The following is a 57,671-nucleotide window of genomic DNA, read 5'->3' as shown; positions in this document are numbered from 1 at the left end:
CATGCGCGGCAGCAAGATCCGAAACGGGCTTCCCCGCATTGATGGCAAAACCATAAAAAGCGGAGAGGATACCGGCCAATATACACAAGGGCAGCCCTTTCTTAAAAGAATAGCCCTGCGTGGCCGCGCTGTTTTCTTTTTCTTTCATCCGGCCGGCAACCCCGCAAAAAGCAATTCCCACCGCACCCAGAAAAACCCCGGTAAGGATCCAGTTTCCCCCGGTGCCTTTTATCACCGTGCTGATGGAACCGTCCATTACCGGCGGGACCAATGTGCCCAGCACACAGGACAACCCGACGGAGACCGCGTAGGTCAGTGAAAAGCCAATGTAACGAATGGCCATGCCAAATGCTGTTCCGCCAACGCCATAGGCCATACCCAGCAGGAAGGACCGGATCATGGCTGTCCGCGGCGCTTCCTGTAAAACCACATCCAGGGACGGCACTGTGATCAGGGCTACCACCACCGGCAGGATCAGCCAGCAAACGGCCGCCTGTGCCAGCCAATATGTTTGCCAGGACCAGCCCCGTACTTTTTTTTCGGGTGTATAGCACAGTGCCGCAGATGAAGCACCTACCCCGTGGAAAAATATGCCGTTGAATAATTGCATTTTTAAGACTGATCCAGCTTCAGGTTGTAAAATCGGATCGCATTGCCGGCGTACACGTTCTCCAGTGCTTCAGCCGCCAGCAATGACGACCATACTTTTTTATAAACATCCCAGGTGTACACATAATCCCCTGCCAGTAAGGATACCGGCCAGTCACCACCGCAAAAACAACGATCGGCGCCGAAATGTTCCAGGACAAATTCAATATAAGGTTTCAGCCGATCCACAGTAAACTTTTCAGTGCCCGCTACCGTTCCCAGCCCGGATATTTTCGCATATATATTTTTATTCTTTGCAGCCTCCTGCATCAATGTGCCCCATTGTCCATAACGTGTGCCGCTGCTAATGGGAGGGGCATTCAGATGGTCAAAAACCATACGTAGTTCAGGAACCTGTTCCGCCACTTTTAAAATAGTTTCAATATGTTCCGGCAGCACCCCCACCACATCATACGGAATATTACGAGCCGCCAGTACTTTCAGGCTTGCGATCACTGCGGGCTGCAATAACCATTGCGGATCGTTTTCATCATGAATGAGGTGGCGTACGCCTGCAAAGTATTCGTCCTTCAACAGCCGCTGTTCCAGCAGGGCTACCGTACGTTCCGTATCGGCCAGCGGCAACCAGCTCACCACACCTTTGATCCAGTCTGTGCTCCGGGCTACATCCAGCATATGGAAGGAATCCTCCATCTGCACATCTGCCTGTACAAAGATACCAGCACTAATGCCAGCCGCTTTTCTTGCTGCATCCAGCTCGCCGATCGCATATGTACGTTTCAATAGTTCCGGCGCGCCGGACAACCAGCCGTAGGATGATTTTGTCGTATCCCAGATATGTATATGTGTGTCGATGATCATAATTACCAATATATCACCCCTATGGGGCTATCAATAGTACATCCCTGCGGGATAATTTTTAGTCATTCTAACCTCAAATATGAAACTTTAAACAAACAATTGCCTAAGATACTACAGCGCCCTCTTTTTGCAATTGATTTAATCCAAATTCTTTATCAATGGCATTTGTATGTTCACCCAGCAGCGGGGCACCCGTTGTACTGGTGAGCAGCTGCCCGTCGATCTTAAAGGGGCAGCGCGTGGTCGTAATGACCGTGCCGTTGCTGTTCTTTACCGTCATTTCCATCTCCAGCTCCTTATAGGCCGGATGGTTCCTCAACCCGGTATAGTCCAGCACTTCCGAGCACCAGATGTCGGCCGGCTCCAGTACCGCCAGCCATTCCTTTGTAGACCGCTGCTGCAAATGCGCTGCCAGTACCTGCTTGATCGCATCGCGCCGGGTAAACCATTCATCCCTGTTGGTATAGGCCAGCAGTGCATAGCAATCCGTCAGCTGCCCCAGTACTACAATGTCCGTCATGGCCAGGGCCAGCCAGGAATCGGCTGTTTTATAAATACCATAGGGAGCGCCCACATAAGGATGACCACCGTTCACGGTACTGCGCTGCGGCAGGTCATGACCATCATTGTAATAGCAGGTCAACAATTCAAACTGAAAATCAAGTGCACTTTCCAGCATGCTTACCTGTACTTCGCCCCCCGTTCCTGAAACCATTTTCTGATACAGCAGGGATAAGATCCCCTGTGCAAGATGCGCCCCGGATAAGATGTCCACAATGGAAACACCCAGGGGGGTGGGGTTTTCGTGAGCGGTATTGTTCAGCAATGCTATACCGGTTGCCGACTGCAATAACAGGTCCTGCCCCGGCAGATCTTTCCAGGGGCCTTCTGCACCAAAACCGCTGATACTGGCATACACCACAGACGGATTAAGCTGTTTCACCGTTTGGTAATCCAATCCCAGCCGCTCTATTACACCCGGGCGGAAGTTATGAATCACCACATCCGCACGCTTCAGCAGTTTCTTTATTTTAATCAGATCTGCTGCATTTTTCAGATCAGCTGTATAACTTTCTTTACTCCGGTTGATCGCCTGAAAGATCGAGGACGCCCCATCGATGACCACATCCGACACATACAGTTCCCGGCAGATATCACCGGTAACGGGGCGCTCGACCTTGATCACCCGCGCGCCCAGATCGGCAAGCGTTAAGGATGCCGATGGCCCCGAAAGGAACTGGCTGAAGTCAACCACCAAAATATCGTTTAGAAAGTTCATCTATCCCTCCATTAAATGTTTAATGATCGCTTCCCTGTCGGCTCCCAGCGCAGGCGCCGCTTTTGCCGAAACCAATTTTTCCCCGTTCAGCGTAATCGGACATCTCGTGGTGCGGATCGTTTTACCACCTACCTGTAGCTCCTGCTCCATTTTTAATACCTGGTATCCCTCGGTTTGATCAAGATCCTTCCAGCTATAAACAGCAGCCGCCCACAACCCGTTCCTACGCAGCCGGTCCAGCCAGTGCCGGGTTGTATTGGTTTTTAATTTCTTTGCGATCAGTGTCTTTATTTCATCCCGTTTCTGAAAAACATCCTGCTGGTCAAACGCGTTCAGCTCTTCCCAATCCAATGCCGCCGCCAGGTCCCTGAGTTCCATCATTGCCAGCGAAAGAAAATGATCCGCCGTTTTATAAATTCCATAAGGGGCACCCAATAGGGGGTTGCCGTTATTGACCTTGCTGCGGTGAATGCTGTTCCTGCTGTGAAAGAAGGTGGTAAACAATTCAAACTGCATCCCGATGGCGGACTCGATCAGGCTGAGCTCAATATACGCCCCCTTTCCTTCACGCTGTCTGCGGATCAATGCGCCCAGTATGGCCTGCACCAGGTGAATACCGCTAATAGAATCTACTGCCGACAGGCCAAACGGAACCGGTGCCCCGCCGCCATTTCCCGTGGTATAGGCGAGCCCCGACAACGACTGCACCAGCAGGTCCTGCCCCGGCTTTTTCGCCCAGGGGCCCCTGCGGCCAAAACCACTGATCTCCGCATAAATGATCTTTTCATTAACCGCCTTTACATCCTTGTAAGCCAGGCCTATTTTTTCCATTACACCCGGCCGGAAATTATGGGTGATTACATCCGCTTTCCGGATCAGCTTTTTGACCAGTTCCAGATCTTCCTTATTTTTCAGATCCGCCGTAAAGCTTTCTTTATTGCGGTTGATGGCGTGGAAATTAAGCGCATCCCCGTCCACCCACAAGTTCTTTACGGCCAGTCTCCGGCAGGGATCACCGCCCTGCGGCCGTTCAATTTTTATAACGCGTGCACCAAGATCTGCCAGTCGCAGCCCCCCTGAAGGGCCGGACAAATACTGGCTGAACTCCAACACAATTAATCCGTTTAGTGGTAGCTGGTTCATAGGATCGCTTCCAATTTTAAGCTTTCCGCATAAAGCGTATTTAATTTAGTAAGTACTGTTTGCGGTGACTGGGTATTGCCCTTTAAATATTCCTGGATATAAAATCCCCCGGCATCCTGGAAGTGCAGGTACCCGTGATAACGCGGACGTATATAAGCGCGCTCAAGGGTTGCCCGGGTGTTTTTAAAAAATCCGTTACATACCCGGTTGTTCACTTCATCATCATAACCAAAATCATATCCCGGTTGCCCGCCGGTCAGGATATACTCCGTTCCCTGCCATTCCGGAGAACAAACAAATTGCACAAAATCCACGGCAATGGCGGGCTGGCGGCTGTGTGCCGAAACGGCAATACCGGTGCCGCCCAATGTGGTCTGAAGGGGCTGTCGGTTGAATGTAACAACATTTGTGTATACCAGTGTTTGCCTGCTATAATGTTTTCTTGAATAATTGGAATATCCGTAGGCAAAGGGGCAATACCCGTAGTCGTCGGTATTGCTCATGGCTTCTGCAACGGCTATGGGGTTCATCGAAAAAAAGCGACGGTCCAGCAGGCTATAGAACGCTTTCATCGTATTCAATGCAGCAATACCCGCTTTTGTATCAATCACCTCTCCGTTTTCGAACAGACTGCCGCCATGCGCCCGGCCAAAGGTATAAAAATTCATCAGCAGGTCGATGGGGATGGCTGGTGCCGCAGCTTTTCCTTTTTCTGCAATGGCCATTACATCCTCCCAGGTTTGCGGCACCTGGTGTTGCTGCAAGAGATCCGGTCGCATGCTGGCCACGGGCGTTGCCGCATCAATGGCCAGCGCCCACTGACCGCCATCGTAAGCATAGCTGTTGTGCGAAGCGCCCACTGAATGCAACTGCAGCTCCTTTAGGAAAACTTCGGGAAGGTATTCGTTCAACGGCAGCACGCAATTGGTTACCGAAGCGCTGCCCGCCCAGGGATGATCGATGATCAGCAGGTCATAAGTTTCTGTCAGCTTCTCAATGGAATAATCTGCAAAAGCCTGCAGGCTGCGTTTTTCCCACAGTACCTGTACATTCGGGTGCAGCTCGCTGAAACGCTGAGCTGCTGCCTGAAGGGGTACCATACCCCTACTGTGATCCCAGGCGATGCCTTTTAATACCACCTTATCCATGCTGCTCCTTTTTTTCCACCAGCAATAAATGCTCGCAAACCATCACCAGCTGTCCTTCCTGGTTATGCACTTCCAGCAGCTCCGACACAATACCGTACCCCGGCTTTTTGTGCGCTTTTTTTTCTTTAATGGTGAGGGTTGTTTTTATCGTATCATGGATAAATACCGGGGCTATGAACCGTAGCCGCTCATAGCCATAAGTCATGGCCACTTCATTGATCACCCCGGCGGTTGATCCTACGGCTATGCTAAAGATAAGGGTACCATGTGCGATCCGCTGTTTAAAGGGCTGTGTTTTGCACCATTCTGCATCCATGTGGTGCGGATAAAAATCCCCGGTCTGTCCGGCATGCAATACAATATCCGCCTCGGTAATGGTCCTCCCGGTAGTTGTTCGCTTTTCTCCCGGCACAAAATCTTCAAAATATATCTTTACAGCCATATGACAGCGTTTAAAATGGCTACCGGGCGCAATACTACCTTTTGCCAACAGATCGAAAATAGATCGAATCGCTTTGCCGGGAAATGTTAGGATTCACTAAGCTAATGGAAGATTTTACTATGAGCGGTAACAGGTCAACAGGCTCATACTTTCATATCCGAACAAAAGGATCTTTTATCCTCTTACGGCATATTTTAGCGACCTTTATAAAGCAGCAATCCTAAAGAAAAAAAACAATACCATGGCTAAGAAAGAACTGCAACTCCTGATAGCTGAACAAAAGATCTTAAACCCGATCTACGTTGTCCGGGGGCAAAAAATAATGCAGGACCAGGACCTGGCAGAAATGTACAGAGTAGAAGCCCGGCGCCTGAATGAACAGGTAAAACGCTATCTTAACCGTTTTCCAAAAGACTTTATGTTTACGCTCAGACAAAAAGAGTTCCACAGCCTGATGTCGCAAATTGCGACCTCAAGTTCATCCGGTGTCCCTTACAGAGCAGTGCGTAGCTGAAAAAGAAGAACCGCAATCTTAACGCACTCTGCAACAGATAGATCAAAAAGATCCGGCTTCCTGATTAGAAGCCGGATATGCGTATAGTTCTGTAATATTCTTATTGATCGTCATTATTATTGATCGTCGCGACTCATGGAATAAGGCACGTCCTTATCAGCCGTACCACGGGTTTTATTGGGTTGCGCGCCCATAGCAAAGTTGATCACGGCACCCTTCTGTAACGCACTGAAACTGAACCAGTTTTTACTATACACCTGCCCGTTAAACGTAGCCGATTGTACATACCGGTTGCGGTCGCTGTTGGCCGGGGCGTTGATGATGATCTTTTTGCCGTTCTCCAGGTGCACTATTGCTTTTTTAAACAGCGGTGCACCCACCACATACTGGTCCACACCCGGTGTTACCGGGTAAAAGCCCAATGCTGAAAATACATACCAGGCGCTGGTTTGTCCGTTGTCCTCATCGCCGCAGTAACCATCCGGTGTAGATTTATACATACGATTCATGGTTTCCCGTACCCAATATTGCGCCTTCCAGGGCGCGCCGGCATAGTTATACAGATAGATCATATGCTGTATCGGCTGGTTGCCATGTGCATACTGGCCCATATGGGCGATCTGCATTTCGCGGATCTCATGGATGACGCCGCCATAATAACTGTCGTCAAAAACCGGAGGCAAACTGAATACATTATCCAGCTGTTTTACAAAATTGGACTTACCACCCATCAGGTCGATCAGCCCCTGTATATCGTGAAACACGCTCCAGGAGTAATGCCAGCTATTCCCTTCCGTAAACGCGTCGCCCCATTTATAAGGATTAAAAGGGCTTTGAAATTTGCCATCCTTATTCTTGCCACGCATCAGGTTGTGTTCCGGATCAAAAAGGTTTTTATAGTTCCGGGAGCGTTTTTTATACAGCTCCAGTTCCGCCTTAGGCCGGCCCAGGGCCCTGCCCAACTGGTAGATGGTAAAATCATCGTAGGCATATTCCAGCGTACGTGCCGCATTTTCATTGATCTTTACATCATAGGGCACATAGCCCAGCTCGTTGTAATACTCCACGCCTCTCCGGCCCGTGGCCCGTGGCCCCTCATTGTTGGCACCGTGCAGCAACGCCTCGTACAGGGTGTTGATATCATATCCCCTCAATCCTTTTAAATAGGCATCAGATACCACCGATGCGGAATTATTGCCCACCATTACATCGGAATACCCCGGGCTGCTCCATTCCGGCAGCCATCCGCCTTCTTTGTAATCATTTACCAGACCCGCCTGCATTTCTTTATTGATCGACGGATACAGGAAATTGAGGAACGGATACAATGCCCGGAAAGTGTCCCAGAAGCCGGTACCCGAAAAGCGGTAGCCGGGGAGGATCTTGCCGTTGTGCGGACTGTAATGTACTACCTGGTTCGAAGCATCCAGCTCATACATCTTATGCGGAAAGAACAGCGTCCGGTACATGGCCGAATAAAAGGTCCGGAGCTGGTCGGTGGAAGCGCCTTCGATCTCGATCCTTCCCAGGCGCTCATTCCACAATCTTTTTGCTTTGACCATGGTTTGTTCAAAACCGTCTGCTGCCAGCTCCCGCTGCAGGTTCAGCTCCGCCTGATCAAAGCTGATAAAAGAAGTACCGATCTTCATGTGCACCTTTTCGCCCTTTGTGGTTCTAAACCCAACGATCGCCCCGCTGTGATCGGCCGTTATTTCCAGTGCCGATTCATTGAGCTTATTACCCTCCCAGGTATGGGCATTGGCAAAAGGCTTATCAAAATAGATCACAAAATAATTTTTAAACCCCGGCAGGGGCCCGCGCGCATGTTTGGTAGAGTACCCGATGATCTTTTTTTCTGAGGGGATGATCTTAATATAAGATCCCTTGTCAAAGGCATCGATCACGATAAAAGAGCTATCGGTCTTTGGAAAGGTGAACCGGAATTGGGCGGCCCGTTCTGTGGGCGTCAACTCGGTTGTAACATCATGGTCTGCCAGGTACACACTGTAATAATAGGGTTTGGCAACTTCTGCCTTATGCGAGAACCAGCTGGCGCGGGCATCCTGCTCAAATTCCATTTTTCCGGTAACCGGCATGATGGAGATCTGGCCATAATCATTCATCCATGGAGAGGGCTGGTGGGTTTGTTTAAACCCGCGGATCTTATCAGCGTCGTAAGTGTACATCCAGCCATCGCCCATTTTACCCGTTTGTGCGCTCCACAGGTTCATACCCCAGGGCACACCCACCGCAGGATACGTATTCCCATTGGAAAGACTGGGTTTGGACTGGGTGCCCATAAGTGGGTTCACCAGCTCAGCAGGATCATTCTTTTGAGCCTGCAGCAGGAGCGAAAATCCCCCGGTCAGGATCAAAAGGGTGTAGCGTGCAATCTTCTTCATGCGCAATAATACTATTTTTGAATAACAAAATCGTTTTTGCAACCTTTTACAAAAATACGGCTTTGGATGAATCAGCGTGTTTCAATTTACAGTTAAAAAAAAATATCATCAGGCCCCTATCCGGTGTGGCTGTTGATTACGTTCCGTTAACCTGTCGCTTCAGGGCCTCTTTGCTGGGAAATACGGCTTTATATTCTTTTGCAAAGATGCTTCTGTTATTTTCAGGCAGGGTAAATTCCACTACTGTTTTATTCTCCTCTTTACACAGGATAACACCGATGGTCGGTTTTTCGACCCGGGTCTTTATCTTCCGGTCATAAAAGTTCACATACATTTGCATTTGACCAATGTCCTGATGCGTGAGTTTTCCAATCTTCAGATCAAAAAGGACGAAACATTTTAATAAGCGGTTGTAGAAAACAAGATCCACATAGAAACTGTCACCTTCAAATGTAAAACGGCGTTGCCGTCCTTCGAATAAAAAACCTTTTCCCAGTTCGAGCATAAAATGCTCCAGTTTATTGATGATAGCAGCTTCCAGTTCACTTTCAGTATAGCTTTCATTCTCGTTCAGATTCAGGAATTCCAGTACATAGTGACTTTTTAATGCATCGATAGGCTGTTCAATGATCTGTCCTTTTTTCGCCAGTTTTTTCACCGTTCTTTTATCCAGGCTCAGCACCAGGCGCTCATAAAGGGAGGCGTTGTATTGCCGGATCAGTTCTCTTACGCTCCAATTATTCTGAACGGCTTCTATCTCATAAAAATCGCGCTCCTTTTCATCATCTATTTTCAGCAATTGAAGATAGTGGGTCCAACTCAGTGAAAACGGCACGTGGGGCAGGTTCTTTACCGACCGGACCGATGATCGCTTTGCAATTGATACCGTTTTAGTGGATTTTGAAGATTGTCCAATCAGTGATTGGACAATTCGTTTTTCGTAGGTAGAATAAAACTGACGCATGTATTCCAGGTTCGATTTTGAATACCCCTTCCCAAACTCCTTCGTTAGTTCAGCACTTAACTGGCGGATCGTTTGATCTGCGTATCCCGCCCTGGGATTGCCCTTGAGTTCATATTCGACAATATTCCTTCCAATCTCAAAATAAGTAATGAGCATTGCGGTATTAACGTTACGAACAACATGCTGCTGAGCGTGCAGGATCAGTGTCCGGACAGATTGAAACAGTTGCCTGGTTGTTTTTGACATGGTGTTATCATTTAGCTGCCCTTAAAGTTAACAAATAATCTTTTATGCAGCCAGCGACTGTTGGCCCGATTTTAATATGGGTATTCCGTGCCCGGTGCCATTTCCGTGCGCATGCTGTAGACACAACCTATATATTAGTTCCTGCCTGCACTGCAGCACAAGGGAGTGACACAACGCTGCTGATAGCAGCACTGCGGCCGGCGCTCAAAAAACACCACCATCTTTATTGCCCGGGCATACAAAGTTTCAATCCGCAACTAACAATTGTTAGCTTATATGAAAAATTTTCCCTTACTTCGTATAACTTTAGAGGAACAAAAAAATAGCGTCGTGTACCGGATCCAATCAATGGTAGATATCTGTTCTGCCGCATTTAATGAAAATCAGCGTGCCTACCGGCAGTTGCTGGAGCAGTACGCTCAGCATATGAAAAGCTTGCTGCATAATGAGGACCTGCCTTCCGTTCAGAAACATAAAAAAAGAGGGAAACTGCTGGCAAGGGAGCGGGTAGATCAGCTGCTGGACCCAAACACGCCCTTCCTGGAGCTTTCGCCCCTCGCTGCCTTTGGCATGTATGACAATCAATTTCCATCGGCAGGCATCATCACCGGGATCGGCGCCGTACACGGGCGTATGGTGATGATCATTGCTAACGATGCCACCGTAAAAGGCGGCACTTATATGGAGCTGACCATAAAAAAGCATGTACGGGCACAAGAGATTGCCCTGGACAATCAGCTTCCCTGCATTTATATGGTGGACTCCGGCGGGGCCTTTTTGCCGGAGCAGGATAAGGTATTTCCAGACCGCCATGATTTTGGCCGTTTCTTTTACAACCAGGCAAGAATGTCCGCTGCCGGCATTCCCCAGATCGCCATCGTGATGGGCTCTTGTACCGCAGGCGGGGCCTATGTTCCGGCCATGAGTGATGAAACCATCATCGTGCGGAACCAGGGCACCATTTTTATTGGTGGTCCGCCCCTGGTAAAAGCCGCTACCGGCGAGGAAGTAACGGCAGAAGAACTGGGTGGCGCCGTGGTGCACACTTCGGTTTCCGGAGTGGCCGACCATATTGCAGAGAACGATCCCCATGCGCTGGTCATTTGCAGGAATATCATCCGGACCTTTAAACAGCCGGAAGTACAGCCACTGGAGCAGGTTACGCCGGAGGATCCATTGTACGATCCACAGGAGCTTTACGGACTGGTGTCAACAGATCTGAAAAAACAGGTGGATGCCAGGGAGATCATCGCACGACTGGTGGATGGCAGCCTTTTTCATGAATTCAAAGCCGCTTATGCTCCTACGCTGGTCACCGGTTTTGCGCATATCCTAGGCTACCCGGTGGGCATCATTGCCAACAACGGTGTGCTGTTTGGAGAATCGGCCTTAAAAGGTGCCCATTTTATAGAGCTCTGCACCGCGCGGCAAACACCTATTCTATTTTTACAGAATATCACCGGCTTTATTGTAGGCAAGGAATACGAGCACAAAGGCATTGCCCGCGATGGTGCCAAGATGGTGCACGCCGTCGCCAATGCCGGGGTTCCCAAATTCACCGTGGTAGTTGGCGGGTCCTTTGGTGCGGGCAACTATGCTATGTGCGGTCGCGCCTATGATCCCCGGTTCCTATTTATGTGGCCGCATGCCAAGATATCGGTAATGGGCGGCGAGCAGGCAGCAGGCGTACTGACCACCGTAAAAGAAGAGCAGCTAAAGGCCGCGGGCAAAGAGTTCCCGGAAACAGAAAAAGAAACCCTGCGCCGATCGATCCTGAAAAAATACGAAACGGAAGGGTCCGCTTATTACAGCACGGCCCGGTTGTGGGACGATGGCATTATTGATCCGGTGGATACCCGGAAGATCATCGCACTGGGCATTGCCGTTTCTTTAAATAAAAAATGGGAGGAAACAAAAAATGGGGTATTCAGGATGTAACAAGCTCATGAAGGGGTTAGCAGGCAGCCAATGGGATAACCGGGTTTTTATGTACCCAGCTGTAGTGCAGGTGGCAGCCTCGTTGCGTCGCACACTTGTGCTTTTGTGCATGCATGGTAACAGGTCGCCCCTACGGGGCTCCGGATTTCCACGTACAACAGGCTGCCCATAGCGGCACCTACGGCGCCATAAATAAAACGGGCTGATCAATAGTATGACCGGGCAGCGAAAATATACGGCAGATGATTCAAAGGACTCATCCGGTCCCAGCGGGACCATCTACCGGTAGAATAAACCGTTCAAAGATGAATACATCATAAACACATCGATAGCAAAGAACCCGACCGGCCCCGGCGGGGCCATCTGTTGGTGACCCCACGGATAAAAATTTAATCAAGCCTCGTAGAGGCGGCATATAAACAAATCATGGCAAACACATATACACAAATTCACATTCAATTGGTATTCGCCGTCAAATACAGGCAATCCCTTATTGAGCATTCCTGGAAAGATGAATTGTATAAATATATAACCGCCATTGTTCAAAACAAGACGCATAAGTTGCTTATTATAAACGGGATGCCCGATCACCTGCATATATTGATCGGGATGCGTCCCACACAATCCTTATCCGATTTATTGCAGCATATAAAAGGCGATTCTTCAAAATGGATTAATGAAAGAAGATTCATCAAAGGAAAATTTGAATGGCAGGAAGGCTACGGTGCTTTTTCATATAGTAAATCGCAGGTGCCGGGTGTCATTACCTACATTAAAAATCAGGAACAACATCATTCAAAGAAAAATTTCAGAGAAGAATATTTGGATCTTCTAAAACAATTCGAAATTGAATACGATGAACAATACATTTTCAAAAACCCGTTTTAACAGGTCGCCCCTACGGGGCTCCGGATTCCCGCATACAACAGGCTACCCGTAACGGGCACCTACGGCGCCATAAATAAAACGGGTTGATCAATAGTACGACCGGGCAGCGAAAATATATGGCCGAGGATACAAAGGACCCAGCCGGTCTCAGCAGGACCATCTACCGGTAGGAATAAAACGTTCAAAGATGAATACATCATAAACACATCGATAGCAAAGAACCCAACCGGCCCCAGCGGGGCATTCGAAAAACCATGGACACGTCATAAAACATATGAATCAAACAGAAGCCATCCGGTCCCAGCGGAACCTTCTATCGGTAGAATAAAACGTTCAAAGATGAATACATCATAAACACATCGATAGCAAAGGACCCAACCGGCCCCAGCGGGGCATTCGAAAAACCATGGACACGTAATAAACATACGAATCAAACAGAAGCCATCCGGTCCCAGCGGGACCTTCTGTTGGTAGACCCGCAATTCAAATATTTTAACCAGCCCCATAGGGGCGATCTATCAAACAATGACATATACAACCATCGAAACAGAACAGCATTATCGCATTGCCACCGTATGGCTGAACCGGCCGGAGGTGCGCAATGCGCTTAATAATATGATGATCGAAGAATTGATCCATGTATTTGAAACCCTGGGTGCCGACAACGCCGTACGTGTGATCACCCTGCGAGGGCGTGGCAAGGTATTTTGCGCCGGCGCAGACCTGAAGTGGATGAAGGCCACCGCAACATCCGGCTATGAAGAAAGCCTGGAAGAGAACCGGCAGCTGGCCCGCTGTTTCCAAACCGTTTATAACACCCCTAAGCCTACGATCGCTGTGGTACATGGTGCAGCAATGGGAGGCGCCAACGGTTTGCTCGCTGCCTGCGATTTTGCTTATGCCGGCGATGATACCCTCTTTGCCTTTTCTGAAGTACGACTGGGGCTGGTACCTGCCACCATAGCGCCCTATATCTTAAAAAGGACCGGGGAAGCAACCGCAAAGGAACTCATGCTCACAGGCCGGCAATTTCATGCAAAAGAAGCCGCGCAGGCTGGGCTCATCAACCAGGTATTGCAGGAAATGGAGCTGGAAAGCAAGGTGGCGGAGCTGGTACAGGAATTGCTGCAGGGCGGACCCAACTCCATTGCCGCCTGTAAACGGCTATTGCATCATCTGTCGGAAAAAGAACCGGAAACGGCAATTCCTTATACCGTGGAAGCGATCGCCAGGGCCCGCAGTTCTACCGAAGGACAGGAGGGCATGCAGGCGTTTTTTGAAAAACGAAAACCCAACTGGATATAACCCGCTCCGGACAATTTTATTTTTCGCAATTGACCTCGTACTCCAATGAATAAGATCCTCATAGCAAACCGCGGCGAAATCGCCTTACGCATTATCCGGACTGCAAAAAAAATGCAGATCAGCACCGTACTGGTCTATGCCCCCCAGGATGTCGGCGCTGCCTACCTGAATGAAGCAGACGAAACAATATTACTGGAAGGGCAATCGCTCAGCGAAACCTATCTGAATGGCAATAACATCATTGCTGCAGCAAAAGCCGTTCGTGCAGATGCCATTCACCCCGGCTATGGATTTCTTTCCGAGAATGCGGCGTTTGCAAAAGCCTGCAGGGATCAGGGGATTATTTTTATCGGACCTACACCGGAGGCTATGGAGGCAATGGGCAATAAGATCGCCGCAAGGCAAACGGCAATGGCAGCCGGGGTACCGGTTACACCTGGCATTACGGGCACCGTACAGGAGCTGATGGCACATTCCGGCTCAGTGGGTTTTCCACTGCTGATAAAGGCCGCCGCCGGCGGGGGTGGAAAAGGAATGCGCGTGGTGCAGGAGGAAGCAGCATTAAAAGACGCCCTGGAAGCGACCGCACGGGAAGCAAGAAACTATTTTGGCGATGATACCGTTTATATTGAAAAATATATTGCAGCCCCCCGGCATGTGGAAGTGCAGGTACTGGGAGATCAGCACGGCCACATCATTCACTTATACGAACGGGAATGCTCATTACAGCGAAGACATCAGAAGATCATTGAGGAGGCGCCGTCCCCTACCCTTACGCCGCAAATACGGGAACAGATCTGTAATGCCGCCGTACAACTGGCGGCCGCTATCGGTTACCGAAGCGCGGGCACTCTTGAGTTCTTAGTAGACCCTGACCTTAGCTTTTACTTTCTCGAAATGAACACCCGGATTCAGGTGGAGCATCCGGTTACAGAACAGACCACCGGTATCGACATGGTGGAACAGCAGATCCGTATTGCCCGTGGGGAGCCGCTGAGCCTTCAGCAAAACGATATCCGTCAGAAAGGGCACGCCATTGAATGCCGCATTTATGCAGAGGACCCGGAACAGCAGTTCTTACCCGCTCCGGGCACCCTGCTCTTTTATAAAGAACCCCAGGGCGAAAACATCCGCATCGACGGCATGCAGCTGCAGCAGGGCGCAACGGTTACGGGAGACTTTGATCCCATGATCGCAAAACTGATCACCTGGGGAACAGATCGCGAGGCCGCCCGGGTAAGGATGATCGAGGCATTGCAGCAGTATTTTATCTATGGCATCAAAAACAATATCGCTTTTTTATCGGCGCTGCTGCATCACCCCGATTTTACAGGGAACCGGATCTCCACAAAATACATCGACACCCACCTGGCCGGTTTGTTGCAGCAGTTTGAGAACCGGAAAAAAGCGGAAGATATACGGATCCCGCTGGCAGCCGCACTGGTATTCAGCCTGCTTCCCCATGAAAAGGAACCTGCTTCTATCTGGGAAGCGATCGGCTACTGGCGCCCTGTTCAGCAAATAAAGCTGAACGCAGACGGGCGGGAGATCGCTGTTATGATCCGCCGGCAATCACCCTTTAGCGTCAATTTTGAATATGATGCAGCGCTCATCAGCGCAACGCTTACCCCAACGGAAGCGCAGCAATTCCATCTTATACTGGATCAGCAGCTGCATCCGGTACATATTTTTGAAACCACGCCAGGGGTATTTATGGTACGTTATCATGGATCGGATTATACGGTGACGCGCAACGATATTTTGCATATAGCAGATGAAACCTTACCTCCGCCATCCGCCATTGCTGCAACAGCCGGCAATATTTGTGCACCCATGCCGGGCAAAGTGATCAAGGTAGCTGTGGTAGCCGGGTCTGCGGTAAAGACGGGCGAGCTCTTACTGATTGTGGAGGCCATGAAGATGGAGAACAATATCCTGAGTCCGAAAGATGGGGTGGTCACTGCCATTGCAGTGGCTGAGGGCGATAAAGTAGATGCCATCACCACATTGATCCATATAGAAGACATGGATAACAAGACGCCCTCTGCCGGCTCGTGAGGGCAGGAAATTCAGATAAGGATCTGGACAATAGACTCTAACTGGTTTGTGAAGACCCAAACCAGGATATATGGACGGAGGCCGAAGGAGCCAAAGAAGATATATGAAAGCGATCCGTAAAGATGCGGCCCCCGCCAACTACCGGGTTCGTGAAAATATGAACCGGGATCAAAGAAACAAAAAAATGATAAAAGATAGATTTTAATATGGACTACACATTAAGCGAAGAGCATCAGGCAATCCGGGATATGGTGCGGTCATTTGCCGAAAAGAACATTAAACCGCAGGCACAGGAGCTGGATGAAAAAGAGCAGTTTTCCCCGGAGCTTACCCGGCAGATGGGCGAGCTGGGCCTGATGGGCATTTACCTTCCCGAAAAATACGGAGGCGCCGGTATGGACTACCTTGCCTATATCATCGCCGTAGAGGAAATAGCCCGTATAGACGGATCCCAGGCAGCAACACTCGCAGCCCATAACTCCCTGGGTATTGGCCCCATTTACAATTACGGTACGGAGGAGCAAAAGCTGCAATACCTGCCCCAGCTCTGTACCGGCACGGCATTATGGTCGTTTGGTTTAACAGAACCCGGTGCGGGCAGCGATTCAAGAGCATCAAAGACAACAGCAAAGGTCGACGGTGATCAGTGGGTGATCAACGGCAGCAAGATCTTCATCACCAATGGTTCGGTTGCGCTGAACCGCGGCACTACAGTGCAGGCGGTAACCAACGAAGTCAATGGCAAAAAAGAATTCACGACCATTATTGTGGACCGCAATACAGCCGGCTTCACCCAACAGTCCATGCACGGCAAAATGATGTGGCGCGCCAGTGATACGGCCCAATTGTTCTTTGACGACTGTCGCGTCCCAAGGTCACATACGCTGGGACCGGTGGGTGAAGGATCAAAGATCATGCTGCGTACGCTGGACGCCGGCCGGCTGAGCATTGCTGCTATGGGACTGGGTTGCGCCCAGGGCGCTTTTGAAATGGCATTGAGTTATGCGCAGGAACGCCGCCAATTCGGCAACACCATTGCGTCCTTCCAGGCGAACCAGTTCAAGCTGGCGGATATGGCGCTGAAAATAGAGCTGGCGCGTACTTTTTTATATAAGGCCTGCTGGCTGAAAGATACCGGGCAGCCCTTTACAAAAGAGGCCGCCATGGCCAAGCTTTATTGCTCAGAAATTGCCAGGGAAGTGACCGATGCCGCCGTACAGCTGCATGGTGGCTACGGGTTGATGAAGGAGTATGACATAGAGCGCTTTTACCGCGATCAGCGGTTGTTGCAGATCGGCGAAGGCACTTCAGAGATACAACGGATCGTGATCGCGAAACAATTAGGATTATAGTTCATGGGCGATAGTTCATGGTTAATGGTTTTTACCTGAAACCCGTTTCTGAGTGAACGGACGCAACCGGAAGCAATAAAAACCGGGCAAACCATTCCTGTATTTAAGCAATTCTTAAATATCGCCCTGCGTTCGGCTATTGAAGTAGTGACCGGGCTGTTTTTATCTAAAAAGAGAAACTATATTACAGAACAGTTGTTTAAAAAATTATATGAGGACTATGAGTTACGACGCAAAATGATCACTAAACTTCGTAATTCTTTATAAAGAAAGCTTCCGGTAGATATAGAAAACCTACTATGAACCATGAACAATGAACTAAAAATAACCGAATGCCCCCGCGATGCACAACAGGGATTGTCTTATACCATCTCACCCGAAAAACGGGCTGCCTATATCAATGAACTGATGCAGGCCGGCTTCGACGTGATCGATTTCGGAAGTTTTGTGTCCCCAAAAGCCGTGCCCCAAATGGCGGAGTCTGCCAAAGTACTGGAAGGGGTCCATAAAGAAGGATCGGCTACCAAATTGCTGGCCATTATCGGAAACGAACGGGGAGCTGCTGAGGCCGCCGCTCAACAAAAGGTGGACATCCTGGGGTTCCCTTATTCGATCTCCAACACCTTCCTGGAACGGAATATCCATTCCGATTCTTCTAAAGTGCTGCATGTGCTAAATGAAATTGCCGATATCAGCCAGGGCAGCGGAAAAAGCCTCCGGGTATATATCAGCATGGCTTTCGGAAATCCCTATGGTGATGAATGGTCACAATTTATGATACAGGATGCTGTTTATTTGCTGGCAAACAAAGGCGTTCAAACCATAACCTTATCCGATACTACCGGACTGGGAACGCCGGAAGTGATCTATCAAATTTTTAAACCCCTGATCCCGCGCTTTCCCGGTGTGGAACTGGGGCTTCACCTGCATACGCTTCCCGAAGAAGCGCCTGCAAAGATCGATGCTGCCTGGAAGGCTGGCTGCCGCAGTTTTGACGGGGTCATCAACGGCCTGGGAGGTTGCCCGCTCACGGGCTATGAGCTACTGGGCAATGTGAATACACTTACGTTGTTGCAATATTTTCGTAATAATCATATTGCAACCGGACTGGATGAAAGCCGCATTCTGCAGATCGCTGCTGCGTACCCCGATTTCAACCCGCTGAAATCTTAAACCGGATATCGTAACTTACGTAAAAAAAGGTTATGAAGTTTTTATATATTCTGTTCTTCAGTTGCTCCTTCTGCTTTTCACAGGCACAGCAAAACCACGCATGGAATATTGATGCGCTGCACCAGCAACGGATCGAAACCAACAGGAGGGGCATGTGGGTGCTCTCCGGATGGGGTGTGGTCAATATGGGCAGCGGTATTATCGGAGCCCTCAGTACAAACAATACGGAGGTCAAAGCATTTCATACTATGAATGCTTTATGGGGTGTGGTCAATACCGGCATTGGCGTTTTAGGACTCATGCGCGTCAAAAAGGAAAAAAACCTGTCCCCTTCGGATGCCGATAAATACCGGGCTTATAAAAATGTAAAAAAATTATACGCTATTAATGGAGGACTCGACCTGCTGTATATGGGCACCGGAGTGTTTTTAAGGTCCCGGGCAGGGCACGCAAAAAATCCGGCGAGGAACAGGGGTTATGGAAATGCGCTGCTCGTTCAGGGTGCGGGGCTGCTCTTATTTGATGTGGTCATGTGCGGAAGCCATCAAAAACGGAACGGCTCGTGGAAGCATGCAGCACCGGAATTTGCCGCTACAGAAAACGGCGTTGGCATGGTGTATCATTTTTAAAAATCCCGCCACAAAGACATGAAGGCACAAAGAAAATATAAAGATCACCCCTCCTGGTAATGCTTTGCGACTTAGTGTGTTGGTGGCAAAAAATAAATCATATGAACAAAGTTGTAAAAAATGCGAAGGAAGCTATCGCCGGTATCAAAAGCGGTATGACGCTGATGGTGGGGGGCTTCGGGCTTTGCGGCATCCCTGAGAATTGCATTATGGCAATCACGGAAACGGATCTCCGGGAGCTCACCTGTATTTCCAACAACGCCGGCGTGGACGATTTCGGGCTCGGCCTCCTTCTGCAAAAAAAACAGATCCGGAAAATGATCGCCTCTTATGTAGGGGAAAACGCCGAATTTGAGCGGCAGCTTTTACACGGCGAGCTGGAAGTGGAGCTGATCCCGCAGGGTACGCTGGCGGAGCGCTGCCGTGCGGGCGGGGCGGGCATTCCTGCCTTTTATGTACCAGCGGGGTACGGCACCGAAGTGGCGGAGGGAAAGGAAGTGCGGGAATTCAACGGCAAGCCACATCTGCTGGAACATGCGCTGAAAGCCGATTTCGCCCTCATCAAAGCCTGGAAGGGCGATACTCATGGCAATCTTATATATAAGGAAACGGCCCGCAATTTCAATCATCCCATGGCCACTGCCGGGAAGATTACCATTGCGGAAGTGGAAGAACTGGTGCCTGCCGGACAATTGGATCCCATGCAGATCCACACCCCCGGTATTTACATAACACGGATCTTCCAGGGAACGGATTATGAAAAAAGGATCGAGCAGCTGACGGAAAGCCAGTAGGAAATAGCAAGCAGTATAACCTCATTCGTTACTTGCTGCGCTCCTGCTAACCACTCCCCACTAGCCACTCCCTATTTCCTACTCGTTAAAAAAACAAAAAAATGAGCCTCACAAAACAACAGATCGCACAACGCATTGCTCAGGAATTGAAAGACGGTTACTATGTAAACCTCGGCATCGGCATCCCTACCCTGGTAGCCAACTATATTCCGGAAGGGATCGAGGTGGTATTGCAGTCGGAGAACGGCATGCTGGGCATGGGGCCCTTCCCCCAAAAAGGCATGGCCGATCCGGACCTGATCAATGCCGGCAAACAAACTGTTACCCTGCTGCCCGGCGGCGTTTATTTTGATTCGGCCACCAGCTTTGCCATGATCCGCGGCGGCCACATCGATCTTACCGTACTGGGTGCCTTTGAAGTAAGCGATACCGGCGATATCGCCAGCTGGAAGATCCCCGGGAAAATGGTAAAAGGCATGGGTGGGGCGATGGACCTGGTGGCTGCGGCTAAGAACATCATCGTAGCCATGCAGCATACGAGCAAGGACGGGCAATCCAAACTATTAAAGCAATGTACCCTGCCCCTTACCGGTGTAAAATGCATTAAAAAAATCGTAAGCGATCTGGCGGTATTGGAAATCACCGATGAAGGATTTGTATTGCTGGAGCGCGCGCCCGGCGTATCCGTAGAAGACATACAAAAGGCCACTGAAGGCCGGCTGGTGGTTAAAGGCGATGTGCCGGAAATAAAACTGGTATAGGCCCTCCTTACTCCTGCCACAGGCCCTTTACCTTTGCTATGGCAATCAGCCGCAGGCCCTCTTCCGTCATCTTTCCTTCGGCAATCATGCGCTTTGCCCGCTCTATATTGGGGAGGCTCCAGTTACTTTTCCGCGGGTTGCGGGGCGAAAACGTAAGGTAATAACTTTCGGCATCCCGTTTTTTACAGAGGCTGTCGATCCACCCAAAACAAAGCGCCTCTTCCGTTGCCGCAATCCGGTCTACCGAGGGTGTGCTGCAGCCTTTATGAAAAAGGATCAGCCACACCGGCTCCTGCTTACCGGCATTTTTTTGCAGCCAGCTCCGCCACTGGCGGCGTGTTTTGGCATATACAGCAATCCTGCCATCTTTTATTTCCATGGTTAGCGGGTTTTATCTTTTTTAGTACCTGTTTCCTGTTTACCGGTCATCATCCTGAAAACGGACCCAAACGGGTCCAGGACGGATGTCATCTCAAAATACCCACTCCCTTCGCCATGATCTGCGGGGCGCTGCCGGGATGTGGCACCCTGTACCAGCAAGCGGTACAGGACCGCGTGCAGATCATTCACATGCCTCTGAGCCATTGTTGTCATATCATTCAGATTTAAGTGATTTAACGATACAAAGCTATTTTGGGCAGATGACAGCCTTATGTCAGCAGTCCTTTAATTTATTCTGAGCGAAGGGAAATGCCGGCCCATACCGGCTCAAAAGTCCGTTGTTTCCGGGCTGGCAGCATTGCCTTTCCGGAAGGCAGGTCCATTGCAACTCCCGTACTATCAGTTTTTTTTGCTGCGGGGCGCCCGGCGTGCTTTAGAAACCGGCGCAGCCGGGTACTATCTTTTGTAAGTTTGGTCCATTGCTCGGCCCTTATGGAGTCCGTTTTATATTGCAGGCGTTCAAAATACCAGGGTATCAGGTTGGCCCGGGCAATCCGTTCCAGGTCGGCCTTGCTTTTGTTGGTCAGGCTGTCCAGCAGGTATCGCTCCATCAGTATGCGTGCAATAGGCCCGGCCCAGGTGCCTCCATAGCCGGCATTCTCCACGGCCACCGCTATGGCGATCTTTGGGTTATCCCTGGGTGCAAAACAAATAAACATGGAATTATCCTTCAGCTCTATACGCTTCCCATCCAGTACGGTGGCGTTTTCCGCTGTGCCTGTCTTTGCGCATACGTCTATACCGGGGATAGCCGCCACCTTTGCGGTACCCTGTGTCACCACATCGTTCATTCCATTAATAATGGCATCATAGGCTGCTGCAGAAATATGCGTCAGCGTTTCCTGCCGTTGCCGGTATCTCTGCAATGCCTGTGCATCGGCAGGTGTTTCTTCTTCTATGCTGTCTACAAAATGAGGAATATAATAATAACCCCTGTTCGCAATAATGCATACTGCATTGGCCAGCTGCAGGGGTGTAGCCAGCATCTTGTCCTGCCCTATTCCCAGGGTAAGGTTGGTACAGGAGCTCCAATTGCCTTTATAGTCTTCATCATAATCCCCTACGGTGGGTATCTTACCCTTGTCTTCGCTGGGCAGGTCTACCCCAAGGCGTACTCCCAACCCCAGCTTATGCATATACTCCTCCCATTTTTCATAGCCCCGTTTTACATCTCCGTACTCCGGATTATCAACGGTAAGGCGATATGCATTCATAAAAAAAGCGTTACAGGAATGGGCAATGGCCAGGCGCAGGTTATCTGCATGCCCGGCCCAGGACTCCAGGCATCCTACCCTTCTGCCACAGGCATCATATCCTCCCCGGCAGGGATAACCAGAGGCAGGTGTAATGACCCCTTCATCCAATGCAACCAAACCGCCCAGCGGTTTAAAAGTAGAGCCGGGCGGATACCGCCCTTTGATCCCCCTGTTCAATAGCGGAGCCCGCACATCCAACGCCATTTTTGCATAATGGGCATTTTTTTGCGGTCCGGTAAGATCGTTGGGGTTGAAGACGGGGCCGGATGTCATGGCCAGTATGCCTCCGGTTTTCGGATCCAGTGCTACCACCGCCCCCACTTTATTAGCCATCAGCCTTTCAGCCAGCACCTGCAGGTCAACATCCAGGTAGGTTTTTAGTCCTTTTCCCGCAATCGCGGTCGTATCAAAATCACCATTTTCATAATGCCCCACCAGGCGGTTCCTGTTATCTTTGATCATGTACTGCACACCACGCCGCCCCATCAGCACGCCTTCATAATTATATTCCAGCCCGTTCTTACCCGCATAATCGCCCGGCCGGTAAAAGTTGCCCGACCGTTCAATATCTTTTGCATCCACTTCTCCGATATACCCCAGGAAATGTGCCCCTGCATGGTACGGATAGGTACGCACCGGCCGTTGCTGTAAGGCAAAACCGGGAAAGCGCCAGCTGTTCTCTTCAAAGCGTGCCTGTACCTCCGGTGTCAGCAACGATTGAAATACAGAAGGCCGCATACGGGAGTTTTTTATAATGGCACTTATGATGCGGGTTCTGAACATCGCCGTATCGATCTCCATAAGATTACAGAAAGCTGCCGTATCCAGGTTCTTCACCTCTGCAGGGGTCACTACCAGGTCAAACATGATGGTGTTATTCAAAATGGCCCTTCCCTTCCTGTCATAAATGATCCCCCGCTCCGGGTAAATGATCTTTTGAAAAACGGCATTGTCCTTTGCCAGCTCCAGGTATTTCCGGTTAACCAGCTGCAGGTTGACCAGCTGCGCAATAATAAGGGCAAATACGCATAAAATGATCAGCTTCACCACAAAGGCTCTCGACTTATTAAATACAGGCATAAAAAGTATCTTAACATTTTGGTTGTTTAAAGCTCTATCCGGTTTCATTGATCCTGTTTCCCTAAAACGGGCAGGCCGGCCCGGTGCCGCTTCCGGCACATGCCGTCAGGGCCGGCAACACCGCCTTGCTGTCGCCGGCTTTGGTAAAGCCGCCGGCGCCCGCCGCCATTCCATCTTTAACCGGTTTTACCGCCTCAGCCTTACCCGTTCGTTAAACATGGTGCAGGTATTAATGGATGATCGATCTTTATGAAAAGCAAAATTACGGAGTGGTCGTTATCCATGGCTGATGAAGATCAGCAGTTGGCATATTTTTTTGTGAAAAAGCCCGGTAATCTTTGTATTACGGGCGACGGGGAGATCCGGGGGACATAGTACAAATGACCGGTTTAAAAAAGGGCATAAAAAAAGAGATGGTATCAAAAGTCGCTTTATAGCGTGTTGTCGTTCTGAACTTGTTTCAGGATCTATTGATAGATAACTATTATCAGATACGGAAACAGGTTGCCAATGACAAATGAAAGACTTTTGATACAACCTCCCTATTTATAACAACTATATTCCGGCAGGGACAAATTTGTGAACCTTAACAGGTAGAATCAATCACCCCTTGCACCCTCTAAAAACCTAATTCTGTGCCGCAAGACTGCGGAAATCCACGCTTACCAGCTTGCTTACACCGGGCTCCTGCATGGTTACCCCGTAGATCACATCCACGGTGCTCATGGTGGTTTTATTGTGGGTTACAATAATGAACTGCGAGTTTTCGCTAAACTGGCGGATCATGTTGGTAAACTTGCCCACATTGGCATCATCCAGCGGGGCATCCACCTCATCCAGGATACAGAAAGGCGCCGGCTTGATCAGGTAGATGGCAAACAGCAGCGCGGTTGCCGTAAGGGTCCGCTCTCCCCCGCTCAGCTGTGTTAATGAGGTCGGGCGTTTCCCTTTTGGTTTTGCCACTACATCAATACCCGTATCTGCAAGGTTTTCCGGGTTCTCCAATACCAGGTCGCACTGATCGTCCTCTGTAAACAGCGATTTAAATACTTTCTGAAAATTCTCCCGTACCTGGTTAAAGGTATCCAGGAACTTCTGGTTGGCGGTGGCCTCTACCTCTTCAATGGTCTTTAACAGGCTTTCCTTGGCATTTACCAGGTCGCTCTTCTGCTCTACAATAAACTCGTAGCGCTTTTTCATTTCGGTAAAGGCTTCAATGGCCGTCGGGTTCACCTCACCCAGGTTTTCCAGGCGCTTCTTCATCCGGTCCGCCTTTTCCTGCAGCTCTTCCGTAGCCACTTCGGTATTGCGCGGGTCGTCCAGGATGTCTTCGATCTGGATCTTAAACTCCACGTTCAGCCGCTCGCGGGTACCGGCCAGCTGCAGCTTCAGCTCGTTCAGCTTATCCTTAATGGCCGCCAGCAGGTGCTCTACCTGCTCCTTCTCCCTTATCTTATGCCGCAGCCCGCTTTCTTTTTCATTGAGCACATTCCGCATATTGTAGTAGGCCTGGTCGGCCTCGTTGAGCGTTTGCTGGTCCTGCTCCCGGCTGCGGACCAGGTTCAGCAGGTTTTCCTCGATCTCCTTCAGCGCATTTTCAGAGCTCACGATCTCCCCGCCGGTATCGGACAGCTGCACCGTGCTTTGCTCTATCTGGCGCTTCAGCTCCTCCAGCTGGTTGGTCTTAAAATTCAGCTCCTGCTTTAAGGCGGTCACCTTGCTTTGCTGGCGGGTTACGTTCAGGTTAAACTCGTTAAACTGGGCGGTAGCTTCCTGGTAGCCGGCTTCTGCCTGCTTAAAGGTTTCTTCTGCTTCTGCAAGCTTGTTGGCATTCTGCTGCAATATCTCCGTAAACGCTGCCAGCGACTGGCGCACGCCGGCTATGGAGCTTTGCGTACTTTGCAATTGTTCTGCAAGCTCCTCCAGCCGGTTCTTTGCCACGCTTTGCTGGCTTTGCAGGTTCTCGCTCCGGTTTTGCAGGGCAAACACGGCATTGGTCAGCTCCTGTATCTCTTTTTGCGTTTCCTTAATGGCATTCTCCCGCAGGTCTTCATTAAAGGCAATCACCTCGTTGTGGCGCGCCTGTATCTGTGCCCGCAGGTTTTGCACCACTTCATCCTGCGCGGCTATATCTTCCTGCAGTTTTTCCAGGTTCTTTACCCGGCCTATCTTCTTGCCTTCAATCAACCCCACGCTGCCGCCGGTAAGGGTAAACCGGCCTTTTACAAATTTGCCCTGCTTTTCTATCACCACCGATCCGTTGCTGTTCTGCAGCGCTTCCTCGCCCTCGGCTACAAACACGTTGCCCAGCAGGTGCGCCGCCAGCTTGCGGTACCGGTCCTCTACCTCTATTACCTCCAGCGCAGGAGTGGCGCCCTGCAGGCTGTGGGTATTTTCGCCCCCCATTTCTTCTATCCTATTCAGCAAAAAGAAATTGGCCTTTCCTTTTTTCTGATCGCTGAGCAAATGCACGGCCCGCAGCCCCTGCTGCAGGTCATCCACCACGTAATAGTTCAGGTAGGGCTCCAGCACGTTTTCCAGCGCGGTGCGGTATTCTTCTTTTACATATAAAATATCCGAAAGGATGGGCGCATTGGTGTTCCATTCTTTATTGTTGTGCAGGAATTTTACACTTTCCGGGTAGCCCTCCATGGAGTCGATCATGCTTTTGAGCAGGTCGTGCTCATTGCGTTTGGCATCCAGCACACGGGTTTCGTCTGCCAGCCGGTTGCGCAGCTCCTCTACAATGCCCTGCGTTTGCAGGATCTGCTCTTTGGTATGGTCATGGTGGGCCTGCAGCTGCTCCAGCGATGCGTTCCGCTCCTCCAGCTCCCGCTCTTTTAAACCGTGGTCTGTCCGTACTTTTTGCAGGAACTCCTCCCGCTGTGCGGATTCATCTTCCATCTGGCCAATGGTGCGTTGCAGGTTTTGTACGGAGGTATCGGCCACCGCTACTTTTTTTTCTGCCTCAAACTGGTCCCGCTGTACCTGCTGGTACTCCATACGCAGGCTATCCACCCCGTGGCGCTGCTCATCCAGTACATTGCGCCTGCGGGTTACTTCATCCCTAAAGTTCTCCAGCTGCTCCGTCAGCCCCTCATATGCCAGCTCCTCGTCGCCCACCTGCTGCCGGGTAAAGGCAATGCTTTCCTCTATGCCCTTTAGCTGGGCATCGGATTTGGAAAGAAATTCCTGCAGGCCGGTTTCCCGCTCCTTCAGGTATTGCAGGCGCTGTACGGCCAGGTTCTTATCGCCCTCCCTGGTGCGCACCTGCTGCACCAGCTCGTTATACGCGGCCTGCATGCTTTGCAGGGCCCGTTCTTTTTCAATAAACACCAGCTTCTCCTGCTCTATATGCGCTTCGGCCGTGGCAATCTCCGCCTCCAGCTTTACGGAGCGGTCGGTTTCTGCCTGCTGCTGGTCGTTCAGCTCCTTATAGGTAAGGTTAAAGCCCTCCAGCGCCGCTTTGGCCAGCTCTATGCTTACCTCGCGGTATTCTTTTTTTATCTCGTGGTATTTTTCAGCCTTGCGGGCCTGGCTTTCCAGGGCCTTTAGCTGGTTGTTTATTTCAAACAGCAGGTCTTCAATACGGTTCAGGTCCTGCTCTGTAGCATCCAGCTTTTGTTTGGCTTCTTTTTTACGGGTTTTGTATATGGAGATGCCGGCGGCCTGCTCCAGCATGCGGCGGCGGCTGTTGTCCTTGTCCTTAATAAGGTCGTCCACCATATCCAGCGCTATAATGGCATAGGAGTCTGTGCTTACCCCCGTATCCATAAACAGGTTCTGGATGTCCTTCAGGCGGCACTGCACATCATTAAGGCGGTACTCGCTTTCGCCGCTTTTATAAAACTTACGGGTGATGCGCACGGTGCTGAACTCTGTGGGCAGCAGGTTCTTGGTGTTCTCAAAAGTGAGGCTTACCTCCGCCAGGCCGCTGGCGGAGCGGGTCTTGGACCCGTTAAACACCAGGGAGTCCAGGTTTTCGCTTCGCAGGGCGCTGATCTTCTGCTCGCCGATCACCCAGCGGATGCTGTCCACAATATTGGATTTTCCGCACCCGTTCGGCCCTACAATACCGGTAATATTGTCGTCGAAATTAACGACCGTTTTATCGGCAAAACTTTTAAATCCCTTTATTTCAAGACTTTTTAAACGCACAGTATTTTCCTATTTTAATGTAAAGGCGAAAATAACGGTTCCCGCCCCAATGCGGAAGCCTGTTTTTGCACAACCCGTCGTGGAAAACAGGCTAAAAATGTGGAAAACCGGTGGATAACGCATTTTTGGCATACCGGGGTTGCTCCGCTGCGGGCGGCATGTCTTATACCCTGTTTGGGGGAAATTTTTCCGACAAACGCCTTCGCCTGGCTCACCGCTTTGTAAGGCGGATTGTTCCGGGGGATCAGTATGCGGCTTTTCAACCGGTGACAGTCAAACGGCAGAAGTCAGGCATCCCTTACTCCCGCCTCTTTCTTAAGGATCAGCATCGCGGTGCACCGAATTGCTGAAAAACAGTTTGTCCGTCTACCGGATAGCAGGCTGTTCCCAAAACCGTATTGATGATCACTGCATTCCTGTAAGGGCCAAGACCCAATTCAGGAGCGGTAAACCCATGGGTATGCATTTCTGCATTCTGCACAAACAAAGTGTCTTCTTCATCGATCGTGTAGTGCCGCGATATTTTAAAATTGCCGCATGTATTGTAGCGGATCCGGGTATTCAGTGGCTCCAGAAAGGAAGGTGTTATTGTTTGATATCCTGTAGCCAGGATCACGTGTTCTGCCTCCTGCTCAAACAACATCTCCTGTTCTTTATGGTAAAAGCACAGTAGCCAATGCCCTTGCTTCGCGGGATGTATCTCCTGTAATACCACATTGGTCATTAAAGTAACAGGGGCAGTAACTCCTTCCGTCATTTGCTCATACAACCGGTCGTAAATGGCATTGATCAGCTGATAGTTAATGCCTTTATATAAAGCATCCTGCCGCTGTATGGTAATGGGCTTTCGCGTTTCCGACAGGTTGTAGAAATGATCGATGTAAGCCGGTGTAGCCATTTCAAAGCTCAACTTTGTATGCTCCATTGCATAAAACCGATCTGACCGGGTCAGCCAGTACAACTCTTTTTCTTCTCCTGTGTGCGTCTGCAGCAGATCATAAAAGATCTCCGCTGCGCTTTGTCCCGATCCGACGACCGCAACCTGCTTCGAACACAAGATATCAGCACGGTGCTCCAGATAACGAGAAGAGTGCAGAAGCCGGGTACCTACAAAAGGTTTTGCAAAAGCAGGTATTGACGGTTGTGTTCCGATGCCAATGACGACATGCCGGGCATACGTAGTCTGAGTTACGCCGGTAACGGGATGCATACTCCTTACTGCATAACATTTTCTGTTGTCCTCATAAGTAATGCCTGTAACACAACAATTAAACCGAAGATTCGTGAGCTGGCTACATACCCAGCGACAATACCGGTTATATTCGCGCCGGGTGATCACATTGTTCTCATAAATGCCAAACTGCAATAAGCGCCCCTGTTTTCGCAGATAGTTTAAATAACTAAAGGCACTGCAAGGATCGGCAAGTGTTACCAGATCAGCCAGGTAAGATACCTGTAAAGTGCTGCCGGGCAACAGCATGCCGGTATGCCAATTGAACTCCGGCTTTTGCTCCAGAAACACGGTCTTCAATGATGTAACAGGCTGGCACAAGGCTGCCAGCCCCAGATTAAACGGACCCACGCCAATACCGGCTATATCATAGATCTCATTAGGCTTTCTCATAGGACTGCCGGATTTTTTTTGAAACCGTTAACGCAAAAAACAGGATGAGGAAGCTGGCACTGGTAGTGGCGCACAATGCCAGCACAGACGGGAAGGTTTGCAGGCGATTATATCCGAACAGGGGAAAGCACCAGAAAATAACGATCCATTGCAATATATACACAAGCAGAATATGGTCGCTAAGCCATTGCAATAAGTGAAACAAATAATTATCCGGTAGCTTTTTAGCCAGCACCTGAAACAGCCATACCCAGGCTAATGCCAAACCGATGTGAAACAAAGTACCTCCCCTGCCCAACCGGTAAAACTCAGCTTTCCAGTGTGCAGGTTCCGTAAGTGCCAGCGCATATCCGGCCAGCGTAAATCCAATTGCCAGAAAACACAGCAGTCTATTAAACGGCACGTTGCTGGTATTGAACAACAATGCTCCTGTGATCAATCCTGCCAGGGGATACAGGAGCCAGGGAAACAACGGGAAGAAGGTGTATGGCGGCGTTCCGTTAAGCAGCGCCAGTGGCATGGATAATATTCCGTTGCTATGCAGCTCCCAGGTAAAGGGTGCCACCAATAACACAACAAGAAAAATGACGCCATACCCGATAATACTTTTTATCAGTTTTTTCAACAGCGCACAACAGACATAGGCTATGGCTGCAAACTGAAGGATATCCCCGGTTAAAAATAGCCATGCCGGTGTTTTTTCATTTATGGGTAGCCCGTTATCTATCAGGAACTGCAGCGGGATCCAACCCATGCCATAGGGCACCAAAAACTTCAGGCTGTTCAGCAGGTATCCTGCCGCCAGCAACATGAGGAATCGTTTAAAAATGTATCCGAAAGGTTTCTCCCGGCCGAGGGCCAGAAACAGTCCCATCAGCAGCATGAACAATGGAGCACCTGAAGTTTCCGCCAGGAAACCCAGGATCATACCCAACGGCCCTTGTTTTACAGGCAGCATACTGTACAACAGTACAGTATGGATAGCGGGCATCACCAGCACTACAAACCCTCTGGCCAGGGAAAAGCCTTTTCGTTGATATTGCGTTAGCATACAGGTTTATTTTATATGGTTTAATAAATAATTTGGAATTTCCATCAACGTTCATCGCGTGCAATCATGTACAGGCGCGCCGTTTTGCCTTCAAGCGGCAAGGTTTTTATATACCGGAACCCGGCTTTTTCGGCAAGCCGGCAGGCATTGACATTCCGTTCATCCGGCTCGGCAACAATACGCGCCACAGATGCAAAATCAAACAGCATCTGTTGTACCGCTTTTAGCACCCATACAGAAAGCCCGTCAATATCCTTATCTACTGCCGCTTTTATTTCACGATAAGGAGCCATCAATAAATGAATACCATAATCGTTAGCCGTAAAGCCGGCCAAGCCGGCCAGTTCCGACAGCAGCACCGGATAAGCTTCTATTAGCGCCACCGGAATTCCGGAAACGCAGGCGAAAAACAGTTGCAGTTGTCCCGCTTCTATTCTTGGATTGTAAAACTCGTAAAGTGTTTTAAGCGTGCAACCCTGCATTCCCCAAAACCGATGCGCATGCGGATGATTCGCCCATCGATGCAGTACCGCCAGGTCCTTGCGTAATGCCACCTGCCGGATGCCTAATTCAAGATGATCCCCGCTCAGTTGTTCCCGGTAAAGGAATAGGGCATCCGACTCCGGGAAAATGTCACTTTTAAAATTTTTATTGGTTTTATTCATATTTGTTTTTATTTTTATATAAGTCGTTGTTGCGATTTTACCGGATATCATATACCAGGGAAACGATATCATAACCAAACACTTTAGCTTTATGAACAACCTGTTTGACATCACCTCGTCCGACAACGATGCCTTCTTTTGGTCCGGGCCCCTGCCCCACCTGCATCAATCGCTTATTCTCCCTTCCATGACCAGTCTGGCATTATCCGGAGGCTGGGGGCACATGCTGTTCCAACACAAACAAATGGAGGACTTTGAGATCTGGTACAGCACCTACCATGTAAAACAGCGACGAAAGTTTAAGGTCAGGGCCGGCACAGCTGTTATTGAATTCAGCTTTCTTATACACAATAGCATTGTGCAACGGGTACACACGCTGTACGACAATTGGGTGGAGGAAACGCAATTCAATATTTTTTATCTTCCATATATTGAGGACCAGGTGCTATTCGAACCCGGTCTTCAGTACACCACACTTGACATTCATTGTACCACAGCTTTTTTACAGCGGCTGGAGCCTTACTACCCGGAGATTATAAAACCGTTTCTGGATGCCATTGCTGCCGGCCGCATTCCCGCACAAATATTTCCGCATCATATGTTTGCCACCCAGGAAATGGTAGATCTGGCAAGCCGGATCTTACGACTTTTGCAGGTGCCGGTAGTAAATGGATCCGCACTGGAGCTGGCCGTAAAGCTGCTGCTCTGCGCCGCATTGGCCTGCAAAACAGATCTTCAATTAGGCGGTCGCATTGTTTCATTAAGCAGAATCAGCCAGATCAATCGTGTTAGCACATTGCTGCTCAAGGATCTTACAGAAGAGCCGGATTTCCGGGTACTGTCGCAGCAGGCCGGCATGAACGAGACCTACCTGAAAAAGCTTTTCACGAAGCGGTTTGATAAGCCGCCCTACCGTTACTGGCAGGAGCACCGGATGAATGAGGCCTTTACCCGGGTAGCTTACACCAATGAATCGCTTACGGATATTGCACTGGACATGGGTTTTTCTGCACTTTCCAACTTTTCAAAGGCTTTTAAAAAGCACTACGACTTTAACCCCAGCCATCTTCGTAAATAAAAAACACGATTGGATAACAATACCGCTGCCGTTGCAACTCATCTTTGAGATGAAAAAATCAAAGAACTAACATGCTGCGATGAATCTTGTAGCAGCCCCCAACAGGCGGTGCCGAACACCTGCAGAAAATAGTAGGCAACATCCTCAAACCCATCAACTGCATAATCAAATGCAGAAACAAAGGGCTTTTATATACTGCGCAGTAAAACAAGCCACATTATTTTTTTAATTACTTAAATTCAAATTTTATGACAACTACAAAAAGTCTCCGGACTCTAAAATTCATTTTGCCGTTGCTGGCGCTGGTATTCACTATTGGTATCGCATCCGCTTTTACCAAAAAACAACCTGCTGCAAAACCACTTACGATGACTACCTTAAATTTCAAATATCAATTAACCGGCTATAGCCAAACACAGGTGGAAGCCCGGAGCAACTGGGAGCTGATTGAACCGGAAGAAGCTTGCGAACAGGAACAGGATGACGCAGCATGCTCTTTTGCTATCGAAGTTCCAGAAGCCGATCAGGCACTTTACTTGAGCAGCACCCATCCTTCGTCCCGGGTATTGATTGAAGCATCACCCAGTACCAACGGTATCACGAACTACGTTTCAGGTCTAAAAGACAGTACCACAGGTAGTTCATTTTCCGCTTCTTCAATTGAAAATATCAGGTACTAATACCTGAGCACCAGACAGAACCGGCAATTTCCTATGAATTGCCGGTTTCGTTTTCTCACGGCTCTATTCATTTTGCGGCATACCAGTAATGTCGATGATATCTGTTGGCAACGGTAGTGCGTAATAACTGGAGTTGGGCTCCAGGCGGTAATGTTGCCCTTCCACCACTTTTTCCAGCACAATATTCCGGCCCTCCTTATTCAGCCGCTTAATGTCGGACCAGCGGATCCCCCTCCATATCAACTCCTTCCTGCGCTCTTCCAATATCATGTTCAGCGCTGCATCAGCTGTGGAAGCGGTAACTTCGATAAATCCGCTTTTTTCATAACGCTTCGCCAGTAAGGTATTGAGATCTGTCAATGCTCCCTGCAATCCTTCGACACCTCTGCGCGCACTGCACTCGGCTCTTATTAAATACATTTCATCCGTCGCCAACCCCGTAAAAGGAACACTCGCCTTTGAATAGCTACCCCTGAAACGGTAATAATCACCGGATTTCAAGAAATAGGCTTTCTTTCGCAGGTCAGCCTCTGCATATTTATCATACAGAACCGTATCTACTTTGGATCGCGTGGAAAGCACCAGGCCGTACACACCGCCAATCATCATTTCTGTATAAAAAACAGTCTCCCTATTAAATTTTTTAAATGGATAAGTCGTCTTGAATGTACCCAGGTCAGGATCGCGATTAAAATCGATCAGGTCATTTTTTATCTTCAGGCAGCGGTCAGCATATTTATAGGCGCTGTCATAGCGGCGCATGGACAAAAAAGTGCGGGCCAGCAATGCATAAGCGGCTGCTTTTGACGGGCGGAACGCATGCTCCGGATGATCCGGCAGGTAATACGCCGCTTCCCGTGTATCGTTAACAACCTGCTGGTAACATTCGGCAACACTGGCCCGCCGGGAAGGTTCATTAAAGTCATAGCTAAGTCTTAATGCAATCCCCAGGTCTGCAGAAGCCGCAGCCTCATCATAAGCCTTTGCATAGACCCATAAGAGCTGCTGGAAATAGTACGAGCGAAAAAACAGGGCGCTTCCATATACATTGCCCCACCTTGCGGCATTGGTCGCATTCTGCTCCTGTTTTTTTAGCAGTTCCAGGCAATAGTTTGCAATATAAACCGGTGTGTAAGCCTTCGACCAATCGTTCTCAAACGTATAATCATACCGCTGCCATGTATAAAAGGCCCTTTCTATCGGAGAGCAAGTCTTATAATAATCCGCCGTCAAAAAATAATTATCTGCTGCCGCCTCCCCCGACGCAGGGGTTTTGGTTTGGTTCATTAGTCCGGCATTATCCAGCAATGCCTGCAGGTCGGCGACCGTTTGCGGAACAACGATTGCGTTGGAAGTTTTCTTATCCAGAAATTTTGCGCAACCCGTCATCCCTAGGAGAACAGCACTTCCTGTAAAAATTACCATAAAAAAATATAATTGGTTTTTCATAAAAATCGTTTTTAGTGTTAAAAATCAACATTAACTCCCACCGTGTATTGCCGGGCAGCAGGATCACCATAAGGCGCGTCGGGGTCCAGTTTGTATTTATTAGCCCGCCATAAGATCCACAGGTTGGCCGCATTTGCATAAATCCGCAGTACAGTGCCTGTTTTATTTTTCAATCTTGCTTCATAAGCCAGGTTCACATAGTTTAGACGTATATGATCACCCCGTACGACATTGGGCTCTGCATTCATATAAAATCCATCCCGTTCGTTAAACTGGAGGTAATCGGTATATACGAATGCCGGTACGGTTGTATGCGCCTCATCCCCCGGCTGCTGCCAGCGCAGGGCATAATCCGCACGCCCCATACCCCCCATGATCACCTCGGCAGAAGTAAATGTGCCTTTCTTAAAATAATAACCGGCCTTATACATCAGATTGAACGAAAGCTGTAGCTGTCGCCATTCCAGGAAGTTCGTTACAGAGCCAAAATGAAGCGGTACGGTAGATCCGACATATTTCAGGCCACCGCTTTGCAGCCCCTTTGCTGCTGCTGCACTGTAAATTGCCTTATAATCTGTGCTCAGTTTCCCATCCAGGTAACCCTGCGGGTCGCCCTTTGCATCCAGCCCGCCCCATCTATAAGCAGTAAGCGAGTAAAGCGGCCGGCCGATAACGGGATTTATCCTGTTCCCATCGTCATTTGCAGTATAAAAGTCTTTTGCCTGATCGGAATAGTACCGTGTCGTCTTACTGGTGTTGTAATTATAGATCCAAATGGTTTTCCACTTTACTTTCCCGTTCAGGTTTTTGGTCGTAATGGACACATCCACTCCATGCCCCTTCATATCCGCCACGTTCTTTACAATATAACGGCTCAGTCCCCAGGTCGTATAGTCCAGCGGAGACGGGCCATAAAGATTGGTCCCTTTTTTCTGATAATATTCCAGTGAACCGCTTACGACATCCTGCTCCAATCTAAAATCAATACCGAAGTTGGTCTGTCCTGACTTTTCCCATCGCAGGGAAGGATTATTCAGGCTGCTGATCCGCTGTACCATGAAACCGGTAGTTGGATCATTGCCTACACCGGATATAGGCAGCGGTGTTTTGCGGGTATCCAGGTTACCGCTATACCCATATGTAACCCTAAGTTTTAAATAGGGCAGCGCTGATACTTTATAAAACGATTCCCCGGAGAGCAGCCATCCGATACCCGAAGACCAAAGAGGGTTCCATTTATCATTCGTCTTTAATCCGAACACATTAGCGGCATCCTTCCGGAAACTCCCACTGAGCGTATATCTTCTTGCGAATGTATAGGAGCCGTTTGCATAGGTGCTTACAAATCGGGTGATATAATAAGCGGTAACACCCTCGCGACTGGGTATGCGCTCCGGGCTGCCGGTAATATAATTGGGAAAAGCTGCCGTGTAGTTCACCCGCACCTGCGACAACGGATCTTCCTGGTAGCCATATATGGTAAGCGCATCCCCCGATTCAGTCAGCGCTTCACGCATTTCACTACCGAATATGGCTGTAATGCTGTGCTGCCCCCAATGCTGCGAGAAGTTGAGCTGCCCCCGAAGATTTTTTGTAATAAGGGCGCCGTTTGCCAGATCAAGTATTGCACCCTGGGGCACGTTATACACCGGCGGCAGTGCCGGGTTTGCAGGCAGGCTGGTAAACCGGTTTATAAGATCCCGTGTATAAAAACTGACCGTATCGGCAAGCGCTCTGCTTTTTGACCATTGTTTCTGATATTGATAGTCTACATTAAAAGAAAGGCCTTTGTAGATCTTATAATCCACCGACGCACGCAGTATCATATCCTGCACCACTCTGGTGGTATTGTTGTGCTCGTACTCCTCCAGCGGGTAATAATCCCAGCTTTGCAGGCGTCCACCCCCTGCCGTATCTGTGTAGCCCCGCCGGTATTGATCAATGGGTATGGATTGACCGTTATCATCCATAAAACGCAGGTAGGGCACATGACGCCTGTTAATGCTGGTGACCGAGTTGAAGCTCGGCAAGCCTCCCTTCGAACTGCTGTTGGTATAATAGGCCGTTAAGGCCACCTCAAGGTTCTTTACCGGCCGTATGCGGTTGTCGAGATGCACATTTATTTTATCGAAAAGCGAGCGGTCGGCACCTACCACATGGTTATAATTGCCTGCCAGCCGCCATGAAAACTGGCCGCTGCCGCCGCTTACGCTTAGGGAATGTTGTTGTGTAAGACCCGTGCGCTGAAAGTACCGGGCATATTGTTCCCGGCTGTCGTACTGCTTCAACGCTTCGATCTGCGTCGCCGCTTCTGCATCACTCAGCTTTCCTTCCCGCCGTTTTACCAGCACTTCTACCAGGGGTGATAAGGCCGGACGGGTGGCAGTGTTGTCGATCGTTTCATTAAAATACCCCTTATCAAACAATCCTTGCTCCAATGTTATGTAATCCGCTACCGGCATTTGTTTTGCAGAATACAGGTCCACCGGACGGGTAAACAGGTAACTACTGTTCAGATTAATCCGCAGGCGGTCATTATACTTGCCTCGCTTGGTGGTGATCACAATAACCCCATTGCCTGCGCGGGCGCCCCAGATACTGGCAGCCGCTGCATCTTTCAGGATGGTAACACTTTCCACATCATTGGGATTGATATTGTCGATATTTTCCTCATATGGAAAATTATCCAGGATGATCAGCGGAGCCAGTGGGCCGTTTATGGTACTAAGCCCCCGTATGGAGATGTCGTTGTTTCCCCCTTCCGCGCCTACCTTACCACTGTTAAAAACAAGGCCATTTGTAATGCCCTTTAGTCGTTGCAGAATATTGGTGCCCGTTTGCTCGTTCAGCATTTTATTGTCAATAACCGTTACGGACCCGTTTATTTCATTGGGCTTTAGTTTTTGATAGCCGGTATTTACAAACACCTGTTCCATTTCCTCTTCACGCTCCGTTAATGCAGCCAATACCACCTGCCCCGGATGGGCTATCACTACCGTTTGGGTTATATAGCCGATATGGGTAAAGCGCAGACTATCCGGAAATGATTTCAGCTTTATACTAAAGTGCCCGCTCCCATTCGTTTTGGCTGTTGCACCCGTAGCCAAAGAACGGACGGTCGCTCCCCTTACAGGATCTTTGGTTCGGTCACTGATCAATGAGCCTGTCACCGGCGCCTGTGCGCACAGGTGTAGCGCAGCCATGCAAACGGCTGCTGCCAGTACAATATGTTTCTTCATGGTCTTTTTAGTTTTTGGTTCTTTTACTATCGCGTTTTTTATAGCCCCGATGTTCCACATCCGCAAGCATGGTTTTCATATACGCAGCTACAACATCCGGAGTAACAAAAGTAGCAGAGGTCTGTGCCAGCAGCACGCCATCGGGCGCCACCCAGGCATAATGAGGATTATAGCGCCGACGGATGTATTTGCGTAACAGCGAGTCTTTTGTTATGATCGGAATATTCAGCTTTTGGCCATTGGCCATTTCCCAATTAGCAATGGTGTTCTTAACGGCAATACTATCTTCAGACGTCACCAGTACGATCTGCAACTGGTTATTATATTGCTGTTGCAAGATATTAAGCTTCTTAAAAGCCCGTATACAGGGAATACAGGTAGTGTTCCAGAAATCCAGTAACACGAGCCTGGTATAATCCTGCTGAAAACCCGATAGGGTTGCTGTATTCGCCGTATGATTGATAATATTGTGAAACGTAATATTGGGTAAGCGCTCGCCTACCAGCAACGGTGATCGGGTGTTTTGTTGAGCGGTTAGCGCCAGGCAAAACAATGCCATAACGCCGAGGAGCGTCGTTCTTTTCATATTACAAGTGTTTAAGAAGTAAAGCAATATTGTTTAGGTTATTCACCGGGCAGCGTATACGGGTGAATACTTTTGCAGTATTTTTTGCCGGATAAGCCGGGGGGTATGGGAGGCTTAGCATGAGAAAACCGCCTCCCGCCCGGCTATAATATTACACCGGGTTTTTGGGTTTGCAGGCAAGCCTGGCATTGTACAGAGCATGGTGCGGACCTCCTGAATTGCAAGCGCCAGCTTGTAAACAGACATTGTGTAAAAGCAGTTTACTCATCTCATAAAAGTTAGATGAGTCTCTAAAAAAAGGGGCTGAAACCTACCCGCTTTTGCCCACAGGCCCTGACAAGGCCCACCACCCGAAAATGGCTTCAGCACAAAAAACGTAAGTAGGCCCAACCCCTTATATGGGAAGTTGGGCGCTTTAACTTACTCTCGTGCTGAAATTGTCAGGTTCGTGGGACGAGACTCGTTAAGGCGCTTTCTACTATTAGAAGCGCAAATCTATTTCCATTTTTTCAAACCAGAAAATTGAATAACAAATCCATTACGGCTGATTCATCTTTCGGCCAAATAGCATTTTATTCAAATCTTCTGGAACCAAAAATAAAAATAAATAATAATAATTCCAAAAGAATTATAAATAATTCTTATAGGATCTTATATAAATCCTATTGATTCTTTTTAGTAAAAAATATTCAAAATACACTTGATTATCTTCGATATTCTACAATGATTGAGGGTATGGAGGGGAAAAGTTTCAACAGGATAAAAGCGGTTCTGGCAGAGCAAAAAACGACCCAGAAAGAATTGGCTATAGCCCTGGGTGTTGCGGAGGGTACCGTATCCACATGGTGCCGCAACTTTAAGCAGCCGGAAATACAAACCCTTTTTAAAATAGCCTGGCACCTCAAAATAGAAGCATACACATTGATCAGCCCCATGGAAGCTGCAGGCCTCATCATTAAACCGGCCAAATAGAGCATACAGAAGCGGTGCGCCCAATAGCAGCCACTAATGCAAACCTCCGCCTGTAACCCGCCATACACCTCCTTACGCTTTAAACAATCCCCTAAAAACGACACTGGAATGTAATAAAACACCCCTGCCGGGTGCCGGCAGCAGCATAGCCCCCGGCGCGGATCGGTGGCCGCTACAGGCCGGCCGGCGCCCGTTTAAAACGGGAAAAAGCGGGTACCCGGCCGCAAAATCCCCCGCGCATCACTGTTCAATTCTTGCTACCTTTGCGGTTTATGACAGAATTTTCGCACGACCATATCATTCCGTTTAAAGAATCCGGAAAATCAAAAAAAGAACAGGTAGCCGAAATGTTTGACCGCATTGCGCCCCGGTACGACCTTACCAACCGCGTACTCTCTGGCCGCACGGATGTGGCCTGGCGCAAAAAGGCCATCCGGATGCTCAAAAAATACGAGCCGCAGCTGCTGCTGGACATTGCCACCGGAACCGGCGACCTGGCCCTGCGGGCCTGCAAAATGCTGGAGCCGCAGCACGTTACGGGCGTGGACATCTCTGCCCAGATGCTGGAAGTGGGGCGGCAAAAAATTGCCAGAGAAGGCCTGAGCGATAAAATAACACTGGAACAGGGCGACTCCGAAAACCTGCAGTTTGAAAACAACCGGTTTGATGCAGCGATGGCGGCCTTTGGCGTGCGCAATTTTGAGCACCTGGAAAAAGGGCTATCGGAAATGCACCGTGTGCTGAAGCCCGGCGGTCAGTTGCTGATCATCGAATTCTCCAGGCCCCGCCCGGGGATCTTTAAGGGGCTGTACCAGCTTTACATGAATGTGGTTGCGCCACAGATCGCCGGTTTTTTAAAACAGAACAAGGAAGCCTATCAATACCTGAATCAATCGGCCAGGGCATTTCCGGAGCGCAGGGATTTTACTGCGATCCTTGAAAAAACAGGCTTTTCCAATGCCCGGTACCGTACCCTTACCTTTGGCATCTGCTGTGTTTATACCGCGGAGAAATAAATCTGTTTCCGATTTGATGCTCACATTCGCATTCTCAAATTTTAACCAGCTTAAACAAATTCAAACCAGCTCAAAGAAGGCATGCACCTTATGAAACGCAGGGCATTGAATGTTCAACAAAAACGGAAACGTGAAAATCGTATCGCTCGTCCCCTCTGTTACAGAACTTTTGTACACCCTGGGCCTGGAACAGGAAGTGGCCGGCATTACTAAATTCTGTGTACATCCGCAAACATGGTTCCGGACCAAAACAAGGATCGGCGGCACCAAAACCCTGAACCCCGAAAAGATCGCCGCCCTCCGGCCGGACCTGGTCATTGCCAATAAGGAAGAAAACGTAAAAGAGCAGGTAGAAGCACTGCAGGAACGGTTTCCGGTGCTGGTTACGGATGTGAACAGCTACCGGGGCGCGCTTGATATGATCCATACCATTGGTGCCGCTACCCAACGCACTGCGGAAGCAACAGCCTTGATATCCGCTATAGAAAAGGAATTTGCTGCGCTTAAAAACCCCGCGCAAAAAACAGCGGCCTATTTTATCTGGAAAGACCCGTGGATGACGGCCGGCGGGGATACATTCATCAGCGACATGATGAGCAGGGCCGGGTTCAAAAATCTTTATGCCGCCCGGAACCGGTACCCAACGGTACACCTGGACGAGCTGCGGGCCCTTTGCCCGGAATACCTCCTGCTTGCTTCAGAACCCTACCCCTTTAGCGAAAAGCACCGGGCAGCGCTGCAGCGCCTTTTCCCCGGTGTAAAGATCCTGCTGGTGGACGGCGAATTGTTCAGCTGGTACGGCAGCAGGATGCTGGAAGCCCCGGCCGGTTTCCTTAGGCTAAAAGAAGGCTGACGCAGGGTTTTGTACACCGGCAGATTGTACCTTAATCATTTTATGTTCCGGCCCGTAACCGGGGCCATTCTTCGTGCTTTAAAGCTACAGCCCAGGAGAAAAACGGCGGCCGGGTCTTCCTGTTTTTGAAAGACACCCGCGGTATGGTTGCCGGACCATTAGGAGCAGCGGCCCGCGGCCGGTAAAATACCGCAGGCAGGACCCCGCCCATGCCGGTGCGCCCCGCCTGCGGGCTGATCAATGCAGGGTAGGATCAAAAGATCCGCCCCAATCTTTGTTCTGTTCCAGCTTTGTGGTCTTATTAATGATGCTTTGGGCAATCGGATAAAAATAATACTTCTCCGGAACGATGTTCTTCTGTACGCCCGTTTGCGGCACCTGTACCACGGAGTATTTAAAATTGTTTTCCGAAAGACTGAAGGTACCGGCCTGCTGCTGTGCCTGCAGTATCGGCATTTCCGTTCCGTCCGTTTTAATGGCAATGGCTTCTACACCGCTCTTGGTCTTTTGATCCAGCAAGCTGAACATCCGCCAGCGGCGCAGATCATTGAAGCGATGCCCTTCAAAACACAACTCGATATTGCGCTCGTTCATGACCGCCTGCCGTACCTGCTCCCTTGAAACGGCCGTGATGCCATAGGTACCGCCCGCACCCGGCTCAATGCCGGCTCTTTTCCGGATCTCCCGCAGCAGCACCAGCGCGTCGGCCGTATGGCCCGCTTCATTGGCGGCTTCTGCATAATTCAGCATTACTTCCGCAAAACGCATGAGTACAAAATCAATATCATATTGCTGTACATTGGGCTGGGTCAGGTTCAGGTTACAGTTCTTGAGGATAAAAAAGCCGGTATAGGTATTGTTGTTGGTCGATTTATCTCCTACATTGGGATTCACACCAAAGTTATCATTTGCCGAGGCGATGCCCACACTGGTATATTGTTTATACCCTTTGGGAGTGCCCGCTACAGGAAATAGCCGGGCATTCCAGAGAATGGATTTTTCAAAACGGGGATCCCGGTTCTTCCAGTACGACTGCAAAAAGGCTGCATCCGATTGGTAATAGGCGCCCGTGGGATCATTGTACAGCTTACCGTCCTTCATAGGGAAGGCTTTTACAAATTCCCAGGTGGGGCATGCGGAAGCATTGCCCCGGCTCAGCGAGCCTGGCCTGGCCCCAAAATCCCAGTTGGCCGTTTTGCCCGGAAACTTATTGATGACGGGGAATACGATCTCCGAGTTCTTTTCAGCCAGTGCAATTTTTCCATAATCTTCGATCAGGCCATACCCCTGGCTCTTCAGACTTTCGTATGCCTTTTTATTCTCCGTATAGGCATCGGCCCGGTAGGCGTTGTTCCAGGGATTGGAGGGATTGAACTGCGGCGATGCTTTATACAGGAGTACCCTGGCTTTGAATGCCTGTGCAAAATTTCCATCGATATGTCCCCAGTCGGTAGAAGTAACTTCGATCTTTTGCGGCAGCAATGCAATGGCCTGGTCCAGGTCCTCAATAATAAAATCAAAACACTCCTTTGTGGAATTACGCGGCAGGTCCAGGTCGTCCTGGTACCGGTCCAGCGGCGCTTTAACGATCGGCACGCCGCCATATTCCTTTACCATTGAAAAATACGTGTACGCCCGCATAAAATACGCCTGGGCCAGGATGCCCTCTTTTTCTGCCTGGCTCAGTGTTCCGGCCTGTACATCCCGGATGGCCAGGTTGGCCAGCCGTACATTGGCATAGTCCCAGAAACCGGTAGAAGCGCCGGTTACCGTAATGGCATCCTCCCCAAAGGGGATACCGGAAAGCTGCTCACTGTTGCGGTCTGCCGATACACTCCAGTTCCCGAATTTATTATAAAGGTTGGCCACAAAAGCATTGGCCTGCTGGGGATCGTTCCAGACCTCCTGCGGCTGGTAGTTGTTCACATCCTCAATATCCAGCACTTTAGAGCAACGGGTGCACAAAATAAAGATGCATAAAAAAACAAATAGCTGTTTCATTTGAATACTGGTTTAAATTTAAAAGGTAAGGTTCAATCCGGCGGTAAGGGTGCGCATCACCGGGTAAGAATCATAGTTCTTCTGCTCGGGATCCTGGAACTCCTTCAGCTTTGAAATAGCGAAGAGGTTGGTTCCGTTTACAAATACCTGGGCATTCGTCAGCTTCAGCCCGTTGATCCAGCGGGCAGGAAGCGCATAGGCGATGTTGAGGTTCTTCAGGCGCATATAGGCTCCGTTGCGGATCCAGAAAGTAGAGCCGTCGCTGCCGGATTCCAGCCAGTTCTGCCCCACCACACGCGGGTATTTGGCGTCCGGCTTCTCGGGGGTCCATACATCGCTGGCCCAGATGGGATAGTACACGCGGAAATTGCCGCCCCACTGGCGGATGCCGGGCCCGTCCTGGTTGCTGATCATTACATCATAGGAGGTCACTCCCTGGAAATGTGCATCCAGCGAAAGACCTTTCCAGGATACATTGAAACCAAAACCATAATTGATCCTCGGTTTCCCGTTCTTGCTCAATAGCTGTACATCGTTACCGTCGATCCTTCCGTCGGCCCCGGGTGTGTAGCCATCGCCTCTTACATCTTCATAGACAATCGCTCCCATATACGGTTTGCGTCCATAATAGTTGTATCTTTTTTCCATCAGCTCATCCAGCTGTTCCTGCGTACGTACGATGCCCAGTGCTTTAAAGCCATAGATGCGATCCTCCGGCTGGCCGATGCGGGTGCGGAAATGCTCCACACCATCCGGGCCGTAGGCCACCGGCTCATCCAGCACATCCCAACGGTCCCGGGCATACCCCATATTGGCATATACCGCGTACGAGATCTCCTTCCCGGCCTGGTCGCTCCATTGCACATCAAACTCTGCTCCTTTAAAAGAACGCACCGCATAATTTTCCGGCGCCGGCGTGGTACCATACACATCCGGTATGGCCACCACCCGCGAGGCCAGGATGTCCTTCATCCGGTTGGTAAAGAAATCCAGTCTTCCGGAAAGCCGGTTGCTCAGCGTGGCAAAGTCCAGGCCGATGTTCTGATTCTCCACGGTGGCCCAGGTCAAACCGGGCACCGGCACCGGGCTGGGGCGGATGGTTTTATACAGGCGATCTCCAAATACATAGGGCGTACTGTTCTGGTACGTCTCATTATACAGGAATCCATCGATGACCTGCGGATCTGCAATATTGGAATAGTTGAGATCATTTCCGGTAGTACCATAGGACGCTCTTATCTTGAGCTCGTTCATGAAAGCTACGTGGTCTTTAAAAAACGATTCCTGCGAAAGCCGCCAGGCCAGCGATACAGAGGGGTAAGCGCCCCATTTGTGCCCTTTGGCAAAAGCGCTGTTGCCATCGTACCGGAGCGATACTTCCGCAATGTACCGGTTGGCATAGTTATAGTTCAGCCGGCCGATCCATGATTGAGCAGCCCCCAGGCCTTCCAGCCCGTCTGCAAACCGGTCCGCGGGATCTGCGGAATATGGAAAGAACTGATCGATATTGGCGATGGGGTTGTAAGCCGTGGCGATCGACCGGTAAAAATGTTCCTGCCGCTGCTCGAACACCGCAAGGGCATCGATGGCATGTTTTCCAAAGCTGCGGTTATAGGTAAGGAATGCGTTGAACTGGTACTTCCAGCCATTATCCTGCCGGTAGCGTAAAAAGGGCGCCTGCTGGCTGAAGTTAAACGTGTTCGTTTTGTTAGGATCCGGCGGCCCCGGTACAAACCGGTTCTGCGGATCGCCCTGTATGAACACATAATTTTTCTGGAAGGTCATATACCATTTCCGCAAAAAATCGTTGGCTTCGTAGTTACCCACGATCTTGGCGGCCAGCCCGGGGGTTACCTTATGCAGGTTGATGTCCAGCGTTGCGATCGTATTCAGCTGTCGTTTCCGGGTCTTTATATACCGGTCGCCCATTACCTGGTCGATCACGCTCCAGGCCTGCCAGCTGCCCATGGGCGTTTGAACGGGGTAATCCGTTATATGATCCGCCGGTGTGCCGTCTGCGTTGGTATAAAACGGGTACAGCTTGGGCCAGTTAAAGGTTACGCGGTAAAAATCCGATACATCATAATCATCATCCGGCGAGAACGGCCAGTAGAATTTATCCGAATTCTGCTGCCCCGCTGCAATATTCATGTTCAGCTTGATGTCATCCGTGATCTTTGCCGTAATGTTCGAACGCAGGTTGAATTTTTTATACCCCAGGTTCTCATAAGAACCGTTTTCTCCGGTATAGCTGATCATATTATAATAATTCAGCTTTTCGCTTCCCCCGGAGATATCGAGCAGGTATTTTTGCACGGCAGGATTGCGCCATACCCAGTCGTTTACATTATAGTTCTTATCCTTAAAATAATTGAACTCGGTTTCGCCATTGGGCAGCGGATCGTTCTTTTTGTTATACTCGTTATTGAAGGCCACCACCCGGTTCTGATAGATCAGTTCATCCGTGGCCGTGGTAAGATCGCTCAGCAGTGTGCTTGTGGGTGTGGATCTGGAAAAGGAGGTCTGAAAATGCAATGCGGGCTTTTGGGCGGTTCCTTTTTTTGTTGTAACCACCACCACACCGTTGCCCGCCCTGGAACCGTATATAGAAGCCGTAGCCGCATCCTTCAATACACTCATCTGGTCGATCTCATTCGGATCCAGCGCATCAAACTCGGCCTTGCCTTTGATCACCCCGTCAATCACATACAACGGCTCGCCGTTGGCCCCGCGGATGCGGATGGTGGAACTGGCGCCTGAAAGACCGGAAGTGTTGGTTACCGTTACCCCCGGAGCGCGGCCCGCCAGGGTATTGGACATATTTGCCGCCGGTATATCCGTAAGTTTTTTTGTGCTGATGCTGGTAACGGCCCCCGTTAAGTTAGAACGTTTCTGCTTTCCGTAACCCACTACAACCACTTCGTCCAATGCGGCAGTGGTGGCAGAAAGCCGGATCTGCAGCGTGGCTTCATTCCCAACGGTCATCTCCTGCGGCTGATAGCCGATGGCGGTTATTTCCAGTACTTCACCCGGGGATACATTGATCCTGAAAGAGCCGTCCGTTGCCGTGGCAACCGCAAGGGAGCGGCCTTTGATCTTAACGGTGGCACCGGCCACAGGATTGCCGGCGGAGTCGGTTACCTTCCCCTCAACAGGTGCTGCCTGCATCAACAGCGGAAGGTGATTGTCTGCAACAGGCGTTGCTGCCTGCAGGGTGCTTAGTTTTAACAACAGGCAACACAGCAGCACAGGGAAGCCTGTAAAACACTTCTGAAATCTTGTTTGCATAAGCGCTCATGATTTTAGCCCGCCTGACCAGACGGGCAGGTTTAAAGAATGCGATACATTTTGAAACAGTAAAAAAGAAGGGAATACTGGCAATAAACGGGCATAACGCTGCTGTGTAAACAGTGACGTCTTTACATTCTCAGGTATTTCTTTCTGCATTCCCGGACATTCCTTTTTTACCGCGGAAGGGGAAATACTACGTTTGTTGTTTGGGGGTCATAGTAGGTTCGAGGGGGTTTATTAAAGAATAGAGAATAGCAGGACAAATGTTATTGAAAAAAATACATAAACAAAATTTTTTTCAGTATTTTTTAAAATAAAAACAACGAAAGCGTATTATTTATACAATAAACCGGGCTCTTTATTAAAAAAATATACAAACAAAACAACCCGATAGCACTCCGCCTCAGGTAGAACAATGCTGAAGCGCCGATTTTCCGGTCCTGCCCTCATTGATAATGGAAAAAGGGGCAGGATTCGCCCTTCGGCGGAAAAGATTTTTATTCGCCGGGTTATTATTTCTTTACAACGTGCATGAGCTCCCGACCCATGGATATTTTTATTGCCCGGAAAAAAAAATTTGGCAATCCCGGCAAATAGTTTCTACTTTTGCCGCAGTTCTTGAAAGTATTCTTATCCAGAAAGACCGAGGGACTTGACCCAATGACGTCTTGGCAACCTCCGCCCCCGCGCGGGAAGGTGCCACCTTCAACCACACTTGTGGAAAGATAAGTTAGTAAAAGCCTTTTCATTTATTTACAAAATAGTTGAATGCGCTTCTGACTTGTCGGGAGCGTATTTTTTTTTGCGCCCCGGCATCTTTGCTGTACGTCGTTCCGGATGGATTTTTTCAGGTGTATTCTTCACTATTAAAAACAAAAAAATGAAAGAGCAAACAAAGATCCTGCACAGCATTCCGGCAGATGAGCTGACCGGCGCCCTCTCCACCCCCATTTATCAAACTTCCACTTTTGTACAGGAAGCGCCCGGTGTGCACCGCGGCTACGATTACTCCCGCACCAACAACCCCACGCGCGCTGCCCTGGAGCGGCTGATTGCAACACTGGAAGGAGGCAGCAACGGCTATGCCTTTGCCAGCGGCCTTGCCGCCATTGATGCCGTGGTGAAGCTATTGACCGCCGGAGATGAGATCCTTGCAGTGGAGGATATTTACGGTGGCGCTTTTCGCCTGTTTACGCAGGTATATCAAAAATTCGGGATCCGGGTACAGTATGCCGATACAACAGACGTTGCGCAGGTAGCAAAAGCCATCACCCCAAAAACAAAACTGATCTGGATCGAAACGCCTACCAACCCTACCTTAAAGATCTCCGATATCCGGGCTATTGCCACCATTGCCAAAGCGCATGATATCCTGCTTTGCGTAGACAATACCTTTGCATCGCCCGCCGCACAAAAGCCGTTGGAGCTGGGGGCCGACCTGGTGGTGCACAGCGCTACCAAATACCTTGCGGGGCACAGCGATGTGATCGCCGGACTGGTGATTACTCAGAACCCCGCGCTTGGTGACCAGATCAAATTTATTCAGAATGCTTCGGGCGCCATACTGGCCCCTTTTGACAGCTGGCTTACCATCCGGGGCATTGAAACGCTTCCGCTGCGCGTTGCCCAACATTCAAAAAGCGCGCAGGCTGTGGCCGAATTCTTAAAAACACAGGAACTGGTCCGGAACGTTTATTATCCCGGGCTCGCCAGCCATCACAATCATGCCATTGCAAAGCAGCAGCAAAGCTACTTCGGTGGTGTTGTCAGCTTCGACCTCCAGATCGATGAAAAAGACATCGCTGCAAGGCTGGTAAGATCCACCCGCTATTTTCAGCTGGCGGAAAGTCTTGGAGGCGTAAAAAGCCTGCTCTGCTTACCCAGCGAAATGACCCATAAATCCATTCCCGCTGCGGTCCGCCACCACTCAGGCGTTTCCGACAGCCTGATACGGCTTTCCGTGGGCCTGGAAGACACAGAAGACCTGATCGATGATCTGAAAAGAGCCCTGCGCATTACTGCCGGGTGGCTTACAACCGCACAATAGCAACGCGATCTGGAGATCCATAGACCTGTTAGGTTTTAAAAACCTGGCAGGTCTATCCCGTTAATACGCGCTGGCCGCATCAAGCGTTGCCAGCGCATCGGCTGAAAGCTGCAGGCGCACGGCACCGGTCATACTTTGCATCTGACCAATACTGGTGGCGCTCACAACAGGCGCCGTTACGGAAGGCCGTGCCAGCAGCCAGGCCAGGGCCACGGTTGCCGGGGTGGTATGATATTCCTGTGCTGCTTCGTCGAGGGCTGCCAGGATCTTTTTTCCCCGTTCATCCAGCATCTTTTTTACACCGGCGCCCCGGGCGCTTTTTGCAAGATCCTTTTCATTGCGGTATTTTCCGGTTAAAAAACCGCTGGCCAGCGAATAGTAGGTGATCACGCCCAATCCATGGGCCACCGCTATAGGCTCGTATTGCGTTTCGTACTGTTGCCGGTGATACAGGTTATATTCCGGCTGCAGGGTCTGGTACACCGGCCAAGCATGGGCTGCCGATGCTTCCAGCGATGCATCCAGGCGCTGCGGCGATAAATTGGAGGCGCCGATCCAGCGTACCTTTCCCGTTTTGATCAGCGCGTCGTAAGCTTCCAGCGTTTCTTCTACCGGTACCGATTCATTGTCAAAATGGGTCTGGTAAAGATCGATCGTCTCTATCTGCAGGCGCCTTAACGAGTGTTCCACCTCCTTCAGGATATATGCCTTTGAGGTATCCGGCTGGGGCTGACCGGGCATAGGGCCGCCCACTTTTGTGGCAATCATCACCTCATTCCGCTTACCGGTTTTCCGGAGCCAGTTACCAATAATGGTTTCCGATTCGCCGCCCTTGTTGCCTGGTGCCCAGTACGCATATTGATTCGCCGTATCGATCATGTTAAACCCGTCACCTACAAAATGGTCGAGCAGTGCAAACGAAGCCGGCTCATCCACCGTCCAGCCAAACACATTGCCGCCAAAAACAACCGGAGCGATCTGCAGATCCGTATGTCCCAGTGTTGTCTTATTCATATTTTAGTTTTATGCATTAAAACAATCCGGGCAGGATATTGTTCGGGTACATCCGCCCGGGCCATGCCCGCTCCGGGTTTTCCGCGATCGTTTTTACCGGTCTTTTCAGGCAGCCGCGTTTGGCCCCTTCTCCAGCAAGGCAAGCCCAAGAAAAAGCCACCGTTACGGTGGCCCCTTCATAAAACAAACACAAAGGAATTATTCAGACCTTTGGCCCTGCGGCTTTTACTTCCTCAGCAACCATGCCTGCATAGTTTTTGAAATTTTCTGAAAACTGCAGGGCCAGTTTTTTCGCCTGCAGTTCATATGCTTCGGGATCTTCCCAGGTCTGACGCGGTATCAATATTTTTGGATTGACGTCCGGGCAGCTGTCGGGGATCATCAGATCAAATACCGGGTCCCGGTGATAGGGCACAGGATCCAGGCTGCCGTTCAGCGCGGCCCGTATCATTGCCCGGGAGTCCGAAAGCCGGATCCGCGATCCGGTTCCGTATGCACCGCCGGTCCAGCCGGTATTGACCATCCACACGTTCACACCGTGTTTAGCGATCCGGTCTCCCAGCATTGCCGCATAGCGGCCCGGGTGCAGGGGTATAAAGGGCGCTCCAAAGCAGGCGCTGAACGTAGCCCGGGGCTCGGTAACCCCCGTTTCCGTTCCGGCCACTTTTGCAGTATAGCCACTGATAAAATAGTAAAGTGCCTGCTCCCGGGTCAGCCGGCTTATAGGGGGCAGCACGCCGTAAGCATCACAGGTCAGAAAGAATATATTCCCCGGAGTGCCTCCGGTTTCTTCCGGAACAATATTTTCTACAAAATAAATGGGATAGGCCACCCGGGTATTTTCTGTAATGGATGCATCATTGAAATTGATCTGGTCGGTTCCGGGATAAAAGGTAACATTCTCCACAAGCGCGCCTTTCCTTACCGCATGATAAATTTCCGGTTCTTTTTCTTCCGAGAGGCCGATGCATTTTGCATAACATCCACCTTCAAAATTAAAGATCCGGCTATCGTCCCAACCGTGTTCATCATCCCCGATCAGCTTCCGTCCGGGGTCGGTGCTCAGGGTCGTTTTGCCGGTGCCGCTCAGGCCAAAGAACAAAGCCGTATCGCCGTTCCCGCCTACGTTTGCAGAGCAGTGCATGCTCAGGACATTGTGTATCTCGGGCAGCAGGTAGTTCAATATAGAAAAGATCCCCTTTTTAATTTCACCGGTATAGCTGCTGCCCGCGATCAGGATCATTTTATGCTTCATGCTGACCACCGTTGCATTTCCCTGCCGTACGCCACAACGTTCCGGATCCAGCTGCAGCCCCGGCGCGGAAAGAATATGCCAGCCGGGCTCAAACGATTCCAACGCTTCTTCTGAAGGACGCAAAAAAAGATGATGGGCAAAGAGGTTCATCCAGGGCAGTTCATTCACAATACGGATATTCAGGCCGTATTCCGGTGCGGCGCAGGCATAGGCATCGCGCACCCACAGCTCTTTCCGGGTATTTAAATAGTCCCGCACATCTTCCAGTATCCGGTCAAAATATCTTTCTTCGATGGGATGGTTAAAATGCCCCCAGTCAACGGTCTTTTCCGTAAGCTCGTCCCTGACAATAAATTTATCCCCGGGCGACCTCCCGGTGAAGGTTCCTGTAGAAATTACCAGCGCGCCCGTATCGTTCAGCCGGCCCTGGCCGTTCATCAATGTGTCTTCAACCAGTTCTTCAGAAGACAGTTGGTAATGGATCCGGTTGTTCAAATTCAGCCCCGCAGCCCTCAGCTGTTTTTCCGGGATCTCCAATGGCTTTGTAAGCATATTGCGTTTAAACTTTGTTGAAGCAGCAAAAATATAATTTGAAAAAATCTAAAAAAAATATATTTTAAGCCGTTTTAATTTGAAATTTTAAAATTATCGACGATAGGCAAGAGAACAAAATTCAAAGAACAATTTAAAAACTAACAATTGTTCATGAAAAATACTGATGTACAGTCAATTAGGCCGGAGATCACTGTATCGCTTTTTTCTTTCCCCATAGTTTCCTAACTTTGCGCCGTCCTATTGCAGGACAAATAAGTTCTTTTATCATCCCGCCGTTGACGGGAACCTTATCAAGAAAGGCAGAGGGTTTGGCCCTGTGAAGCCTTGGCAACCTGTTATAAGGATAACAAGGTGCCAATTCCAGCTCCCGCAAGGCGGGAGGAAGATAAGTCGGATCAGTAGTATATTAAAACTTAATAGAACAGCTCATCTGGTTTATCCGGTGGGCTTTTTTTATGCGCCGGCGATCCGCTGCCATTAATTTTTTTTGAATATGAAACGAAACTCTATTAAATTCGTAATCTGCATGAAACAAAGAGCAACATACACCATCCCGTACATTACACCCGTAATGTGTTGCCCTGTTTGTTGTATGCCGTAGCAGGCATACCATCTTACCATCTACCCCCGCGGGTCTTCAGAACCGCATATATATTTCAACATCTTTTTTTCATTTCATTAAATTCATTATCTTTTTATGAGCAACCAATTACATTTTGACACATTGCAGGTGCATGCCGGCCAGCAGGCAGATCCCACTACCGGAAGCCGTGCTGTGCCTATTTACCAGACCACTTCTTTTGTTTTCAAAAATGCGGACCATGCGGCCAATCTTTTCGGCCTGAAAGAGTTTGGCAATATTTATACGCGCATCATGAACCCGACCACGGACGTATTTGAGCAGCGTGTAGCGGCCCTCGAAGGTGGGGTGGCCGCCCTGGCTACTGCGTCCGGACAGGCAGCACAGTTCCTGACCATCGCCAACCTGCTGCAGGCCGGCGAAAACTTTGTTACGTCTCCATTCCTGTACGGGGGTACATTCAATCAGTTTAAAGTTTCTTTTAAGCGGCTGGGGATCGATGTTCGTTTTGCGGCCGATGATAATGTTGACAGTTTCCGTCCATTGATCGATGAAAAAACAAAAGCCATTTACCTGGAAACCCTGGGCAACCCGCGGTTAAACGTTCCCGATTTTGAAAAATTTGCCGCCCTGGCCAAAGAATTTGATCTGCCGCTGATCGTAGACAATACATTCGGAGCCGGCGGCTACCTGTTCCAGCCCATCAAACACGGCGCCAACATTGTCGTACAAGCCGCTACCAAATGGATCGGCGGACACGGCAACAGTATTGGCGGGATCATCGTTGACGGAGGAAACTATAACTGGGGCAACGGAAAATTCCCGCAGTTCTCTGAACCCTCGGAAGGCTACCACGGACTTAATTTCTGGCAGGTATTTGGTGAGGGAAATCCCCTGGGATTGCCCAACATCGCCTTTGCCATCCGCGCCCGTGTAGAAGGACTGCGCGATTTTGGACCGGCATTGAGCCCCTTCAATTCTTTCCTGCTGCTGCAGGGCCTCGAAACACTTTCGCTGCGTGTACAGCGCACGGTAGACAATACCCTGGCACTGGCACAGTGGCTGGAGCAGCACGATAACGTGGAGTTTGTGTGGTATCCGGGCCTGGAAAGCAGCCCCTATCACACCCTGGCCAAAAAATACCTGACCAATGGTTTTGGTGGTGTACTGCAGTTTGGCATCAAGGGCGGTCTTGAAAACGGGAAAACCTTTATCAACAGCCTGAAACTGGTAAGCCATCTGGCCAACGTGGGCGATACCAAAACCCTGGCCATTCATCCGGCTTCTACTACACACGAGCAACTCAGTGAAGCGGAACGGGCCAGCGCCGGTGTGCTGGACAACCTGATCCGCATCAGCCCGGGGATCGAATACATTGATGATATAAAAGCAGATTTTGAACAGGCATTCGCCGCTGTTTTTAATAAGTAAAATAAGACCAGTCCCGTAAGGCTTGGTAAGCCTTGCGGGACTTTCCAAAAAAAGAATGCAACAAAAGATATTTACACATACCGGGCCTTTCGAATTAGAAAGCGGCGCCATTTTTCAAAACCTGCGGCTGGCCTATACGACCTATGGTACGGTCAATGGGGACCAGTCCAACATCATCTGGATCTTTCATGCGCTTACAGCCAATAGCAACCCGCATGAGTGGTGGCCCGAGATGATCGGCCCCGGAAAAGTTTTTGACCCTGCCCGGGATTTCATCATCTGCGTGAACATGCCCGGCAGTTGCTATGGCAGCAGCAGCCCGCTGGATGTTGACCCCGCTACGGACGAGCCCTACTATCACGATTTTCCCTTTTTTACGATCCGCGATATGGCACGGGCCTATCAGCTGCTGCAAAACGAACTGGGCATCCGGAAAATAAAAGTAGGCATCGGCGGCAGTACCGGCGGCCAGCAACTGCTGGAATGGGCCGTACAGGACCCGGAGCTCTTCGAATACATCATTCCGCTGGCTACCAATGCCGTTCATTCGCCCTGGGGAAAGGCCTTTAATGCCTCTCAGCGTTTTGCTATTGAGGCCGACCAGACCTGGCAAACAAAAAGCCCCGATGCGGGAAGAAAAGGGATGGAAGTGGCTAGGGGCATTGCCCTGCTTTCTTACCGCAATGCCATCGCCTATAACAAAACACAGTCTGAGCTCTCGGACGATCAGCTGGAAGCTTTTCGCAGTGAAAGCTATCAACGCTACCAGGGCACCAAACTATCGGCCCGCTTTAATGCATTCAGCTATTATGCCCTCAGCAAAAGCATGGACAGTCATAACCTTGGCCGTGGCCGGGGCGGCGTCATTAAAGCGCTGGAGGCCATCAAAGCAAAGACGCTGGCCCTGGCCCTGGAAGGAGATGTGCTGTTTCCTCCGGAGGAACAGGAGTTTTTGGCAGAACATATACCCGGAGCCATTGAAAAGCTGATCCGCTCCGATTATGGACACGATGGTTTTTTACTGGAATTTGAACAGATATCAGAAGCAATAAAAAAATTCACAACCCGTCACGCTGAAGGCGTGGCCTTAAAATAAGAACAATGGGCGAACATAAAGAATTAGTGATCGGATTATTTGGATTTGGTGTTGTAGGCGAAGGACTTTACAAGGTTTTGCAGCAAACGCCCTCCCTGAAAGCCTCTATCAAAAGGGTATGCATCAAACATCCGGGGAAAAAGAGGAATGCACCGGAAGACCTGTTTACTACCGATCGCAATGAACTGCTAAACGACACCTCCATCAACCTGATCGTAGAAGTCATCGATGACGCCGTGGCCGGCTTTGAGATCGTGAGCACCGCCCTGAAAAACGGCAAGGACGTTGTCAGCTCCTCCAAGAAAATGATCGCTGAGAATTTACCGGCCCTGCTGGAACTGCAGCAAAAGACGGGCAGATCGCTTTTGTATGAATCCTCGGCCTGCGCCTCCATCCCGGTGATCCGGAACCTGGAGGAATATTATGACAATGATCTCCTGCACAGCATCCGCGCGATCGTGAACGGGAGCACCAATTTTATCCTTACCAAGATCTTTGAAGAGAACCTGTCCTTTAAAGATGCCCTGCTGCTGGCGCAGCAACTGGGCTTTGCAGAAAGCGATCCCACATTGGATGTGGAAGGGTTTGATGCCCTGAACAAGTGGACCATCCTGCTGCTGCATGCCTACGGCATCGTAGCACACCCGGATCAGATCCTGTTCAACGGCATCCAGAATATTGCCAAATCGGATGCGCTGGTGGCCAAGGCGCGCGGACAACAGATCAAGCTGGTGGCGCAGGCCAAAAAGCTGATCAACGGCGGCGTGGGCGCTTATGTGCTGCCCCAGTTTGTAAATACTGACAGCCCCTTGTCCTTTGTAAAAAATGAATACAACGGCGTGGTGATCGAAAGCGGGTTTGCTGATCAGCAATTCTTTTACGGGAAAGGGGCCGGCAGTTTTCCTACCGCTTCTGCGGTGCTGAGCGATATTTCTGCATTGCGTTATGAGTACCGGTACGAATACAAAAAATTATACCATCATAAGCCGCACCAGCTCAACGACGCCATCTATCTGAAGGTATTTGTGAGTTTCACTGATCTGGCCAATATTCCCAAAGAAGACTTTGAATGGATCGAAGAATGGCATGCACAGGAAAGCCGTAAATACCTGTCCGGCGTAATCGCCCTGCAAAAGTTAAAGCAAACTTCCTGGTGGAAGGAGAACGGCACCTCCCTCATCGTGGAAGCCGATGGCATCATCGAAGACATTGAAGAGCGGAAACTAAAAAAGAAAAGCCTGGAGCTGGCAGGATTATTATAGTTTCAGGTTGTGTCCCCAACATGAAACCTGGAACCTGGAATTCTTAAAATCCGCGCGCCATGGAAGCCACGGAAAGATCCGCAAAATCGTTCTCTAAGTATTTGTAATACCCGGTAATCGCGATCATACCCGCATTATCGGTGCAGTACTGGAAATCCGGGATAAACGTATTCCATCCTTTTTGTTCGCCCATTTCTTTAAACGCCTTGCGCAGTCCGCTGTTGGCCGACACGCCCCCTGCAATGCATAGGTCTTTTATCCCCAGCTCCTTTGCGGCCCTGCTGAACTTGTTCAGCAAGATCGTAATGATCCGGTTCTGGATCGAGGCGCAGATATCATTCAGGTTTTCTTCTATAAAGCGTTGTTTTTCCTCCGCCGTGGCTGCAAATTCCTCCTTATACACCTGTGCCGTGCCGGCATTTCTTAAAAAATAGAGGATGGCCGTTTTCAGTCCGCTGAAACTAAAATTATAGCCGGGAATCCTGGGCTCGGGAAACTGAAAGCGACCGGGATCCCCTTCCCGCGCGTGCTTATCCACCAGTGGTCCGCCCGGGTAAGGCAGGCCCAGCATTTTGGCGGCTTTATCAAAAGCCTCTCCTGCGGCATCGTCGATCGTTTCCCCGATCACCTCCAGCTTTGTGGGTGCCGTACATTTTACGATCTGGGTGTGCCCGCCGCTTACGGTCAGACACAGGAACGGAAAAGAAGGCCGGTGATCCGGGATCAGGTTTGCCAGCACATGCGCCTGCATATGGTTTACAGCGATCAGGGGCTTGTTCAGCGCCAGGGATAAAGACTTTGCAAATTGCCCGCCCACCAGCAAGCTTCCGATCAGCCCGGGCGCCTGCGTAAACGCGATCGCATCCATATCGTTCAGCTCCATACCACTTTCCTTCAAGGCCACATCCACTACGGGTACAATATGCTGCATATGCGCCCTGGAAGCCAGCTCGGGCACCACGCCTCCATGTGCTGCATGCACGGCCTGCGTGGCAATGCGGTTTGATAAGATCGTTCCCCCGCTGCAAACAGCGGCCGAGGTTTCGTCGCAACTGGATTCGATAGCCAGTATATTTATCTTACTCATGATTTCATTTACTCAGCCCCATTCACTATTGCCCATTCGATACCGCTTCCTTAGCGCATGGGTAAGGCACTCAATATATTGCTGACAGATCCCCGGAATAGCACAGAATGCTGCGGCATCTGAAAGATGAGCAGCCTCCCCGGCGATGCTGATTTGGGAAACCACATTGGCTCACCACTGCCTACTGTCCCTTGCCTCAGCTCCGTATCGCCACCACCGGATCCATTTTTGCCGCCTGCACCGCCGGAATGATCCCGGCAATGATCCCTACGATCACACAGATCAAAAAGGTCCAGATCATATTTCCAACAGAAATGAATACCGGAAAGTCAAGCGCCTTGCTGAGTACCTGTGCCAGCACATACACGAGGAATAAACCGATCAGTCCGCCCAACATACAAAGAAAGGCCGATTCCAGCAGGAATTCCGTAAGGATGATCTGCCGTTTGGCCCCCAGCGCCTTTTTCAGCCCGATCTGCGAAGTACGTTCCTTTACCGTAACAAACATGATGTTCGCAACGCCAAACAGTCCAACAATGAGGCTGATGCCGCCGATCACCGCCCCTCCGATGTTCAGACCGGCAAACGCTTCTTCCACCTGATCACCGATATCATTGATATCATTCAGTGCAAAGTTGTTGGTTTGCTTGGGGCTCAGCTTATGCAGGCTGCGCATCGTAACCATCAGCTCATCTTTGAGGCCCTTACTGGTAACCTGCTCCCTGCCCTGCACCATGATCACCGGGTCTGTCTTTTCCTCGTTATAAATAGTACGGCCAAACTGGAAAGGCAGGATCACGCTCTGATCAAATCCCCAGCCTCCGATCATCTGTTTTCCCTGTTTTTCGATAACGCCGGCAACCAGCATTTTTCTTCCCGCGATGGAGATGGTCTTATTCACCGCCAGCTCCGGCTCACTAAATAATTTTTCAGCAATTTCGTTACCAATGACCGCTACACCGGAGCCATAATTAAATTCTGCATCGGATATATAACGGCCAAACCCCATGGTCAACGGCTGGATCTTTATATACTCATCGCTTACGCTGTACACGTTCACCCCGTTCAGCAAATACCCCGAAAACTCCACATTGCCCCTTCCCTGCAGTGCAAAAGCCACATATTTTGCATTGGCTGTACGCTCCTTGATCGGTTTTACTTCATCATAACGGGGCACCGGGCGGTTCACATATTTCCACCAGGGATAATCCGGGCCACCGCCATATTCCCATTTGTCTATATAGATCGTATTGGAGCCCAGGGTCTTGATCTCGTTCTGGATATTTTGCTGCAGGCTGTTTACCGTAGCCAGCACCCCGATGATACAAAAGATCCCGATGGTTACACCGAAGAGCGACAAAAACGTCCGCAGCTTATTCTTCCACAGCTCCTGCATGG

General features: G+C 49.9%; 44 protein-coding genes and 2 riboswitches (2 of these 46 running past the window's edge). Of the genes, 20 read left to right on the top strand and 24 right to left on the bottom strand.

The window, feature by feature from the left end; genetic code table 11:
• From B160_RS0122240 to B160_RS0122215, 6 genes are all read right to left on the bottom strand, one after another.
• Positions 1 to 610 carry the 5' portion of an L-rhamnose/proton symporter RhaT gene (locus B160_RS0122240; protein ID WP_018630152.1) on the bottom strand. The gene continues 419 nt to the left of window position 1, outside the view, so only the first 610 of its 1,029 coding nucleotides appear in the window; the start codon lies at positions 608 to 610; its stop codon lies beyond the left edge, outside the window.
• Between the two features lie 2 nt (positions 611 to 612).
• Positions 613 to 1,470 (bottom strand): amidohydrolase family protein, encoded by an 858-nt coding sequence (locus B160_RS0122235; protein WP_018630151.1) that lies wholly within the window; start codon positions 1,468 to 1,470, stop codon positions 613 to 615.
• Between the two features lie 103 nt (positions 1,471 to 1,573).
• Positions 1,574 to 2,749, bottom strand: coding sequence for a CaiB/BaiF CoA transferase family protein (locus B160_RS0122230; protein WP_018630150.1), 1,176 nt, complete (start codon positions 2,747 to 2,749; stop codon positions 1,574 to 1,576).
• Positions 2,750 to 3,892 carry a CaiB/BaiF CoA transferase family protein gene (locus B160_RS0122225; RefSeq protein WP_018630149.1) on the bottom strand — a complete coding sequence of 381 codons (1,143 nt, stop codon included), beginning with the start codon at positions 3,890 to 3,892 and terminating at the stop codon, positions 2,750 to 2,752.
• Positions 3,889 to 5,040, bottom strand: coding sequence for an ABC transporter substrate-binding protein (locus B160_RS0122220; protein ID WP_018630148.1), 1,152 nt, complete (start codon positions 5,038 to 5,040; stop codon positions 3,889 to 3,891). The genes B160_RS0122225 and B160_RS0122220 overlap by 4 nt, the downstream gene beginning before the upstream one ends.
• Positions 5,033 to 5,482: a MaoC family dehydratase gene (locus B160_RS0122215; protein ID WP_018630147.1), complete on the bottom strand. Its 450-nt coding sequence runs from the start codon at positions 5,480 to 5,482 to the stop codon at positions 5,033 to 5,035. The genes B160_RS0122220 and B160_RS0122215 overlap by 8 nt, the downstream gene beginning before the upstream one ends.
• Positions 5,483 to 5,723: 241 nt before the next feature.
• Here B160_RS0122215 and B160_RS29880 point away from each other — a divergent pair, with 241 nt between their 5' ends.
• Positions 5,724 to 5,996 (top strand): ORF6N domain-containing protein, encoded by a 273-nt coding sequence (locus B160_RS29880; RefSeq protein ID WP_018630146.1) that lies wholly within the window; start codon positions 5,724 to 5,726, stop codon positions 5,994 to 5,996.
• A 116-nt stretch (positions 5,997 to 6,112) separates the two neighbouring features.
• Here B160_RS29880 and B160_RS0122205 read toward each other — a convergent pair whose 3' ends face one another.
• Positions 6,113 to 8,398, bottom strand: coding sequence for a GH92 family glycosyl hydrolase (locus B160_RS0122205; RefSeq protein ID WP_018630145.1), 2,286 nt, complete (start codon positions 8,396 to 8,398; stop codon positions 6,113 to 6,115).
• 136 nt (positions 8,399 to 8,534) lie between these two features.
• Positions 8,535 to 9,608 carry a PDDEXK nuclease domain-containing protein gene (locus tag B160_RS0122200; RefSeq protein ID WP_018630144.1) on the bottom strand — a complete coding sequence of 358 codons (1,074 nt, stop codon included), beginning with the start codon at positions 9,606 to 9,608 and terminating at the stop codon, positions 8,535 to 8,537.
• Positions 9,609 to 9,938: 330 nt separating this feature from the next.
• Between B160_RS0122200 and B160_RS0122195 the strand changes: the two genes are divergently transcribed.
• The 10 genes from B160_RS0122195 (at position 9,939) to B160_RS0122145 (ending at position 20,506) form a co-directional block, all read left to right on the top strand.
• Positions 9,939 to 11,546 carry a carboxyl transferase domain-containing protein gene (locus tag B160_RS0122195; RefSeq protein ID WP_026309946.1) on the top strand — a complete coding sequence of 536 codons (1,608 nt, stop codon included), beginning with the start codon at positions 9,939 to 9,941 and terminating at the stop codon, positions 11,544 to 11,546.
• A gap of 426 nt (positions 11,547 to 11,972) precedes the next feature.
• A complete protein-coding gene (gene tnpA, locus B160_RS0122185) occupies positions 11,973 to 12,434 on the top strand; it encodes an IS200/IS605 family transposase (RefSeq protein WP_018630142.1) in 462 nt (153 codons plus the stop codon).
• A 525-nt stretch (positions 12,435 to 12,959) separates the two neighbouring features.
• Positions 12,960 to 13,739, top strand: a complete 780-nt coding sequence (locus B160_RS0122180) for an enoyl-CoA hydratase/isomerase family protein (RefSeq protein ID WP_018630141.1) — start codon at positions 12,960 to 12,962, stop codon at positions 13,737 to 13,739.
• Between the two features lie 45 nt (positions 13,740 to 13,784).
• Entirely contained in the window at positions 13,785 to 15,797 is a 2,013-nt protein-coding gene (locus tag B160_RS0122175) for an acetyl/propionyl/methylcrotonyl-CoA carboxylase subunit alpha (protein ID WP_018630140.1), read from the top strand.
• Positions 15,798 to 16,003: 206 nt separating this feature from the next.
• Positions 16,004 to 17,149 carry an acyl-CoA dehydrogenase family protein gene (locus tag B160_RS0122165; protein WP_018630138.1) on the top strand — a complete coding sequence of 382 codons (1,146 nt, stop codon included), beginning with the start codon at positions 16,004 to 16,006 and terminating at the stop codon, positions 17,147 to 17,149.
• Positions 17,150 to 17,197: 48 nt separating this feature from the next.
• Positions 17,198 to 17,416 (top strand): four helix bundle protein, encoded by a 219-nt coding sequence (locus B160_RS32295; protein ID WP_083927743.1) that lies wholly within the window; start codon positions 17,198 to 17,200, stop codon positions 17,414 to 17,416.
• Between the two features lie 39 nt (positions 17,417 to 17,455).
• A complete protein-coding gene (locus B160_RS0122160; protein ID WP_018630137.1) occupies positions 17,456 to 18,322 on the top strand; it encodes a beta/alpha barrel domain-containing protein in 867 nt (288 codons plus the stop codon).
• Positions 18,323 to 18,354: 32 nt separating this feature from the next.
• Positions 18,355 to 18,951 (top strand): DUF6992 family protein, encoded by a 597-nt coding sequence (locus B160_RS0122155; protein ID WP_018630136.1) that lies wholly within the window; start codon positions 18,355 to 18,357, stop codon positions 18,949 to 18,951.
• Positions 18,952 to 19,052: 101 nt separating this feature from the next.
• Entirely contained in the window at positions 19,053 to 19,745 is a 693-nt protein-coding gene (locus tag B160_RS0122150) for a CoA transferase subunit A (protein ID WP_018630135.1), read from the top strand.
• Between the two features lie 101 nt (positions 19,746 to 19,846).
• Positions 19,847 to 20,506, top strand: coding sequence for a CoA transferase subunit B (locus B160_RS0122145; RefSeq protein WP_018630134.1), 660 nt, complete (start codon positions 19,847 to 19,849; stop codon positions 20,504 to 20,506).
• A 7-nt stretch (positions 20,507 to 20,513) separates the two neighbouring features.
• Here B160_RS0122145 and B160_RS0122140 read toward each other — a convergent pair whose 3' ends face one another.
• The 7 genes from B160_RS0122140 to B160_RS0122095 form a co-directional block, all read right to left on the bottom strand.
• On the bottom strand, positions 20,514 to 20,885 hold the full coding sequence (locus B160_RS0122140; RefSeq protein ID WP_018630133.1) for a YdeI/OmpD-associated family protein: 372 nt from the start codon (positions 20,883 to 20,885) through the stop codon (positions 20,514 to 20,516).
• Between the two features lie 2 nt (positions 20,886 to 20,887).
• Positions 20,888 to 21,100, bottom strand: coding sequence for a hypothetical protein (locus B160_RS0122135; protein ID WP_018630132.1), 213 nt, complete (start codon positions 21,098 to 21,100; stop codon positions 20,888 to 20,890).
• A 77-nt stretch (positions 21,101 to 21,177) separates the two neighbouring features.
• Positions 21,178 to 23,283, bottom strand: a complete 2,106-nt coding sequence (gene mrdA, locus B160_RS0122130) for a penicillin-binding protein 2 (protein ID WP_018630131.1) — start codon at positions 23,281 to 23,283, stop codon at positions 21,178 to 21,180.
• Between the two features lie 627 nt (positions 23,284 to 23,910).
• The gene (gene smc, locus B160_RS0122115) at positions 23,911 to 27,441 is read right to left on the bottom strand and encodes a chromosome segregation protein SMC (RefSeq protein ID WP_018630128.1); all 3,531 of its coding nucleotides are present in this window, start codon (positions 27,439 to 27,441) and stop codon (positions 23,911 to 23,913) included.
• Positions 27,442 to 27,763: 322 nt separating this feature from the next.
• Complete coding sequence (locus tag B160_RS0122105; protein ID WP_018630126.1) at positions 27,764 to 29,065, bottom strand: lysine N(6)-hydroxylase/L-ornithine N(5)-oxygenase family protein; 1,302 nt, start codon at positions 29,063 to 29,065, stop codon at positions 27,764 to 27,766.
• Positions 29,052 to 30,116, bottom strand: a complete 1,065-nt coding sequence (locus tag B160_RS0122100; RefSeq protein ID WP_018630125.1) for a heparan-alpha-glucosaminide N-acetyltransferase domain-containing protein — start codon at positions 30,114 to 30,116, stop codon at positions 29,052 to 29,054. The genes B160_RS0122105 and B160_RS0122100 overlap by 14 nt, the downstream gene beginning before the upstream one ends.
• 44 nt (positions 30,117 to 30,160) lie before the next feature.
• The gene (locus B160_RS0122095; RefSeq protein WP_169540117.1) at positions 30,161 to 30,781 is read right to left on the bottom strand and encodes a GNAT family N-acetyltransferase; all 621 of its coding nucleotides are present in this window, start codon (positions 30,779 to 30,781) and stop codon (positions 30,161 to 30,163) included.
• Positions 30,782 to 30,872: 91 nt separating this feature from the next.
• On the opposite strand from B160_RS0122095, the gene B160_RS0122090 reads away from it, so the two are divergent.
• On the top strand, positions 30,873 to 31,859 hold the full coding sequence (locus B160_RS0122090) for a helix-turn-helix domain-containing protein (RefSeq protein WP_018630123.1): 987 nt from the start codon (positions 30,873 to 30,875) through the stop codon (positions 31,857 to 31,859).
• A 248-nt stretch (positions 31,860 to 32,107) separates the two neighbouring features.
• Positions 32,108 to 32,539, top strand: a complete 432-nt coding sequence (locus B160_RS0122085) for a DUF6520 family protein (protein WP_157558177.1) — start codon at positions 32,108 to 32,110, stop codon at positions 32,537 to 32,539.
• 63 nt (positions 32,540 to 32,602) lie between these two features.
• Here B160_RS0122085 and B160_RS29870 read toward each other — a convergent pair whose 3' ends face one another.
• From B160_RS29870 to B160_RS0122070, 3 genes are read right to left on the bottom strand one after another with little or no spacing between them, the layout of a single operon-like run.
• The gene (locus B160_RS29870) at positions 32,603 to 33,988 is read right to left on the bottom strand and encodes a RagB/SusD family nutrient uptake outer membrane protein (RefSeq protein WP_018630121.1); all 1,386 of its coding nucleotides are present in this window, start codon (positions 33,986 to 33,988) and stop codon (positions 32,603 to 32,605) included.
• Between the two features lie 17 nt (positions 33,989 to 34,005).
• Positions 34,006 to 37,227, bottom strand: coding sequence for a SusC/RagA family TonB-linked outer membrane protein (locus B160_RS0122075; protein WP_018630120.1), 3,222 nt, complete (start codon positions 37,225 to 37,227; stop codon positions 34,006 to 34,008).
• Between the two features lie 7 nt (positions 37,228 to 37,234).
• A complete protein-coding gene (locus B160_RS0122070) occupies positions 37,235 to 37,813 on the bottom strand; it encodes a TlpA family protein disulfide reductase (protein WP_157558176.1) in 579 nt (192 codons plus the stop codon).
• A gap of 735 nt (positions 37,814 to 38,548) precedes the next feature.
• Between B160_RS0122070 and B160_RS0122065 the strand changes: the two genes are divergently transcribed.
• The 3 genes from B160_RS0122065 to B160_RS0122055 all read left to right on the top strand — a co-directional run bounded on the left by B160_RS0122065 (position 38,549) and on the right by B160_RS0122055 (position 40,654).
• Complete coding sequence (locus B160_RS0122065; protein ID WP_026309945.1) at positions 38,549 to 38,785, top strand: helix-turn-helix transcriptional regulator; 237 nt, start codon at positions 38,549 to 38,551, stop codon at positions 38,783 to 38,785.
• Positions 38,786 to 39,057: 272 nt separating this feature from the next.
• Positions 39,058 to 39,801: a bifunctional demethylmenaquinone methyltransferase/2-methoxy-6-polyprenyl-1,4-benzoquinol methylase UbiE gene (gene ubiE, locus B160_RS0122060; protein WP_018630117.1), complete on the top strand. Its 744-nt coding sequence runs from the start codon at positions 39,058 to 39,060 to the stop codon at positions 39,799 to 39,801.
• Between the two features lie 130 nt (positions 39,802 to 39,931).
• A complete protein-coding gene (locus B160_RS0122055; protein WP_245562260.1) occupies positions 39,932 to 40,654 on the top strand; it encodes an ABC transporter substrate-binding protein in 723 nt (240 codons plus the stop codon).
• Between the two features lie 237 nt (positions 40,655 to 40,891).
• On the opposite strand, the gene B160_RS0122045 is transcribed toward B160_RS0122055, so the two are convergent.
• Positions 40,892 to 42,655, bottom strand: coding sequence for a RagB/SusD family nutrient uptake outer membrane protein (locus B160_RS0122045; RefSeq protein ID WP_018630114.1), 1,764 nt, complete (start codon positions 42,653 to 42,655; stop codon positions 40,892 to 40,894).
• Positions 42,656 to 42,673: 18 nt separating this feature from the next.
• The gene (locus B160_RS0122040; protein ID WP_018630113.1) at positions 42,674 to 45,943 is read right to left on the bottom strand and encodes a SusC/RagA family TonB-linked outer membrane protein; all 3,270 of its coding nucleotides are present in this window, start codon (positions 45,941 to 45,943) and stop codon (positions 42,674 to 42,676) included.
• 630 nt (positions 45,944 to 46,573) lie between these two features.
• A riboswitch (SAM riboswitch) is annotated at positions 46,574 to 46,678 on the top strand.
• A gap of 148 nt (positions 46,679 to 46,826) precedes the next feature.
• Here B160_RS0122040 and B160_RS29865 point away from each other — a divergent pair.
• Entirely contained in the window at positions 46,827 to 47,993 is a 1,167-nt protein-coding gene (locus B160_RS29865) for a trans-sulfuration enzyme family protein (protein WP_040680317.1), read from the top strand.
• A gap of 60 nt (positions 47,994 to 48,053) precedes the next feature.
• On the opposite strand, the gene B160_RS0122020 is transcribed toward B160_RS29865, so the two are convergent.
• Positions 48,054 to 49,007, bottom strand: coding sequence for an aldo/keto reductase (locus tag B160_RS0122020; RefSeq protein WP_018630109.1), 954 nt, complete (start codon positions 49,005 to 49,007; stop codon positions 48,054 to 48,056).
• A gap of 202 nt (positions 49,008 to 49,209) precedes the next feature.
• The gene (gene pckA / locus B160_RS0122010; protein ID WP_018630107.1) at positions 49,210 to 50,814 is read right to left on the bottom strand and encodes a phosphoenolpyruvate carboxykinase (ATP); all 1,605 of its coding nucleotides are present in this window, start codon (positions 50,812 to 50,814) and stop codon (positions 49,210 to 49,212) included.
• A gap of 287 nt (positions 50,815 to 51,101) precedes the next feature.
• A riboswitch (SAM riboswitch) is annotated at positions 51,102 to 51,209 on the top strand.
• 305 nt (positions 51,210 to 51,514) lie between these two features.
• Between pckA and B160_RS0122000 the strand changes: the two genes are divergently transcribed.
• Genes B160_RS0122000 through B160_RS0121990 form a run of 3 tightly spaced genes read left to right on the top strand, consistent with a single transcriptional unit; the run spans position 51,515 to position 55,186 of the window.
• Positions 51,515 to 52,828, top strand: a complete 1,314-nt coding sequence (locus B160_RS0122000) for an O-acetylhomoserine aminocarboxypropyltransferase/cysteine synthase family protein (RefSeq protein WP_018630105.1) — start codon at positions 51,515 to 51,517, stop codon at positions 52,826 to 52,828.
• 55 nt (positions 52,829 to 52,883) lie between these two features.
• Positions 52,884 to 53,924, top strand: a complete 1,041-nt coding sequence (locus tag B160_RS0121995) for a homoserine O-acetyltransferase family protein (protein WP_040680316.1) — start codon at positions 52,884 to 52,886, stop codon at positions 53,922 to 53,924.
• A gap of 5 nt (positions 53,925 to 53,929) precedes the next feature.
• Positions 53,930 to 55,186, top strand: coding sequence for a homoserine dehydrogenase (locus B160_RS0121990; RefSeq protein ID WP_018630103.1), 1,257 nt, complete (start codon positions 53,930 to 53,932; stop codon positions 55,184 to 55,186).
• A gap of 43 nt (positions 55,187 to 55,229) precedes the next feature.
• Here the strand turns inward: B160_RS0121990 and tsaD are convergent, their stop codons facing one another.
• Complete coding sequence (gene tsaD / locus B160_RS0121985) at positions 55,230 to 56,273, bottom strand: tRNA (adenosine(37)-N6)-threonylcarbamoyltransferase complex transferase subunit TsaD (protein WP_018630102.1); 1,044 nt, start codon at positions 56,271 to 56,273, stop codon at positions 55,230 to 55,232.
• A gap of 196 nt (positions 56,274 to 56,469) precedes the next feature.
• Positions 56,470 to 57,671: the 3' portion of an ABC transporter permease gene (locus tag B160_RS0121980; protein WP_040680271.1), read on the bottom strand. 46 nt of this gene lie beyond the right edge of the window; 1,202 of the gene's 1,248 nt are visible here — the last part of the coding sequence; its start codon lies off the right edge, out of view — the gene reads right to left on this strand; it ends in the stop codon at positions 56,470 to 56,472.

Origin of the sequence: Niabella aurantiaca DSM 17617, from assembly GCF_000374125.1 — a bacterium.
Lineage (GTDB): Bacteria > Bacteroidota > Bacteroidia > Chitinophagales > Chitinophagaceae > Niabella > Niabella aurantiaca.
Note: the sequence above shows the minus strand (reverse complement) of the source record. Positions and strands in the feature narration are given on the sequence as shown.

Excerpts from the sequence above, each read along its gene's own strand:
- B160_RS0122235 (WP_018630151.1), bottom strand. The coding sequence starts at position 1,470 with ATGATCATCGACACACATATACATATCTGGGATACGACAAAATCATCC.
- B160_RS0122230 (WP_018630150.1), bottom strand. The coding sequence starts at position 2,749 with ATGAACTTTCTAAACGATATTTTGGTGGTTGACTTCAGCCAGTTCCTT.
- B160_RS0122225 (WP_018630149.1), bottom strand. The coding sequence starts at position 3,892 with ATGAACCAGCTACCACTAAACGGATTAATTGTGTTGGAGTTCAGCCAG.
- B160_RS0122220 (WP_018630148.1), bottom strand. The coding sequence starts at position 5,040 with ATGGATAAGGTGGTATTAAAAGGCATCGCCTGGGATCACAGTAGGGGT.
- B160_RS0122215 (WP_018630147.1), bottom strand. The coding sequence starts at position 5,482 with ATGGCTGTAAAGATATATTTTGAAGATTTTGTGCCGGGAGAAAAGCGA.
- B160_RS29880 (WP_018630146.1), top strand. The coding sequence starts at position 5,724 with ATGGCTAAGAAAGAACTGCAACTCCTGATAGCTGAACAAAAGATCTTA.
- B160_RS0122205 (WP_018630145.1), bottom strand. The coding sequence starts at position 8,398 with ATGAAGAAGATTGCACGCTACACCCTTTTGATCCTGACCGGGGGATTT.
- B160_RS0122200 (WP_018630144.1), bottom strand. The coding sequence starts at position 9,608 with ATGTCAAAAACAACCAGGCAACTGTTTCAATCTGTCCGGACACTGATC.
- tnpA (WP_018630142.1), top strand. The coding sequence starts at position 11,973 with ATGGCAAACACATATACACAAATTCACATTCAATTGGTATTCGCCGTC.
- B160_RS0122180 (WP_018630141.1), top strand. The coding sequence starts at position 12,960 with ATGACATATACAACCATCGAAACAGAACAGCATTATCGCATTGCCACC.
- B160_RS0122175 (WP_018630140.1), top strand. The coding sequence starts at position 13,785 with ATGAATAAGATCCTCATAGCAAACCGCGGCGAAATCGCCTTACGCATT.
- B160_RS0122165 (WP_018630138.1), top strand. The coding sequence starts at position 16,004 with ATGGACTACACATTAAGCGAAGAGCATCAGGCAATCCGGGATATGGTG.
- B160_RS0122160 (WP_018630137.1), top strand. The coding sequence starts at position 17,456 with ATGAACAATGAACTAAAAATAACCGAATGCCCCCGCGATGCACAACAG.
- B160_RS0122155 (WP_018630136.1), top strand. The coding sequence starts at position 18,355 with ATGAAGTTTTTATATATTCTGTTCTTCAGTTGCTCCTTCTGCTTTTCA.
- B160_RS0122150 (WP_018630135.1), top strand. The coding sequence starts at position 19,053 with ATGAACAAAGTTGTAAAAAATGCGAAGGAAGCTATCGCCGGTATCAAA.
- B160_RS0122145 (WP_018630134.1), top strand. The coding sequence starts at position 19,847 with ATGAGCCTCACAAAACAACAGATCGCACAACGCATTGCTCAGGAATTG.
- B160_RS0122140 (WP_018630133.1), bottom strand. The coding sequence starts at position 20,885 with ATGGAAATAAAAGATGGCAGGATTGCTGTATATGCCAAAACACGCCGC.
- B160_RS0122135 (WP_018630132.1), bottom strand. The coding sequence starts at position 21,100 with ATGACAACAATGGCTCAGAGGCATGTGAATGATCTGCACGCGGTCCTG.
- mrdA (WP_018630131.1), bottom strand. The coding sequence starts at position 23,283 with ATGCCTGTATTTAATAAGTCGAGAGCCTTTGTGGTGAAGCTGATCATT.
- B160_RS0122105 (WP_018630126.1), bottom strand. The coding sequence starts at position 29,065 with ATGAGAAAGCCTAATGAGATCTATGATATAGCCGGTATTGGCGTGGGT.
- B160_RS0122100 (WP_018630125.1), bottom strand. The coding sequence starts at position 30,116 with ATGCTAACGCAATATCAACGAAAAGGCTTTTCCCTGGCCAGAGGGTTT.
- B160_RS0122095 (WP_169540117.1), bottom strand. The coding sequence starts at position 30,781 with ATGAATAAAACCAATAAAAATTTTAAAAGTGACATTTTCCCGGAGTCG.
- B160_RS0122090 (WP_018630123.1), top strand. The coding sequence starts at position 30,873 with ATGAACAACCTGTTTGACATCACCTCGTCCGACAACGATGCCTTCTTT.
- B160_RS0122085 (WP_157558177.1), top strand. The coding sequence starts at position 32,108 with ATGACAACTACAAAAAGTCTCCGGACTCTAAAATTCATTTTGCCGTTG.
- B160_RS29870 (WP_018630121.1), bottom strand. The coding sequence starts at position 33,988 with ATGAAAAACCAATTATATTTTTTTATGGTAATTTTTACAGGAAGTGCT.
- B160_RS0122075 (WP_018630120.1), bottom strand. The coding sequence starts at position 37,227 with ATGAAGAAACATATTGTACTGGCAGCAGCCGTTTGCATGGCTGCGCTA.
- B160_RS0122070 (WP_157558176.1), bottom strand. The coding sequence starts at position 37,813 with ATGAAAAGAACGACGCTCCTCGGCGTTATGGCATTGTTTTGCCTGGCG.
- B160_RS0122065 (WP_026309945.1), top strand. The coding sequence starts at position 38,549 with ATGGAGGGGAAAAGTTTCAACAGGATAAAAGCGGTTCTGGCAGAGCAA.
- ubiE (WP_018630117.1), top strand. The coding sequence starts at position 39,058 with ATGACAGAATTTTCGCACGACCATATCATTCCGTTTAAAGAATCCGGA.
- B160_RS0122045 (WP_018630114.1), bottom strand. The coding sequence starts at position 42,655 with ATGAAACAGCTATTTGTTTTTTTATGCATCTTTATTTTGTGCACCCGT.
- B160_RS0122040 (WP_018630113.1), bottom strand. The coding sequence starts at position 45,943 with ATGCAAACAAGATTTCAGAAGTGTTTTACAGGCTTCCCTGTGCTGCTG.
- B160_RS29865 (WP_040680317.1), top strand. The coding sequence starts at position 46,827 with ATGAAAGAGCAAACAAAGATCCTGCACAGCATTCCGGCAGATGAGCTG.
- B160_RS0122020 (WP_018630109.1), bottom strand. The coding sequence starts at position 49,007 with ATGAATAAGACAACACTGGGACATACGGATCTGCAGATCGCTCCGGTT.
- pckA (WP_018630107.1), bottom strand. The coding sequence starts at position 50,814 with ATGCTTACAAAGCCATTGGAGATCCCGGAAAAACAGCTGAGGGCTGCG.
- B160_RS0122000 (WP_018630105.1), top strand. The coding sequence starts at position 51,515 with ATGAGCAACCAATTACATTTTGACACATTGCAGGTGCATGCCGGCCAG.
- B160_RS0121995 (WP_040680316.1), top strand. The coding sequence starts at position 52,884 with ATGCAACAAAAGATATTTACACATACCGGGCCTTTCGAATTAGAAAGC.
- B160_RS0121990 (WP_018630103.1), top strand. The coding sequence starts at position 53,930 with ATGGGCGAACATAAAGAATTAGTGATCGGATTATTTGGATTTGGTGTT.
- tsaD (WP_018630102.1), bottom strand. The coding sequence starts at position 56,273 with ATGAGTAAGATAAATATACTGGCTATCGAATCCAGTTGCGACGAAACC.